We start from the raw sequence: 55,286 nt of genomic DNA on the forward strand, positions 1-55,286 counted from the left end.
CGTGTCTATCGCTGCCGGCGTAACGATTGAAAACGCCATCGGCGGGTCGGGTAACGATGTGCTGGTGGGCAACGCCGCCGATAACGTGCTCAAGGGCGGCGCGGGCGATGACGTGCTGTACGGCGGTAAGGGGGCGGATCAGCTGTGGGGAGGCGCCGGCAAGGACACCTTCGTCTATTTCGCGGCGCAAGAGTCAACGGCGGCGGCGCCGGATTGGATCCGCGACTTCGTGCGCGGCGAGGACAAGATCGATCTGACGCTGTTCAACACCGGCAGCGCCGACGGCATTCGCTTCGTCGATCAGTTCAGCGGCAAGGCGGGCGAGGCGACGCTGAGCTACGATGCGCAAAATCACGTCAGTGACGTGGCGATCAACCTGGGCGGCGCCTTTGACGGCAGCGATTTCCTGGTGAAAGTGGTGGGACAGCCGCTGGATGCGGGTGATTTCGTGCTGGCCTGATGCAGGCAACAAAAATAGGGCACTTTGGGCAAAAACCCGACAATTCCTATTAATTACGTCATATTAGCGTGACATAGTAGCGCGCAGAAGGCCGGGCTTGCATACCTCGGGCTTCTGTCGGATCGCCAACCTTCTTCGGTTGGCGATTCATTTTCCGCCTTTCAGCATGTTGATGGCGGCGCCGAGCAGGATGCGCCGTTCGATATCGTTGCTGTCCGCCAGCTGCCGCGCCAGATGTTTTTCCAGCGTTTCCACCGACAGCGCTTCGCCGCGATGACGCAGCTGCATCACGCCGTCGCCGATCAGGCGTGCGACCTCATCCCATACGGGTTTAATCTCCTGTTCCGAGAACGTCATGGTCTACCTCGGCTGGTTGATTTTTGCCCAATGTAGCAGCTGAGCTGCGGCTTCGCTACCCGCCACATAAAACAGGAAATATAAAAAACAAGCCATCAGTATTTCTTCTGGTTTTTACGCTCAATACTTGCGGTGTCGAAAAGCAGGAGAAAACATCATGAACTGGGTCGAAACCTTGGCGGAGTACTACCGCCTGAGCCGCACGGGTGAAACGCAGCATTGGCTGTGTCGCCGCTGGTTGCTTCAGGGGGAGGCGCGTTTGGCCTATTTGCGGGAGTTGCTGGAGCCGACCGCGCCACGGCGGCGGTGAACAGGGCGCCGGCGTTGCCGGCGTCATTTCGCGGGATCAACCGAAGGCGATCGCCGCCCAACGCAACAGCAGCAGCGCCAGGCAGATCAGCAGCAGCACCACCACCATTTTACCGAGCTTGTTGCCCATGCGTTTTGTTGCCACGCTGTCCTCCCTTTTAGCTGAAATACCACCCGCCGGCGAGGAGGATGAGGAAAAGCGTCACTAACGCGACGCCGTTGAGTAAGTCGCTGAACGTATCGTCAGCATCGATGTCATTTTGCCGCATGTTACCGCCTGGCGGACGCCATTGGGTGAATAATGTTCACAGTATGCCCCCCGCAGCGCGACAGGCACAGCGAAGAACGGTAAAAACGCGTAAAGGTGGCGGTGGCGGAACGCGCAGTCGCGCCTGCGACGGATGCAGACGGCCGGCAATACGTTGTACTATCCTGTCTGCATTGAGGCATTTTTCCAAAAGGTATAATCATGGCGACGGCAATTCCACAGAAATACGAACACCTTGAGCGTTGGGCATTCGGCGATACCGAGCAGCAGGCCGATGAAGTGGTGCAATTGATCCTCAATGGCACCAAAACGGCCACCTGTTCCAACCTGGACGGCGAGGGGATCCCGCAGGCCGGCGATCTGTTCCTGGTGGTGGACGGCAAGGGGGAGCCGGTCTGCGCGGTCGAGCTGACCGCGGTGGAAATGAAAACTTACGATCAGGTCGATGAAGCGCACGCCTTTGCCGAAGGCGAGGGCGATCGCTCGCTGGCGCATTGGCGCAAAGAGCTGCAGCGCTTCTTCGAAGAGTACGATCTGTTCTCGCCGGACATGACGCTGGTGTTGATGAATTTCAAAGTCGTCGACAAATTCTAATCTTATGCGCGCCGTTCCCTACGAGTGCCAGTGGGCGAGCCCGGAGTTGGCCGCCGATCTGATAGCCGGCCGCGCGACGCTGGCACAAGACGAAAATTGGGCGCGCAGCGGCGCCCGCGATCGGGCAGAGTACATCGAGTGGGCCAACCACGTGTGCGGCATGGCCTGCCTGAAAATGGTGCTGGGCCATCGCGACGGCGAAACGCCGCCGCTGTTGGAACTGGCGCGCCGCAGCCTGCCCTACGGCGCCTATGTGCGCGAGGGTGAACGGATAAAGGGCCTGATTTACGCGCCGTTCGTCGAGTACGTGCGCGAGCAGTTCGCGCTGCAAGCGGAGGTGAAGGTGGGGCTGGACGCTGCCGACGTGCCGGCGCTGCTTAGCGAATGCCGCTACTTTATCGCTTCGGTGCATCCCGCCATTCGCCGGCCGGAGAGCACGCCGCCGCACAGGGGCGGGCATCTGGTGCTGATCACCGCCGCCGATGCGCAAAGCGTGACCTTCCACAACCCTTCGGGCGACAGCCCGGCGACGCGCGAGCGGGTATGCCTGCCGCTCAGCCGCTTCGCCCCTTTCTTTGCCGGCCGCGGCATCGCCATCGCATAAAAAAACGCGCTGTTTCCGATGAAAACAGCGCGTTGTCAGCCGTTTTGATGCACTATCATGCCAGCCGCATCACCCAGGCGTCCGCCTGCCGATCGTAGTGTTGCTTGTACAGCAGCGACTGTTTGCCGTCGAGGATCGCCGGGATGCTGGTGTGTTCATCCCAGCCGTCCAGCTGCATGCACAGATCCGGATCGGACTTGCAGGGAATGCTCAGGGTGCCGGCACGGTCGGCGCCGGCCTGAAGATGCGCGTCATCGACCTCGAAGCTGCCAATTTTTACGACGGTTTTGCTCATGGGAACTCCTTGCTCAATGGTGTGGTAGGAGGTTAGACCAGTTTGGTCATCGGTAAGAGCATAGCCAAATGAGCAAAAAATGCCACATAAAAATTACATTTTGGAAACAATTTCCACGCCGGCAAAACACAACGCCTAGTACTCCACCACAAAACTGAGCGTGTCTTGATAGCTGCCAACCGCCACTTCCGTCTGCGCCGCATTGACCGCCGCCTTATACGGGATGCTTTGCGCCAGCCCGGTGCCGGCGCCGCTCTGTTTGTTGGTGCTATCCCAAACGGTCGTCGTATTAGGCAAGTAAATCTGGTACTGCATGAAATTGCTGGTGCCGCTTTTCATGCGCCGCCAACCGGTGACCGGGTTATTGCCGTTGGTGAAATAGGTGTTGTATCCCTCGGTTTTGGTGCAGGTCAGGGTGATGCTCTGATTGACAGGATTGAACTGCCCGACCAACGCCATGCTGCCGAAATTGACGTTGGGCGCGGTGCCGATCAGGCAATCTTTGGTGATGGTGACGCTGACGCTGACCGTGCTGGGTTTATCGACGCCGTCCCACCAAACGCACAGGCCGAGCACGCCCAGACCGCAAATATGGTAATTCCAGATCAGGTTGATGCTGTCGGTATAGGTTCCTGCGCGCACGTTGGCGCCGGCGGTGGTTTTGATATACAGCGGAAAGTTGACGTTGGAGGAAATCAGGATCAGCGACAGCAGGTTGAGCGAGCTGTAGTCGATGGTTTGGCCGATGCTGTAAGGATATTGGTAGTTGGCGTCGGGGTAGATCAGGTAAGCGATTTTATCGCCTGAACCGTCGGTGTTGGCAACCGCCATATTGTTGGTGGTGGAGGCGATCTTGACCGTGACAGTGTTTTGCGACAGCAAACTGAGCCCGAGCCCGGTGCAGTTGAGGCCGGCAGTGCCCTGGGCGTTAATCTGCCCGTTGTAGACCACGAAAGAGCTGCTTCCCGGTAAGGTGACGGTGCCGTTGGTGGTGGCGCAGTCGGCGAATGCGCGCTGACAGAGCAGCAGCGAGAGGGTTAGCAATAAGGCTTTCAATCCCCGAAACATAGTGACTCTCCGTCGTTGAATTAGCGGCAGACAACCGGGCCGACGCGCTGGATGCCCTGAGGCTTCGCCAGACTGAATTCCGCCTGACACGGCGGGCCGCCGTCGGCCGGGATCACGCTCAGACGATTGTGTTGTTGCACCGGGTCGATATAGGTCATGCCGTCCCAACCGACATAGCTTTGCTGATTGCCGCCAACCACCGCCACCTGGCTGCCGTTGGCCAGCGGTTTGCCTTGCTCGTCAACCAGTTCGACGTCGGCGGCGGAGATGGGTTGGATGGGGAACTCAACCAGAAAACCGCTGTGATCGCGAATGGCGACGGTTTTTTCCACCGTCGGCAGCGCAACGTCGGCGGGCAGGCTAAGCGGATCAATCTGGAATTTCGCATGGTAGTAAGAGGTGACGGTCGGCACCAGTAAATAGCCCTGGGCATCGGTCTTGCCGATCGGCTGGTTCTCATAGCTCACCGGAATGTCGGCGTATCCTTGCGTGGACACCAGCGCAAAGGCATCGTTGATGGTGTTGGTGGCGTATACGCCGCCGTTCATCGCCACCAGCGAACCGCTGATTTCGCCCCAGTGGTTGGTTTCATCGCGGGTACCGTATACGCCCGCTCGGGCTTCGAGTCTGCGGGTTCGCCAGGTCAGATCCGCCTGGCGGTAATCGCCGCCGCTCGGGTTATTGGCGTAGGCCAGATTCCAGCCGAAACCGCCATCGGTCGGCGCGGCGCGGCTGTAGCTGACGCGTTCGCTCCAGCGGTTATTGTTGTCGCGCGCGGCGCTGAGGCTGGCTGTGCCCCAGCTGTCAAACGGAATGGAGAGCTGCAGTTGGGCGCTGTAACCGCTGCTGCCGATTTCCCGGTTGAGGGAGGCGTACAGGCTGCTGTTGCGCCAAAGCGACACACTGTAGGACAGGTTCACCAGGCGGGTCCGTTGAGCGATGGCGTCGCGAACGTCAAAATAACCGGCGCCGAGGCTGTCTAGCCGGCCCAGGCTGACGCTGCCGGTCAACTGATCGGTGCGACGGCTCAGACGGTAGTCGCTTTTATACACGGAAATGTCGCCAAAATCGGCGCTGCGCAGGATGCGTTGCGCGTTGAGGCTGAAACGTGGGTTGCTGTAGGTGTAGCCAAAGCTGCTTTGATCGCCGTGGTTGCCGGTGTAGCGATAGACGGGCTGAGGATCTGGCTGCTGCAACGGCCTGCCGGTCAGCGGGTCATAATAGGTGGGGGATGGTATCGGCCGGCCGCCGTTAAACGCGTCGTCGCCGGCCTGGCTGACGCTGTAGGACGCGTTGAGAACCCCCCATTGTCCGACGCGAATGTCGGCGCCGCCGCCGCCGACCGCCAACTCGGCTGCGCCTTCGGCGCGCCCTTCCAGGGTTAACCAATCAGTGACGCCGTAACGTAAACTGGCGCTGCCTACCCATTGCCCGTAATCGGCAGAATTCAACCCGTAGTTGCGTCGCAGCAAGCCGGTGGAAATGCTGAAATCGCTCATGCCGGTCTGCAGCAGGTTGCTGGCCACGTAGAACGGTACCGTGGTGCTGACCTGGCGGCCGAGGGCGTCGGTGGTGACGACGGTGGCCTGACCCGCGCCGTTGATGTAGGGCACGCTGTTGAGGGTAAACGGGCCGGGATTAATGTTGGTGGTGCTGTTTTTATAGCTGTTGATGTATAAATCGACGCTGCTGGGCAATGCCGCCTGGCCGGAAAACTGCGGCAACGGGTAGGTGATAAGATCCGGGCGCACCGCGAAATTGCGCGCCAATTGCAAGCCGCCGATGCGCACGGCGCTGCTCCAGGGGAGCGAGCCGGTGGTAAGGTCACCGGCGATCACACTCAGCATCCGTTGATCATCGTTGAAACGCCAGTAGCTGTCGTACCGAATATAGCGGCCGCCATCGTCGTTTGGCCCGCCGTTAAACCCGCTGCGGTAGATGCCGGTGTTGGCGACGACGCCGAACCCGTCGAACAGGCGCTGTTCGCTCCACGCCGACAGGTAGCCCGGCCGGCCATTGCCGTTGCTTTGGCTGGCGTAGATGTCGTAGTTGAACAGCAAACCGAGGCTGCTTTGCGCCGGCAAGCGCTGCAACGGTGAACGGGCGCCGATGGTTTGCTGTGGCAACCAGTCGTTGGGCACGTTGATCAGCAACTGCTGGCTCTCGCCGCTGTAGCTGACATCCACCTTCTCCAGCCGATCGACGGCGATTTCTTTCGCCTGTTTATCCGCTACCGGCAGCCCGGCGTCGAGCAGTTGTTGGGGTGTCATGTAGTAATGGCCGCCGCGGTAGTTGACCGGCACGACGTTGCCGGTTTGGCGCCCGTTGACGACCGGCTCCAGATACAGCGTGGTGTCCGGCATGCTGACGGCGCTGGGCGGCGGCGGCAGATCGTCGCCGAGCGCAAACGGCAGCCAGCCGCCGGCCGCCATGCTCAGCATGGCAAACGCCAGCGGCTTAAGGCTGAAGCGCCGCGTCGATAGCCTCCCTGTCGGCTGCACCTGGGCCTCAATAAGACGGAATGGCTACGGGCTGTTTGTTGTCATTGACCGTGGCCATCAGCTTGCCGCTGCCGAAAGCACCTGCGGGCGGCAAGGCGAAGCGCATCTGTGAACCGGGCAGCACGTATCCCATCAGGCCGGGATTCAGGCTGCGGCCTTGCAGCGTCACTTTCGAGATACGGGCATGCACTGCGCCTTGGTTTCGCACCTCCAGCCAGCGTTCGCTGCTTTGCTGCTGTAGACGATAGCTGAGCTGGGGTTGGCTGGCGGTCGCGTAATCGCGCGGTTTTTCGCTGTCCTGTTTGGTCCAAATGCCTTTGCCGCTGACGAACAGCGGCACCGAGTAGCGCATCTGGAATTTCAGCCCCATCTCCGCGCCGCCGGGAGCGGCGCTCGACGCGGGTTCTTTCACCGGCACTTCATCGACCAAAATGCGGTAGGCGCGCTCCTGTCCCGCCGCCGGGGCCGACTGTTTGATCAGGCGTATCAGTTGGCGTTTGCCTGGCGCGATCGACGCCACCGGCGGGCTGGCGATCACGTCGCTTTGGTTGCTGTAATCGTCTTTGCCGGCGGTTTGCTGCCAACCCAGCACGCGAATTTGCATATAGACCGGTTTGCTGTCGCGATTTTCCAGCCACAGCGCGGTGGCCTGCTGTTGATCTTCAATCACCGGATCGATCGGCCAAATGAGAATGGAAGCCGCGGCCAGGGCGTGCTGTTGGCTTGCCAGGAGCAAGGCTGCCGTTAACGGCAGTCGGAAGGGTATGCGCATAACTCAATCCTTATTGCAAAAAACTTAATAAGTGACCGTCAACAAGACCGTATCGCTGTAAACGCCACTGGTGGGCAGGGTACTGGTCGAAAACAGACGGGCGTAAACTTTGATTTCTTGCGTGCTGCCAGTGGCGGCGACGGTCTGCGCCGCGCCGCCGTTGGCGCCATCTCCCCAAAGGGTGGCGTAGTTGCTGTCTTGATAAAGTTGATACAGCAGCGTTTCCGACGTGACGGCATTTTGTAATTTTCTGCCGCCGGCGATGGATCCGGTCACGTGATTGCCGACGCCGAGGGCCAGCGTAACGCTCAGCCCCGGGTTGCAGCGAAACAGCACCGAACCGGCACCGCTGCTGGAGACGATGCTGACTGCGTTGCTCAGCGAGGACAACTGGCCGAAGTTCAGGGTGCCGAAGGTGGTCACGTCACTGACGCCGCTGCCCAATACGCAGCCTTTTACCACGGTTGCATTGACGGTGAACGGCTGGCTTTTGGTCAAATCGTTGACGCCGGTATCGCTTTGGGCCGGGAAAAGCGGCAGGCAGAACAGCAAACCGCAAATGGAAGCGCGCATCGTCATTACCAATTGATCGTGACCTGTACCGTATCGGTGTAGCTGCCTGTCGGGGGTGTGGACTGCGCCGGGATCATGCCATAGACCGGCAGCCAGTTGTCCGTACCGTTGGCGGTTTGTGACACGCCCGTCAGATTATCCCAAATGGTGCTGTGGGCGGCGTTGGTGTACAGGTTGTAATTCACCCGTTGGCCTGCCGCGCTTTGCAGGTAGCGGGCAGCGGTATTGCCGCTTTGCCCGCCGCCAAGCAGAACGCTGTAGCTGGTGCCGTTGGTGCATTTCACCCGAATGGCGCCGGCGTTTTGCTGCCCGGCGACGCTGGTTGCGGTGCTGAGAAAATACAGCGTGCCGAAATTCAGCGTGCCGAAGCTGACGTTGCCACCTGAGCTGCTGCCGGCCTCACAGGCGCTGAGCAAGGTCGCGCTGACGCCGAGGGTCGCGGTTTTACTGTCGGCCTGCGCCAACAGGCTGCACGCCCATAATCCGCAGCAGCAAAGCGCGCGCCGCACCGTTACCAGGTGACCGTCATCGTGACGGTGTCGTTATAGGTGTCCGCCGCCGGGGTAGATCCGGCCGCCGGTACGCGGCCATAGACGATCAGCGGAACAGCGGCGCCGGTGCCGGTGCCGGTCCGCGCGTTGGCGCCGCTGCCCCAGGCGGTGGTGCGTGCGGCATCCTGGTACAGGTTATAACTGATGAATGCGCCTGCCGTGCTGGCCATGCGGCGTTGGGTGCCTGAAGTGACGTGGAGCCCGTTGTCCAGCGCCACCGTGTAGTCTGTGCCGGTGGTGCAGGTCAATGACAGCGTACCGGCCCCCCCTGCGCCGGTGGCGCTGGCGTCGATGATGTTGGCCAGTGAAGAGTAAGTGCCGAAGCTGATGGAGCCGAAGTCGTTGACGGAACCACTGCTGTTGCCGCCTCCCACGACGCAACCGGCGCCGATGGTCAGCGTCACGCCTAACGTGCCTTGAATGGTGCCTGCTGCGTTAGCCGCGCCGTTGGCGCACAGCAGGGTTGCTACCGAGGTCAATGCCATCAGAGTTTTTTTCATCTTATATTCCTTGCCGTATGAGAGAAAGCCCGCAAAGACGCCACCCAGAGGTGGGTTGAACGTATTCATTTAGCTGCACTTTAATTAATAGAATAAGAATCGGGAATTGTCTTGATGAAAACGAGAAACTTTTTATTCTCATTCCCCGGCTGGCGGGGCTTTCAGACGAGGTATACCGATAAAGTGAAATGATTAGAATAATAACGAACGGCGATGGGAATATTATTAGCGTTATTTTATCGCCGGGGAGTTTCATTCCCCGGCGCGGTATTGTTTACAGGTGGAAATCCAGGGCGCCATCCCGCACCAGCTCGCGCGGCAGGTTATTCTTGATACGGCTGCCAATGCGTTTGGCGATGCCCAGAGGTTGCCCCTGATAGGTGACGATGCACTCGTCGCCCGCCGGTGGCTGCTCAGGGTAGAGATCGCGGCCGTGATACCACTCCTGGGCCAGCGCGGCGTCCAGCTCGAAATGCTGTTTGCCGCCGGCGCCCGCGAGGGCGATCGCCGCTTCGTGCTGCCAACGGAAACCTTTCGGGAAACGCTCCGCCAGCTTGAGACCGATGCGCGAGAAGCGCACCTTGCCGAACAGCGGCTCCAGCTCGGCCGGGAACAGCCAGATTTCCTTATCGCGCTCCCACAGCCGGCTGTCATCGCCCCAGGTTAAGCCGGATGCGGCGGCGGCTTGGGCGACCAGCGCCGCCTCTTTGCCGGACAGTGGGCTGAACGGAAACTTACCGACTTTATAGGTCGGTTTCGGCAACGGCGCCACGGCGCGCTGTTTGCGCAGACGGGCGACGAAAAAACCTTCGCTGTCGTAAATCTGCGGGAAGACGTGCAGAAAACCTTCGGCGGTCAATGCCTTGTCAGCACCGGGGAACAGCTCACCCAGCGGCTCGATGCTGACCGCGTCGCCGTAGGTGTCCAGCAGCCAACGCACCACCTGCTGATTTTCCTGCGCATTGAGGGTACAGGTGGAGTAAACCATCACGCCGCCTGGCGCCAGCGCATGGAACGCGCTGTCGATCAGCTCGCGTTGGGTGGCGGCGATTTCGGTCACGCTTTCCGGCGACCAGTTGCTCATGGCGTCCGGATCCTTGCGTACCACGCCTTCGCCGGAGCAGGGGGCATCGAGCAGAATGGCGTCGAAGCTCTCCGGCAGCGCGGCGCCGAACACCCGGCCGTCGAAGTGGGTCAGCGCGGTGTTCTTCACGCCGCAGCGGCTGATATTGGCGTGCAGCACTTTCACCCGGCTGGCGGAGTATTCGTTGGCGACGATGCCGCCCTGGTTGCCCATCAACGCGGCGATCTGGGTGGTTTTGGATCCCGGCGCCGCCGCCACGTCCAGCACGCGATTCGGCGCCGCGTCGCCGGCGAACAGCGCGCTGACCGGCAACATCGAACTGGCCTCCTGAATGTAGAACAGACCGCTCAGGTGTTCGGCGGCGCTGCCTAATCGCAGCTCTTCATCGTCGCGTTCGATCCAGAACCCTTCCGCGCACCAGGGAATGGGCTCCAGTCGCCAGTCGTAATCCTGCACCAGCACCAGGAAGTCGGCGACGCTGATTTTCAGCGTGTTGACGCGCAGACTGCGGCGCAGCGGGCGCTGACAGGCGGCGATAAAATCTTCCATCGCCAGCTCGGCGGGCATGATGGCGCGGGTGGCGTCAAGGAAAGCGGGGGGCAGAAAAACGGCGGTGGATTTGGCCACGGGGCGAACTCTCAGGGTGCAATAAAGACAAGGGCGAGAGTTTATCACAAAGCGGAAAAAAACAGGGCCCGGCATTGCCGGGCCCTGAGGGAAACGCGAAAGTTAATCGCGCGGAATGGCGGTGCCCCAGGTTTTCCAGTCCTTCGGCTCTTCCGGATTCAGCAGGAAGTGCTTGTTCGGCGTCGCTTTCGGCGCCAGCGGAATAGTCGGCGGGGTGGCGAAGGCGATACCGCCGCGGATGAACTGCTGGAAGGTGCCGCTCTTGATCACGCCGCCGGTCAGGCCGAACTGCAGGTTGTAACCCGACGCCAGCCAGAACACGCTGTTGTTGCGCACCAGATGCTGATACTTCTTGCTGATGCGCAGCGCGACGTGCACCCGGTCGGACATGGCGCCAAGGTAGAAACCGGTGATGGTGCCGACCTCCACGCCGCGGAACAGCACCGGCGTGCCGATCTGCAGCGAGCCGGTTTCGGCGGCGTCGAGCACCACGCTCAGGCCGTCCAGATAGCGCGAGTCGGTGATGCTGGCCTGCTGCAGCTCGAAGGTGCGCAGCTCGCGGCCGCGCCCCGGCTCCACGTTGATATAAGGCTGGAGCAGGGTATCGAGGTTGCTGACGCCGGCGGCGGAGATCTCCGGCGAGACGATCGAGAAGCGGCTGCCGAGGCGCGCGAAGGTCTGCACATATTCCGGATACAGCACCGCCTTGGCCAACACTTCGTTGCGCTCCGGCGCCAGCTGCAGCGACTCCACCTGGCCGACGTCGATGCCGAGGTAGCGCAGCGGCATACCCGCCGACAGCTTGCTGGCGTCGTAGGTTTTCAGCGTGATTTGGCTGCCCACCGCGCGGGCGGCGGTTTCGCTGGCGTACAGCACGCGGTTGGCGCCTTTGTTCAGCGTCACGCCCTGTAGATTATCGAAGCTGATGGCGCCTTTCAGCGCGCGGTTGAGCGGCGAAGCCTGCACCGTCAGGCCGCTGCCGTTGAGCTGCACCTTGGCGCCGCCTTCGGCCCAGAAGATGCTTTCGCGCGTCAGCAGCTTGCGGTATTCCGGGCTGATGTAGACATCCACCTCAAACTCGTTGGCCTTCGGCCGAACATTGACGATCTCGCCCACCTGGAATTTACGATACAGCACCACTGAGCCGGCCTGCACGTCCGGCAGGCTGGTAGCGCTGAGGGTCAGGGTGGTGGCGGGGGCGTTGCCGACGATGCCTTCCTCGGCTTTTTCGCTGTTGGCGTACAGCGGGTATTGGCCGCCAGGTTCCCCCTTGCTGCCGGGAATAATGCGCACGCCGCCGTCTACCCACTCCTGGGCGCTGGCGCCAAGCACTTCCATGCCGTCGATGCCCAGCTTGACGTCGAGGCGGCTGTTGACCACGAATTTACTGTCTTTGTGCAGCAGGCCGCGGTACTGCGCATCGATGGCGGCGGTGAATACCACGCCGCCGGCGGTCAGCGTGCGGCTCAGGATTTGGCCGACTTTCACGCCGTGCACCACCAGCGGCTGCCCGACGTCGATGCCGTAGCTTTGCGGCGCCGTCAGCGTGACGGTCAACACGCCCGGCTGTTGCAACAGCGTTTCGCTGCTGTCCAGCACGTTGAAGCGTTGCTGCGGCTCGCCTTCGCCCGGTACCAGCTCCAGCGTGGTGCCGGTCAGCAACTGGCTAAGCTTGGCGTCGTTGAGGCTGATGCGCGGGCTGCGCATCACGATGCGGGTGCCGCTGCGCATCAGATCGACCACCGAAGGATCGATGGTCAGTTCACCGACCACTTTGCTGTCCTGTTGCAACGTCAGTTTGGTCAGGGTGCCGACCTGCAGCCCCTGGTACATCAGCGGCGTGCGGTTTTCACTCAAATTGTTGCCGCTCGGCAGATCCAGCAGAATATTGACGCCGCGCTGGCTGTGGGCCAGGTCCGGGTAAAGGGTATAGCTCTGATCGCCCTTGGCCTGCTGGCCATCGGCAGGAGAATCGAAGGCAATGGCGCCGTTGACCAGCGCCGCCAGGCTCTCCATCTGCACCGTGGCACCGGACAGGCTGAAATCGCCCTTGAAGCCGGAAACGTTCCAGAAGCGGCTGTTGCTCTTCACCAGGTTGGCGAAGCGGCGGTCGATCAGCACGTCGATGGTCACGCCCTTGTTGCCTTCGCTGATGGTGTAGTCATACACCTTGCCGACCGGGATTTTACGGTAATAGACCAGCGAGCCGCTGTTGAGCGAACCCAGGTCGTCGGCGTGCAGGTGAATCATCAGCTCGCCGGTGTTCAGGCGGTACTTCGGCTGGGTATCGAGCGCGGTGAAGTGGGTTTGCTCCTTGCCGCTGCCGGGCATCATGCCGATATAGTTGCCGCCGACCAGCGCATCGAGCCCGGATACCCCGGCCAGCGAGGCCTTGGGCGTCACCAGCCAGAACTGGGTGCCTTCGCGCAGCGAGTCTTCCAGATCGCTTTTGATACTGGCCTCCACCACGATGCTGCGCAGATCTTTGCTCAGACTGATTTTTTGCACCGTGCCGACCTCAACGCCCTGGTAGCGCACTGGCGTGCGGCCGGCGACGATGCCCGCCGCCGATTGGAAATCGATGGTGACGGTGGTGCCGCGTTCCTGGACATTGTTATAGACCAGCCACCCGGCGATCAGCAGGGCGATGAACGGCAGTAACCAGAACGGTGAAATGCGGCGTTTGTTCTTGACCCGCGCTTCAGTCGGTGTAGTCGGCGTTTCCTGTTGCATGTGCATCCCAAATCAATCGGCTATCGAGCCACTCAACGGCAAGAATAGTCAAAATGACCGCCGAGCCAAAGTAAAACGCGGCCGGTCCCATAGTAAAAGATAACAGCTGGTCGCGGTTTACCAGCGACATCATCAAGGCGATAACGAACAGATCGAGCATCGACCAGCGGCCGATCCAGGTGACCAGACGCAGCAGACGAATGCGTGTCTTCAGGCTGTGCGAGGTTTTGAGGTGGATGCTCAGCAACAGCGTGACCAGCACGATCACCTTGGTAAAAGGCACCAGCACGCTGGCGATGAACACGATGGCGGCGATCGGCACATTGCCGGAGGTGGCCAGTGAGACCACGCCGGAGAAGATGGTGTCTTCCATCCGCACGCCGTTGGCGTAAATGATGGAAATCGGCAGCAGGTTGGCCGGTATCAGCAGGATCATCGCCGCGATCAGCGCCGCCCAGGTTTTCTGCAGGCTGTAGGGCTGGCGGTGGCACATCGGCACATGGCAGCGCGGGCAGCGGCCGCGCGCGTCAGGGTAACCGGTATAGTGGCAGGACAGGCAAATATGCAGCGCCGCCGGCGGGCCTTCCGGCTGTTCCTGCGGATAGTAACGCTCCCACAGCTGCTCCAGGTTAGCGTGGATCAGCGTCAGGATGCTGAGCAGGGTGAGCGACAGGTAGGCGATCAGCGCGCTGCCCGCCTGGATGTCGGCGTAATCCTGCACCTTGATCGCCGCCACCGCCATGCCGATCAGATAAATGTCCAGCATCACCCACTCTTTGAGCCGCTCCAGCATCAGCAGCACCGGGCGCAGGTTCATGCCGAGCGCGTGGCCGAAGCGCAGATACAGCAGCGACAGCGCCAGCGTCAGCGGGGCGCCGATGGTGCAAAACGCCACCATGCTGGCGGTGAGCGGATCGCCCTGGCGGCTCATCTGCCAGATGCCCTCCAGCAAACTGGCGTCGATGCGCGTGCCGAGCAGGCGGATGCTGATCAGCGGTTCGGTGAAGGCGAACGGCATCAGCAGCAGCATGGTGATCGCCATGGCGGTCAGACGCGTCATCGACCAGTCGCGGCCATGCACCACCTTGGCGTTGCAGCGCGGGCAATAAGCGGCCTGATTGCCGCTGAGCGGCGGCAGCATGAACAGCAGATCGCACTCGCAGCAGCGTTGGTGGCGCGCTTTGGAAAGGGGGGCGGTGATCGCGTGTATTTTCATTTTTGACAAGTAGCTGCCCTTGAGCCCGCCGGAACTGTCAGCGTAGCTGAAAAATAAACCGGCCGCGTCACCGGCGATCGGGCGCCGGACGGTAAAACGAGGTAAACCGGGATTCTGAGCGGCAAACATACCCCGAGCGACGGGGTTTTGTGAAGCAACAGATGATTAACCTTGTGGCTATACGCATTTAATGCTTATTTTATAGGGCCTAAGCTTTGGGCTTCTGGCCATCTTCACTGTTTCAATGGTTATCACATGACAAAAGAACAATTCTACGCGGAATTAAAACGTGATCTGAGCGCGTTGCTCGGCGGGGAGACCAACTTTATCGCGGCGCTGTCCAACGCCAGCGCCTTGCTCAACGAGCGTCTGGATGACGTGAACTGGGTCGGTTTCTATCTGATGGATGGCGCTCAGCTGGTGCTGGGGCCGTTCCAGGGCAAGATCGCCTGCGTGCGCATCCCGGTGGGCAAGGGCGTGTGCGGCACGGCGGTGGCGGAAAATCGCGTGCAGCGCGTCGGCGACGTGCATGCGTTCCCGGGCCATATCGCCTGCGATGCGGCCAGCAACGCGGAAATCGTGCTGCCGCTGGCGGTTGGCGGCCGAGCGATCGGCGTTTTGGACATCGATAGCACGGTTTATCAACGCTTCGACGAACGGGACGAAGCGGGCCTGAAAGCAGTGGTGGCGGGGCTTTGTGAGCAACTGGAACAGTGCGACAGTGCGAAATATGTGACTGTGGCGGCAAGTTGATCGACGGTTAACGTGGCAATTACCGATGGCGTCATTATAATGACGCCTGTTCATGCCTGTGGCTTGTTGGCAATACCGTTGTAATCAGGAAATTTCATGGAAAATCAACCTAAGTTGAACTCTAGTAAAGAAGTCATTGCTTTTCTTGCCGAGCGTTTTCCGCTCTGCTTTAGCGCCGAAGGCGAAGCTCGTCCGCTGAAAATCGGTATTTTTCAGGATTTGGTAGAGCGCGTGCAGGGGGAAGAGAATCTCAGCAAAACGCAATTGCGTTCTGCCCTGCGCCTGTACACCTCAAGCTGGCGTTATCTGTACGGCGTTAAAGTCGGCGCGCAGCGCGTCGATCTGGACGGCAATCCGTGCGGTGAACTGGAACAGCAGCATGTCGATCATGCTCGCCAGCAGCTTGAAGAAGCCAAAGCGCGCGTTCAGGCACAGCGTGCCGAACAAAACGCCAAAAAACGTGAAGCCGCCGGTGAATCCGCCGATGCTGCGCCACGCCGTCCGCGTCCAGCCGGTAAAAAGCCCGCTGCACGTCGCGAAGGCGGAGCCGCGCCGGAAAACCGCAAGCCGCGCCCACAAACTCGCCCACAGCCCGCTCGCCAACCTCGTGCAGCCAAAGAGGAAAGCCAGCCGCGTTATGCGCCAGTCACGGATATCTCTAAACTGCAAATTGGCCAGGAAATCAAAGTCAGAGCAGGCAAGAGCGCGATGGATGCTACCGTACTCGAAATCGCTAAAGATGGCGTACGTGTGCAGCTCTCTTCCGGTCTGGCGATGATTGTGCGCGCAGAACACTTGCAGTTCTGATACGGAGGCCAACCCAGGCATGAACAAATTCGTCAGATTAACAGCGATTGCAGGGCTGCTGTGGGCGGGTGTCAGTTACGGCGCGGAAACAGCCAACATCCGCATCGGCCAACTGCCCCAACTGCAACAGGAACCCCAGCACGCTACGGTGAGTGAGCGCGTTACCTCGCGCTTCACTCGCTCTCATTACCGCCAGTTCGCCCTCGATGCGGAATTTTCAGGCAAGATCTTCGATCGCTACCTGAACATGCTGGACTACAACCATAACGTGTTGCTGGCCTCCGACGTGGCGCAGTTCGCCGGCAAACGCAATCAGGTTGGCGAAGAGCTGAAAACCGGCAAGCTGGACACCTTCTACGCGCTGTTCAATCTGGCGCAGAAACGCCGTTTCGAGCGTTATACCTATGCGTTGTCGTTGCTGGACAAGCCGATGAACTTCACCGGCAACGGCACTATCGATCTCGACCGCAGCAAAGCGCCGTGGCCGAAAGACAAGGCCGAGCTGGATAGCCTGTGGGATGCGAAAGTCACCTATGACGAGCTGAACCTCAAGTTGACCGGCAAGACCGACAAAGAAATCCACGACACGCTGACCAAACGCTATCAGTTCGCCATCAAGCGCCTGACGCAAAGCAACAGCGAAGACGTCTTCCAGCTGGCGATGAATGCCTTTGCGCATGAAATCGATCCGCATACCAACTATCTGTCTCCGCGCAATACCGAGCAGTTCAACACCGAGATGAGCCTGTCGCTGGAAGGCATCGGCGCGGTGCTGCAGATGGATGATGACTACACCCTGATCAACTCGATGGTGCCGGGCGGCCCGGCGGCGAAGAGCAAGGCGATCACCGTAGGCGATCGCATCGTCGGCGTCGGCCAGGCCGGCAAACCGATGGTGGACGTGATCGGCTGGCGTCTGGACGACGTGGTGTCGCTGATCAAAGGGCCGAAGGGCAGCAAGGTGCGCCTGGAGATCCTGCCGGCCGGCAAGGGCACCAAAACCCGCGTGGTCACCTTGACCCGCGAGCGTATCCGCCTGGAAGACCGCGCGGTGAAAATGACCATCAAGACCGTCGGCAAAGAGAAGGTGGCGGTGTTCGACATCCCTGGCTTCTACGTCGGCTTGACCGATGACGTGAAAGTGCAGCTGCAGAAGATGGCCAAGCAGAACGTCAAGAGCGTGATCATCGATCTGCGCACCAACGGCGGCGGCGCGCTGACTGAAGCGGTCTCGCTGTCCGGCCTGTTCATTCCGAGCGGCCCGGTGGTGCAGGTGCGTGACAACAACGGCAAAGTGCGCGAAGACGCCGACACCGACGGCGTGACCTACTACAAAGGCCCGCTGGTGGTGCTGGTCGATCGCTTCAGCGCCTCCGCCTCCGAGATCTTCGCGGCGGCGATGCAGGATTACGGCCGCGCGCTGATCGTCGGCGAACCGACCTTCGGTAAAGGCACCGTGCAGCAGTACCGTTCGCTGAACCGCATCTACGACCAGATGCTGCGCCCTGAGTGGCCGGCGCTCGGTTCGGTGCAGTACACCATTCAGAAGTTCTACCGCGTCAACGGCGGCAGCACCCAGCGCAAGGGCGTGACGCCGGATATTCTGATGCCGACCGGCGTCGATCCGGCGGAAACCGGCGAAGCGTTTGAAGACAACGCCATGCCGTGGGACAGCATCAATGCGGCGACCTACAGCAAGACCGGCGATATGACGCCGTTCGAGCCGGAACTGCTGAAAGATCACCAGCAGCGCATCGCGCAGAATCCGGAGTTCCAGTACATCGCGCAGGATATCGCGCATTACAAGGCGCTGAAGGATAAACGCAATATCGTGTCCCTCAATCTGGCGGTGCGCGAGAAAGAGAACCACGATGACGATGCGACCCGTCTGAAACGCATCAACGAGCGTCTGGAGCGCGCGGGTAAGAAGCCGCTGAAATCGCTCGACGATCTGCCGAAGGATTACCAGGAGCCGGATCCGTACCTGGATGAAACCGTGCATATCGCGCTGGACCTGGCTCATCTGGAAAAGGATCAGCCCGCTCAGCAGCCAACGCCGGCTAAGTAAGGCCGCGTCTGGCAGGATGAAAAACGCACCCTCGGGTGCGTTTTTTTATGGTTGCGGCAAGCCCGGCTTAAGCCGGTTTCTTGCGGTGACGCAGCCCGAGCTGAATGCAGGAAACCACCACCAGCAGACAGCCGAACAGCGACAGCAGCAGCGGGATCTCATGCCAGAACAGCCAACCCCAGGCGATGTTGAACACGATGCCGATATAGCGCACCACCGAGACCACGATCAGGTTATCGGAAGAGAAGGCCTGGGTTAAGACGACCTGCCCCAACAGCGACACCAGGGCGATGGCGAGCAGAATGGCGAACTGATAGGCGTTGGGCCAAACGAACGCGTTCCACATCAGCGGCAGCGAGATCAGCGTTGCGATGAACAGGAAGTAGAACACGATCTCGTAGTTGTGGTGGCGCTTGCTGAGTTTGTTGACCGACAGATAGGCGATCGAGGCGAACACCGCGCTCATCACGCCGACCAGCGACGCCAGGGTATAGGCCGAGAAGTGCCACGGCCGCACCAGCAGCACGGCGCCGATGATGACCATCGCCAGCCAAAACGCGGTATTGGCGTTGACCCGTTCACGCAGCACCAGCAAGGAGAGCAAAATGGAGAAAAACGGCGACAGATAGGCCAGCATGCTGGCGTCGGCCAGCGTCAGATGGGCGATGCTGTAAAAATAACAAATGAGATACAGCCCGCCCATGGTGCCGCGCAACACCAGCAGCGGCCGGTCTACGCGGCTGAAGGCGATGCGGTGGCGGTACATCAGCAGCAGAACCAGCAGACAGCCGATGCTGCTGCGAAAAAACACGATTTCACCGGTGGGAATAGCGTCGGAGATGGTTTTAACCAGCGCGTTCATGACGCTGAAAATCAACGAGGCAAAAATGGCCAGTAAGGCACCCTGATTCATGCTTGCCTCCGCCATTGTCGGTAAATGATGTCCGCCTGCTCGTCGCAGGTATCGTCCAGCAACGAACGATGGCAATGCTCGGCGCCGTTCCGGGTGACGAAGCGCTGCAGCGCCTGCTGAAAGCGCGCCAACAGACGCTGGGCGGCGGGCATCTCGACGTCAAGCCGCTGCGCCAGCAAGACCAGGACGCGCAGTTTGCGCACGTCCTCTTGCGGCACGCGCGGCAGGCGCCAGCGCCCCTGGGCATCCTGGAAGACGCGGGCGACTCTGACGGCGGAAAAATCATAGTAGCGGCCCTGCGCGTCCGGCTCGGAATAGGGATCGACCAGCAGCGCGGTATAACGCGTAAACAGCGCATAGCATTGCTCTGTCGGCGCGAGCTGCGGGAATTGGTCAATCCAGCGGCGGCTCACCATGCGGGGCGGAACCGGGTAGTTGTCGTCATTCAAAAAGCGCAGCAGGTTAATGGCCTCGATGCCGAGCCGGTTGAGCAACTGCTGGTAATCCTGCGAGAGCGCCAGCATGTCGGCGATCGCCTCGGGACAGATGGGGCCCTCGGGGTGGGTTTTATACAGGTACTGGATCGGCGCCTGCGGCTGGAATATCGCCTGCAGCGTGGTTTCGGCCAGCGCCAGCGGAGGATGAACATAATTGGTGATGCTGAAGCGCTCGGCGGCGAGCAGGCTGTTGCAGCGTTGGGCGTCAATGCCGTGACGCGCCAGCAGCGAGCAAAGCCAGTCGAGTTCGGCGCAGTCTGACCTTGCGCCTGCGCCGGCCAGATAAATCCGCTGCTTGAACGCCTTGGTGTAGGCGCGGTAAGGCTGTTCGGCGCTCTGGTACTTGGTGTCGGCGTAGTAGCTCGACAGGCTGATGACCTCGACGTGGGATTGCCCGGCGTCCTGCAGCAGGCTTTGCGCCATCAGGCCGGAGCCGATGGAGGGAGAGAGCAGGATCAGTGAGCGCAGTTGGGGCAACGCCGCCCATGGCACCTGTTGCAGCACGTCATGGTATTGATCGGCGGGGACGGCAAGGATCAGTCTGCGCCAGTCGCCGCCGACCAGTGACAGATCATCGCAATAGCGATCAATCGTCACCTGCGCATCGTCTTGGGTGCGCTGCGCCTTACCGGCGCCCGTCAGCCATAGGCTGGGCGTGTGCGCCAGATGTTGCTTCAGGCGGCGCCCTTTTTCGCTGGGGCGGTTGTACAGGCCGATGCGCGCATTGGCCGCGGCCTTGATGTCCGCAGCCAGTTGGATCGCCGCCGGGCCGGCGCCGAGGATCAGGGTGGGAAAGGCATTATTCATGGCGGTGGGGCTCCAAAATCAACAGATCGTACAGCGGGGTGGCGAGCGGTTTACCGCTGACGCGCCAGGGCGAGCCGGCGGCCTGGTGGTGGTAAGGGCAGTTGAAGATCGACTTGAGGCCATTGCCATAGCGCACCAGCAATTTGCCGCACTGGGGCAGCAAAGGCCGCAGCGCCTTCAGCAAACCCTGCTTGTCCGCCACCAGAGAGGCGATGATGATGTGATCGATATCGTTGCGCGTCAGGCCGTTCAGCTTGTCGATGCAGGGCATCTGCTGCACCAGCCCCAGGTGGCGCGTGAGCCGGCGGGCAAAACGCTGGGCCGCCGGATCGCAATCGTAGCAAATGACGGTGGCGGAGAGCCTGGCGACCAGCGCCAGCGCCGTGGTGGGCAATGCGCCGCTGCCCACCAGCAGCACCCGTTCGCCGGGTTTAATGTCGGCGGCCGCGATCTCCAGCTGCAGCGCGCGGTCGAAACTGTTCAGGTAGGCGTTGGTTTGCGCCGGTTCCCGGCACAGCGCCGAGACGCGATGTTTCTCGTAGTCGCACAACGCGGCGTTGGCTGTCGCCCGCAGTTGGGCGATCTGCGCCGTTATCAAACGGTCGTTTTCCAGTTTTCGACGGTAGGCCTGCAGCTGTGGTTCGTCGTTAAAGGCTTGCAGGCGGCTGAAACGGCGTTCCAGCAGGGAAAAATGGCGCCGATCTTGCCGGGCGGAGCGGTGTAGCTGGTGAATTTCCTGTTGCAAGCCGGCGAGTTGCGCCAGCATGTCCGCCTTGGTCAGAGTGTACATGGGGATTCTCCGTGTGCGTGTAACAGCTGTGTCGGCAGCAGATAGGGGTAGCCCTGCGGGCTGACGCCGTTTTCGATGCTGACGCCAAATACGCGAGACACCATCGGATGTCCCATCATCTGATGGGTATCGCCGTGGCAAACGACGCGTCCGTGCGCGAGCAGCGTGAGTGAGTGGCAATAGCGCAGCGCCAATCCCAGATCGTGGATCACCAGCAGCGTGATGCAGCGGTGGCGCCGGCCATAGTCGGCGATCTGATTGAGCACGCGCAGCTGGTGGTGGATATCCAGCGCGCTGGTGGGTTCGTCGAGCAAAATGATCTGCGGCTGAGAGACGAAGGCCTGAGCCAGCATCACCAACTGCCGCTGCCCGCCGCTGAGACGGTTGAAGGGGCGATCGGCGAGCGCGGAAATGCCGCATTCCGTAAGCGCCTGCTCGACCGCATCGGCCTGGGCGGCGCTGACGCGCCAGCTCAACTGGCGTACCTTGCCCAGCAGCACCATGTCAAAAGCGGTCAATGCCGAATCGCAGCGATTAAGCTGCGGCACATAGGCGATACGGCTGGTTTTCGGATCGAAAGGGCGTTCGCGGTAAGCGATCTCGCCGCTGCATGGCACCATGCGGTTAATCGCTTTGAGCAGCGTCGATTTGCCGGCGCCGTTGGGGCCGATGATGCCGCCGAGCTGCGCCTCCGGCCAGCTCAATGAAACGTCTGCCAATAGCGAGCGGCGATGCAGCGAGACGCCGACGCGGGTGAGGGTCAGTTGAGTCATGGGCGTTTAACCTGTCGAGTGACGAAGTAAAACAGCACCGGTACGCCGATCAGGGCGATAACGATGCCGATGGGCACCACGCCGTTCGGCATCACCAGCTTGGCGACGATCGAGGCGCACAGCAGCAGCAGGCTGCCGCAGAGGGCGGAAATGCAGATCAGGTAGCGCTGATCCTCACCCACCAGAAAGCGGGCGAAATGCGGGGCGATCAGCCCGACGAACCCGATGGTGCCGACAAACGAGACCGAGGCGGCCGTCAGCAAGGTCGCCAGCAGAAAGGCCAGCTTGCGCAAGGCGCTGACATTGATGCCCAGCCCCTGGGCCTGCTCTTCGCCGGCGGACAGCGCCGTCAGCCGCCAGGCGAGCCGCAGACTGACGAACAGCGCGCACAGCAACACGACGCCGGTGATCGCCACACCGTGCATATTGGCTTTGAGCAGGCTGCCGAACAGCCAAAAGACAATTTGCTGCATGGCTTCCGGTGAGGCCAGAAACAGCAGCAGCGATTGCAGCGACTGAAAGAAAAACAGCACCACGATGCCGCTCAACACCAATATTTGCGGCGTCATGCCGCGGCGTTGTCCCAGCAGATAGACAGGCACGCAGGCGAGCAACGCCATCAGCGAAGCCAGCAGCGGCGTGCCCAGCGCCAACGCGCCGCCCAGGCTGAAGCCGGTGAGGATCGCCAGCGCCGCGCCGAACCCCGCCGCGGCAGAGATCCCCAGCGTATAGGGGCTGGCGAGGGGATTGGCCAGCACGGTCTGCATCAGCAGGCCCGCCAGCGCCAGGCTGGCGCCGACCACCAGGGCGGTGAGCGTCATCGGCAAGCGAATCGACCAGAAAACCGCCTGATGCAGCTCGTTGCCGGGCGCAGAGCCGGGCCAAAGCATCCGCACGATATCCGTGAGGCCAAGTTGCGCGGCGCCGACGGTGAGGTCGATGGCGGTCGCCGCCAGCAGCGCGCCGAGCAGCGCCAGCGTCAATAGCCCGCGGCGCAGCCTGCGCCGTCGCAAAAACGCACGTCCTGTGTGGGCCACGGTTATTCTCCTTGCCAGCGTTGCAAGAAGACGCCGTCCGCCTCTATCGGCAAATATTGATGGTAGAACTGCGCCAGATTGCGCGCGGGATCAACATCGGCAAACGCGGCGGGATAGAGCGCTTTCGCCAGATACTGGACAAAAATAAAGTCGTATATCGTGCGCGCGCCGCCATGGTAAAGCGCATAAAGACGCTGATTTTTTACCGCCGGCAGCTGCGGCCATCCCGCCCGCCGGGCGTATTGCGTCAGGCGCGTCTGTAGGGGGGCTGCCTGCGTGCCGTAGCCCATCGGCACGGCGTTCGGCATGTTTTCCCAGTCGCCACCGGCGAGAAAAATCACCTCGGGCCGTTGGGTCAGGACATAGTCGGCGCGCAAGGGGGAAGGGCTGCCGACGACGCCGGCGGCGATATTGTCGGCGCCGGCCAGCTGCAGCAGCGGCCCCCAGATCGATGCGCCATAGCTGCTGCCGTACTCGCCGGGGCCCTTGTCCCCCAGCTCAATGTAGGTGACCGGCGGCGGCAGCTGCGCCTGGCGGATGCGCCGCCGGGTATCCTCGAGGCTTTGGCGATATTCGTCGGCCAGCCGTTCCGCTCGCTCGGCGTGGCCCATCGCCTGGCCCATCAACCGGATGCTGGCGAGCTTGACTTCAACGCCCTGATTGAAGTCGACGACGATGTAAGGAATGTTGAGCCGTTGCAGCACCGGCAGGAAGTTGGCGAAGCCGTCGAGCTGCCACTTCGCCAGGATCAGCAGATCTGGCCGCGTGGTCAGCAGGCGTTCAAAATCGAAGCTCTGGTTATAGAGCGAACCGACATCGACCAGTTGAGCGAGCCGTGGCAGCGCCGCCTGATAGCGCGCCCATTGGCTGGCGCGCAACGCCCAGTCGCTTTTGGAGAAGGCGACGACCTGTTGATAACTCTCCGGGCCGTTCACCGCCAGAAAATCTTCGTAGTAAAAGCCGATATAGGCGCGCTGTGCGGGGGCGGCCAGGGTAACCTGGCGTCCTTCAACGTCGGTGAGGTGAATTTCCGCGTGCGCGACCTGGCAGAAAAGCAGCCACGTCGCCAGCATCCAGACGATACGCGATAACATGATTGACATCCCTTTACGATTAATTGTGATGTTATAATGTAACAATTAATCGCGAAATTCAAACTTTCGTCGCCGCTGGATCAGGCGGGGCATGATGAAGCGCGCCGAGCGGATATTGGCCTATAAAGCGTGAGGATAACGGTTCTCGTTGTCATGGCGTGCGGGCAAAGAAATTTTTCTGCAAAATCCCTCCGCCTTGCGCAACAATCGTTTACAATTTGCCAAATCCCGGTCGCGCGTCGTTTTTGTAAAGTTTCGTATTTTTAGTAGGTTAATGGCGCGCGACTCTTGAAACTGTGACGAATGCCCATACGATCTAGGGTATCTTGGACAGCGTTTTGTTAACATTTATGAGGAAGTAAACATTTTATGATGCGTATAGCTCTGTTCCTGCTCACCAACCTGGCGGTGATGTTGGTTTTCGGGCTGGTGCTCAGCCTGACAGGAATCCAATCCAGTAGCGTTCAGGGCCTGATGATCATGGCCGGTCTGTTCGGCTTCGGCGGCGCTTTCGTGTCGTTGCTGATGTCCAAGTGGATGGCGCTGCGCTCCGTCGGCGGGGAAGTGATTGAACAACCGCGTAACGAAACCGAAAACTGGCTGCTGGAAACGGTGCGCCGTCAGTCGCAGCAGGCGGGCATCGCCATGCCGCAGGTCGCTATCTACCACGCGCCGGACATCAACGCCTTCGCCACCGGCGCACGCCGCGACGCCTCGCTGGTCGCCGTCAGCACCGGCCTGCTGCAGAGCATGAGCCGTGACGAAGCGGAAGCGGTCATCGCGCACGAAATCAGCCACGTCGCCAATGGCGATATGGTGACCATGACCCTGATTCAGGGCATCGTGAACACCTTCGTCATCTTCATTTCGCGCCTCATTGCGCAGGTCGCTGCCGGTTTCCTCGGCAACCGCGACGGTGATGGCGAAGGGGAAGGCAACGGCAACCCGATGATTTACTTCGCCGTGTCGATGGTGCTGGAACTGGTGTTCGGCATCCTGGCGAGCATCATCACCATGTGGTTCTCGCGTCACCGCGAGTTCTATGCCGACGCCGGCTCCGCCAAACTGGTGGGCCGCGAGAAGATGATCGCCGCCTTGCAGCGTCTGAAAACCAGCTATGAACCGCAGGAAGCGGGCAGCATGATGGCGTTCTGCATTAATGGTAAATCCAAGTCGTTCAGCGAGCTGTTCATGTCGCACCCGCCGCTCGACAAGCGTATCGAAGCGCTGCGTACCGGCCAGTACCTGAAGTAATCGGCTGAATGAAATGAAAAACCCCGGCTTGCCGGGGTTTTTTTATGGCATGCCTGAACCGCTTTTTCAGCGTCGACGGGGGTTAACGCGGTGCAAGAACCCCCCGAGGCCATAAAGCCCGCCTTCGAATAACGTCTGTCGGCCTCTCTGTGCGTTTACCGCCGCGGAGCGAGACGACCATGAAAGAGGGTAAGCCGCATCCTGGCTGAGTGACGACCGGCTGTTTGGCTTTGGAAGCGCATGTTATATGCTTTGGCGCAATGACATTTGTCCCTGAGGCCCTATGAAAATCAACCACCTTCCCTTGCTCAACGGTGATGAACTACCGGCGCGCCTGGCGGAATTGACAGGCGGTATCGCCGATGCGGTTGCGGAACTGTTCAACCGGCATGATGACGATGCTGAACGGCCAGCGATTCGCTGGCATTCAGGCGATCTTCACCTCCCGGCATTTTTCCCCGACGAGCACGACAGCCACGATTACGATTACCTGATCGTGGACGGCGATATGATCGTGGAAGGATGCCTGGCGGTATCGCCGCAGTGCGAGGACGGCGGCATTGTTGTGCTGGGGCGGCTGCAGGCGGATACGCTGATTTGCTGGGGCGGACTGGTCGTGCGTGATGATGTCCGCATACGCCATGCCTATTGCAGCTCAGGAAACGACGGTGCGTTTGTGGTGGGGGGAGATCTGACCGCGCTCACCCTGGTAGAGACGGGGGAGTTTATCCATGTCCATGGCGATCTCGATGTGCGGTGTCTCGCTTCGTTGCAGAACTTCGTTCAGGTTGACGGAAACACGCGCTGCGATTGCCGCATCGACAGCGCTCAGGCCGAAGATCTGATCAAGCGCATGTTCGCCCCCGGCTTACTGAAGGGCTTCGAGGGGGTGGATAACGACGGCCAACGCATTGTTGGCTGGTATCCGGATGACGACGCCTATTTAGCGTGTCTACGACAAGGCCGCAGCCCTTTGAGGAGCGGCGACTGACGCCAGGCCTGCATCGCACTCGACGTGGCTCGGCTCAGGCAGGCCACATCGGATTGGGGCCCGGCTCTTTCTATGCCCGCTATTTCACCTCGCGGCTGGGCTGCGCCGTTTGTGTCGTCGGTTGAGTGATGCGCAGGCTGCTGACCGCCGCCGCCAGGGTGGCGAACATCCCAGCCAGGATCAGTGAAGCGTGGGTGCCGGAGGCCGGGAACAGGTTGAACATCAGCGCCACCAGCGCGGCTCCTGAGGTTTGCCCCAGTAGGCGGGCGGTGCCCAGCATGCCGCTGGCGCCGCCGCTGCGGTTGCGCGGCGCGGCGGAGATGATGGTGTGGTTGTTGGGCGACTGGAACAGACCGAAACCGGCCCCGCACAGCACCATGCGCCAGATGATGTCCATATTCGACGGCGCCGCGGGCAGCAGCGCCAGCGAGAACAGCCCGAGCGCGAACACCGCCAGTCCAATGCAGCCCAGCAGGCCGGCGTGCACGCGCTCCACCAGCCGGCCGGCGATCGGCGCCATCACCACGATCGCCAGCGGCCACGGCGTCAGCAGCAGCCCGGTTGCCACTTCGTCGCGGCCCAACGCGCTTTGCAGGAAGAACGGCAGCGACACCATCGCCAGCATTTGCGCGGCGAACGAGCAGATTGAGGTGCCCATCGACAGGGCGAAGATCGGGATGCGCAGCAGATCGACCGGCAGCAACGGAAATTCCTGGCGCAGCTGGCGGCGCACGAACACCGCGCCAATCGCCAGCAGCGCGGCAATCTCGCTGAAGATCAGCGTCAGGCTCTGGCCCTGGGCGAAGCCGCTGATGGCGGTGATCAGCAGGCCGAAAGTCAGCGCGTTCAGCACCGCGCTGGCGGGATCGAAACGGCGATTATCGCTTTTCTGGCCGTTGGCCGGCAGGAATTTCATCCCCAGCAGCAGCGCGACGATGCCGATCGGCAGGTTGATGGCGAACAGCCACTGCCAGGACGCGACCGACAGGATAGCGGCCGCCACCGTCGGCCCGGCCGCCGAGGAGCAGGCGACGATCAGCGAGTTGATGCCCATGCCGCGGCCGAGAAAACGCTGCGGGTAGATGATGCGGATCAGCGCGGTGTTGACGCTCATAATGGCGGCGGCGCCAAAGCCTTGCAATACGCGGGCGATGGTCAGCGTGAGCAGCGAGTCGGACAGGGCGCAAAACAGCGAGGTGATGCTGAACACCAGCAACCCGGCCTGATAGATGCGGCGATAGCCGACCAGATCGCCGAGCGAGGCCAGCGACAGCAGAGAGACGGTGATCGCCAACTGATAGGCGTTGACCACCCAAATGGAGCTGGCCGGGCTGGCGTTAAGATCGCGCGCGATGGTGGGCAGCGCCACGTTGGCTATCGCGCCGTCGAGCACCGATACGGTAATGCCGAGGGCGATGGCGAGGATCGCCCCATAGCGTTGCGGGACGGGGAGGCCGTCGGAACAAGGACGCATGTTGGTCTCAGCGGTATTTATTCAGGGGAGTATTATCATGCTAATCATATTCGCCCGTGATTGCATGCCCGTTGCCCGCTTAATTGTAAATAGCGGTGAGCGGGCCGGGGTTATCCATTTGGCTTCAATCGCTTAGCGTTCAGCCGCGTTGCGCGCCGCGATCTGTTCCGATTATACTGAAACCCTTGTTTAAATTTCCTGAAACAAAACCGTTAAGTAGGGCATTCACCATGGCTAACGCAGATTCAGACAAGCAACCGGATGCCGTCTCATCCGTGATGAAGGTGTTCGGCATTTTGCAGGCGCTTGGCGATGAGCGCGAGATTGGCATTACCGAACTTTCCCAGCGAGTGATGATGTCCAAAAGCACCGTCTACCGTTTTCTGCAAACCATGAAAGCGTTGGGCTACGTATCGCAGGAAGGCGAGACGGAAAAGTATGCGCTGACGCTCAAGCTGTTCGAACTGGGCGCCAAATCGTTGCAGAACGTCGATCTGATCCGCAGCGCCGACGTGCAGATGCGCGAACTGTCGAACCGCACCCGCGAAACCATCCACCTCGGCGCTCTGGATGAGGACGGCATTGTCTATATCCACAAGATCGACGCGATGTACAACCTGCGCATGTATTCGCGCATCGGTCGCCGCAACCCGCTGCACAGCACCGCCATCGGTAAAGTGCTGCTGGCCTGGCGCGATCGGGAGGAGGTAGCGCAGATCCTGTCGCAGATTGAATTTACCCGCAGCACCGAGCATACCCTGACCAGCGCCGCCGAACTGTTGCCGGTGCTGGAGCGGGTGCGTGAGCAGGGATTCGGCGAAGATGTCGAAGAGCAGGAGGCGGGGATCCGCTGCATCGCGGTGCCGGTCTTTGACAGGTTCGGGGTGGCGATCGCCGGGCTGAGCATCTCTTTCCCGACGCTGCGCTTTTCCGACGCGGCGCGGGAGGAGTATGTGGCGTTGCTGCACGTCGCCGCCCGGCGCATTTCCGAGCAGCAGGGCTATCACGACTACCCGTTCTGACCGTCATTTTGATGAGCGAGGCGCTGCCATGGCAGCGCCTTGTTGTTATTTCGCGCCGGGCGTCAGCCGCTGAGAAATCCGCTCCAGCATCAGCATCAGCAACAGCGTGGCCGCCACCAGGATCATGGTCAGCGTCGCGCCGTTGCTGATGCTGCCGCGATCGGTCAGGCTGAAGATCGTGACCGGCAGCGTCGCCCAGCTCGGCGGGTAGATCATCATGGTCGCGCCCAGCTCCCCCATCGACAGCGACAGGCTGAGTGCGAAGGCGGAGATCATGTAGGGGGCGATCATCGGCAGGGTGACGTGACGCAGGCGGAACAGCGGCGAAGCGCCCAGGCTGGCGGCGACGTTCTCGTAGTCGCCAGGCAGCCGGGTCAGCCCGGCCATCACGTTGCCGAAGGTAAAGGCGGAAATCAGCACGAAGTGGGCGGCGGGCACGATCAGGAAGGTGCCGTTCATCTGCAGCGGCCCCTGGCTGAACGCCACCAGCATCCCCAAACCGATAGAGACCGAAGGCACCGCGCTGGGAATGAAAAACAGCGTGCCCAGCAGCCGCTGGCCGCGCCCCTGATGGTGGCGCAGCGCCAGCGCCGCCCAGGTGCCGCACAGCAGCGCGAACAGGCTGGCGCTGAAACCGATAGCCAGACTGGCGACCAGCGCGTCCCAGGAGGCGCCGCTGAACGCCTGGCGGAAGTGGTTGAGGGTGAAGCCGCTCGGCAGCACGCCGTTCCACTGTTCACTGAGGCTGGACATCAGGATCACCGCCAGCGGCAGGCAGAAGAACAGGGCGAACAGCGTGACCGTCAGCGTGCAGGTCAGGGTGCGGCCGGTGCGAGACCAAATCAACATCGTCAGTTCCTCAGCCCGGCGCGCGCCGCGGCGTAGCGGTAAAGGGAGAACAGCCCGAGCGACAGCGCGATATTCACCACGGCGATGGTGCAGGCGACGGCGTAATCCGCCTCCAGAATCGCTTTGGCGTAGACCATCATCGGCAGCGTGGTGACGCCCTTGGCGCCGATAAACAGCACGATGCCGAACTCATTGGTGGTCAACAGCAGGCACAGGCTGCCGCCGGCCAGCAAGGCCGGCAGCGCGGCCGGTAAAATCACCTGGCGCACCACGCGCCCCGGTCGGGCGCCGAGGATGCTGGCGGCCTCGAGCTGGCTGCGGTCGATCTGCGCCAGCGCCGCCATCAGCGGGCGCATCACTAGCGGCGTAAACACGGTGATTTCCGCCAGGATCACGCCCCAGATGGAGTAAAGAAAGTCCACCGGCGGCAGGGTGAAACCAAAGGTCGCCATCAGCGTGCCGTTCAGCAGGCCGGCGGAGCCGTAGATAAAGGTGAAGGCCAGCGTGATCAGGAAGGTCGGCATGGCGATAAAGGTATCGATCACCCGGGCGATCAGTCGGCTGCCGGGGAACGGCGTGAATACCAGCAGCAGCGACAGCAGGGTGCCGAGCACCAGGCAGCCCAGCGTCGCCAGCAGCGCAATCTGCAGCGTGTTGAGCAGAGCGCCGACAAAGCGGCGGGATTCGAACACCTGTTGCAGCGCGGCGGCGCTGAATAGCCCCTGATCGTCGGTAAACGCCTGTTTGACGATCAGCGCCAACGGGTAGAAAAACAGCGTCGCCAGCACCAGCAGCGGCAACAGGATCCACAGGCGGCGCGGCAAACGCAGCCGCAGGGCCGGGCGAATAAGCGTAGAGTCGGTCATGTCAGTCCTCGATCAGTACCGCATCGTCGGGGGCGAAGTAGAGCGGCACGCGCTCGCCGATCTGCGGCATCCGGCTGCGATGAGTGGTGACCACGCGCAGCGGATGGCCTTCCGCGTCGAACTGCAGGTGCGTCAACTCTCCCTGCCAATGAATATCATGCAGCGTGCCGATGATGCAGTTGCTGCGCTGGGCATCGGCATCGAGCGCAATGTGCTGTGGCCTGATGCACAGCAGCTTGTCGAAGCCGCGTTGTGCGCCGTAAGTGAAACAGCCGATCACTTTGCCGGCGCAGCTGACGGTGGTCATGCCTTGCTGCGCGGTAGTTTCCAGGGCGGTAGCCGGCAGCAGGTTGGCGCGGCCGAGGAACTCGGCGGCGAAGCGGTTCGTCGGATGGTGGTACAGCGCGCGGGTTTCGCCGTGGGCGATGAGATGGCCGTCGCGCATGATGCCAATCTTGTCCGCCAGCGTCAGCGCTTCGCCCTGATCGTGGGTGACGTACAGGATGGTCAGATCCGGCAGCTCGCGGTGCAGGCGGGCGATCTCTTCCACCATGCTGTGGCGGATTTGCGCGTCCAGCGCCGACAGCGGCTCATCCAGCAGCAATACTTTGGGGCGCACCGCGATGGCGCGAGCGATCGCCACCCGCTGTTGCTGGCCGCCGGAAAGCTGGTTGGGATAGCGCTTGGCGTAGGCGGACATGCCGACGATGGCCAACGCCTCTTCGACGCGCTCGGCGGTCAGGCCGCGCGGCTTGCCCTGCGCGCGCAGGCCGAACGCCACATTGTCCTCGACGCGCATATGCGGAAACAGCGCGTAGTTCTGTACCACCATGCCCAGGCCGCGCTCATAGGGCGGCACGTCGGTGACATCGACGTCACCGATGGCAATACGCCCGGCGGAGGGCTGCACGAAGCCGGCGATCGCTCGCAGCACGGTGGTTTTACCCGAGCCGGAGGGGCCGATCAGCGCCAGCACTTCGCCGGGGGCGATGGTGAGCGTCAGGGGTTTCAGCACCTCGGTGCCGCGATACGACACGCTGACGCGGTCGAGCTGAATGCCCGACGGCCCGGCGATGTCGAGGCTGCTATCCCGCGCCTCGGCGCGGGAAGTGAGGGTAGAAGGCATGGTCAGCGTCATTCTGTCACCTTGTGCCAGCGGGAGATATCGGCGGACAGGCTGTTCACCACCTGGTTCCAGTCCGGCGCCCAGATCTCTACACCCTGCAGCGCGGCCTGCGACTGCCTGAAGTTATCGTCGGTCGGGGTGACATCCTTACGCACCGGCATGCCGTAGGAAATGGCGCTGACGCTGCTCTGCGCTTCCTTGCTCAGCAGGAAGTCGATCAGCTTTTTGCCGTTGGCGCTTTGCGGCGCGCCTTGCACCAGGCCGATGTAGTAAGGCAGCACCAGCGTGCTGCGCTTGCCGTCCGGCCCGGCCGGCCAGAACACCTTGACATTCGGGTTGCTGCGCATCTGCGCCAGGTTCATCTGCAGATCGCCGTTGGCCACCAGCAGCTCCCCCTTATTGACCAGCGCGGTCAGCTTGCCGGTGGAGGCCGAAGGGCCGACGTTGTTGCTTTGCAGCTTGCCGAGGTAGTCGAAACCGGCGTCTTTGCTGCCGAAGCTGTGAAACGCCTGCAGCATCACTGCGGTGCCGTCACCCGCCTGGCCCGGCGTGGAGTACTGCAGCTTATTGCGGAACTGCGCGTCCAGCAGCTGTTGATAGCTGGCAGGCGCCTGCGGCAGCAGTTTGGCGTTATAGATGAAGCTCAGGTAGTTGTTCACCAGTGGCACGAACTGCGGCTGGGCGTCGGCGATCTGCGCCGCATCCTGCGGGGTGAAGTCCTGCAGCAGTTTTTCCGCGGCGGCGCGCTGGATGAACGGCGGCAGCGTCACCAGCACGTCGGCCTGCGGGTTGCTGCGCTCCTTCGACAGGCGCTCCACGATGGCGCCGGAGCCGCCTTCTACGTACTGAACTTTGACGCCGGTCGCCTGGGTGAAGGCGTCGAACTGGGTTTGATACCAGCTGTGATCGCCGTCGTGCAGACCATCGGCGGAGTAGACGGTCACCACCGCATCGGCGGCCCAGGCCGGCGCGGCGCCGAGTGCGATGGCGGTCATCACGACCAGACGAGAAAATTTCATAGCTTCAGCCTCACTGTTGCGGGTTAATGCGAAACTGGTATACACCAGATATGCGGCCAAGCTAATCGGCAAATATGACAAACAAATGAAAGCGGCAAAATATATTTGCCTTAAAAGGGGGATCGAGCGTGGGTGAGGAAGGCGGGGCGGCGGGCGCCGGCCCCGTGATAATCGAGGTTAGAGCGTATCGACTTCGATGCGCAGGCTGTCGTGGCGCCAGTATTCAATATCGAAATCGAGGATGCGGCCGTGCTGATCGTAATTCAGTCGACGCAGCAGCAACGCGGGCAGGCCGACCATGGCGCCGAGCGCGTTGGCGGCGCGGTAAGGCAGGGCGGTCGGGTAGAACGACAGGTGCATGTTGCTGTAAATCAAATCGTAATGCTGTTGATAAACCTCGGTCAGGCTGCCGTTGAGATCGTGACTGAGCAGTTCCGGCACCCGCTGCGGCAGGCAGTGGTTCTCGCAATAGCAGATGGCGCGGCCGTCGGCATAGCGCACGCGGCGCAGCAGATACACCTGATCGAACGGTTCGAGCGCCAGCGGCTGCATGACGTCGAGCGGCACAGTGGTTTTTTCGCCGGACAGCAGCGCGGTGCGCGGCGTGCGCCCTTGCTCCTGACAGAGACGGTGGAAGTTGGTGTTCTGCGTCGGATCCAGCCACAGCCGTTCCGGCGTGACGAACCAGCCGCGGCGATCGGCGCGGTAGATGGCGCCGGTGGCTTCCAATTGCGCCAGGCTTTCGCGAATGGTGACGCGGGTGGTGGAGAAGATGGCGCACAGCTCGCGCTCCGAAGGCAGCTTATCGCCGGCCTGCAGCGCGCCGCGGGTAATGCGCGCCTGGAGCTGATCCTTGATCTGCAGGTAGTGAGGCATATCGCCCTGATGTTCTTTCATTTCATCTCGCTATGGCATCGGCCCGACATTCCGGCACGCGCTTATTATACATAGCCAGATGAATTTTTTGTTTCACCGCGCTTTGTCGTTTGACCGGGGCAGGAATTTGCCGCCACAATGAGCGCAATCTGGTATAGACCAATAGGTGAATAACATGTCCGATCGTAACTACCTGCTGTTGACCCCCGGCCCGTTGACCACGTCGAAAACGGTGAAAGAGGCGATGCTGTATGACAGCTGCACCTGGGATGAAGATTACAACCTCGGCGTGGTGCAGCGCATTCGCCAACGGCTGGTGGCGCTGGCGACGCCGTCTGCCGGTTATACCTCGGTGCTGCTGCAAGGCAGCGGCAGCTTCGCGGTAGAGGGCGTGCTGGGTACGGTCATCGGCCCGCACGACAAGCTGCTGATCGTCAACAACGGCGCCTACGGGGCGCGGATGATCGAAATGGCGCGGCTGATGGATATCGACCACCACGCCTTTGACTGCGGCGAGGTGAATGAACCGGACGTGGCGGCGATGGAGGCGGTGCTGAAAAGCGATGCGCGCATCAGCCATATCGCCATGGTGCACTGTGAAACCACCACCGGCATGCTCAATCCGCTGCAGAAGGTCGCCGGTCTGGCGGCGCGCAATGGCAAGACCTTTATCGTCGACGCCATGAGCAGCTTTGGCGGCATCCCGTTGGATGTGGACGCGCTGGGCATCGATTTTCTGATCAGCTCCGCCAACAAATGCATTCAGGGCGTGCCGGGCTTCGCGTTCGTCATCGCCCGCCGCAGCGAGCTGGAGAAATGCGCCGGCCGTTCACGCTCGCTGTCGCTGGATCTGTACGCCCAGTGGCGCTGTATGGAAGACCAGGCCGGCAAATGGCGCTTTACGTCGCCGACCCACACCGTGCTGGCCTTCGCGCAGGCGCTGAAAGAGCTGGAACAAGAGGGCGGCATTGCCGCGCGCCACCACCGCTATCAGGCCAATCAGCGGCGGCTGGTGGCGGGTATGCGCGAGCTGGGTTTTGAGACCCTGCTGGACGATGCGCTGCACTCGCCGATCATCACCGCGTTCTATTCGCCAAAGGCTGATACATACCGCTTCGCCGAGTTTTATCAGCGTCTCAAGCAACAAGGCTTCGTGATTTATCCCGGTAAAGTGTCGCAGAGCGACTGCTTCCGTATCGGCAACATCGGCGAAATCTATCCGCAAGATATCGAACGTTTGCTGGCGGCCGTCGGGCAGGCGATGTACTGGAATCAATAAGGATTGACCATGAAACAGATCAACGCAGTGATCCTCGACTGGGCGGGCACCACGGTGGACTTCGGCTCCTTTGCGCCAACGCAGATTTTCGTCGAGGCGTTCAAGCAAACCTTCGATATCGACATCAGCCTGGCGGAGGCACGCATTCCGATGGGGCTGGGCAAATGGCAGCACATCGAGGCGCTGGGCAAGCTGCCGGCGGTCGACGCGCGCTGGCGGCAGAAGCTGGGACGTTCGATGAGCCATCAGGATATTGACGCGCTGTATCAGGCGTTTATGCCGCTGCAAATCGCTAAAGTGATCGACTTCGCCGATCCCATCGAGGGCGTGCCGCAGGCGATCGCCGCTCTGCGCGAACAGGGCATTAAAATCGGTTCCTGCTCCGGCTATCCGCGCGCGGTGATGGAGGTGCTGGTGCCCGCCGCCGCGCAGCGCGGCTACGCGCCGGATTACTGGGTCGCCACCGACGATCTCGCAGCCGGTGGCCGACCGGGGCCGTGGATGGCGTTGCAGAACGCGATCGCGCTGGGCATCGATGCGGTGGCGCATTGCGTGAAGGTGGATGACGCGGTGCCGGGCATTGCCGAAGGGCTGAACGCCGGGATGTGGAGCGTCGGGCTGGCGCTGTCCGGCAACGAGTTCGGCGCCACCTGGCAGGAGTATCGCCGGATGACGGCAGGCGAGATAGAGCGCCGCCGCGCGGCGGCCGCCGATAAGCTGTACGCGGCGGGCGCGCACTATGTGATAGACACGCTGGCGCAATTGCCGGCAGCGATCGCCGACATCAACCGGCGGTTGGCGAACGGCGAGCGGCCGTAACGACCGAACGCGGGGCATAAAAAACCGGGGATTATCCCCGGTTTTTTCGTTATGAGACGGCGTTAGCGATGCGCCAATTCGACTTCGTCTTCGCTGTCCATCACGGCTTTGTCGGTTTGCTTCATCAGCTGGCTGGTGATGGTGCCCGCTGCCATGGAACCGTTGACGTTCAGCGCAGTACGGCCCATGTCGATCAACGGTTCGACCGAGATCAGCAGCGCGACCAGCGTCACCGGCAGGCCCATCGCCGGCAGCACGATCAGCGCAGCGAAGGTGGCGCCACCGCCCACGCCCGCCACGCCGGCGGAGCTGATGGTGACGATGCCGACCAGGGTGGCGATCCACACCGGATCCAGCGGGTTGATGCCGACGGTCGGCGCCACCATCACCGCTAGCATCGCCGGGTAGAGGCCCGCACAGCCGTTCTGGCCGATGGTGGCACCGAACGACGCCGAGAAGCTGGCGATGGATTCCGGCACGCCCAGGCGACGGGTCTGCGCTTCCACGTTCAGCGGAATGCTGGCGGCGCTGGAGCGGCTGGTGAAAGCGAAGGTGATCACCGGCCACACCTTGCGGAAGAACTTCATCGGGTTAACGCCGGTGAAGGCCAGCAGAGCGGCGTGTACCACGAACATGATGGCCAGGCCGATATACGAAGCCACCACGAAGCTGCCGAGTTTGACGATATCGTGAATGTTGGAGCCGGCGACCACTTTGGTCATCAGCGCCAGCACGCCGTAAGGCGTCAGCTTCATGACCAGACGCACCAGCTTCATCACCCAGGCCTGCAGGGTGTCGATAGCCACCAGCACGCGCTCGCCTTTCGGCTTGTCGTCTTTCAGCAGCTGCAGCGCCGCCACGCCGAGGAAGGTGGCGAAAATCACCACGCTGATGATCGAGGTCGGGCTGGCGCCGGTCAGATCGGCGAACGGGTTTTTCGGGATGAACGACAGCACCATCTGCGGCACCGTCAGATCGGCCAGTTTACCCACGTAGTTGGTCTGGATCGCCGTCAGGCGCGCGCTTTCCTGCGCGCCCTGCACCAGGCCTTCGGCGGTCAGACCGAACAGGTTGGTGACCAGCACGCCCACCAGCGCCGAGATCAGCGTGGTGAACAGCAGCGTGCCGATAGTGAGGACGCTGATTTTGCCCAGAGAAGAGGCGTTATGCAGCTTGGCCACCGCGCTCAGGATCGAGGCGAACACCAGCGGCATGACGATCATTTGCAGCAGTTGCACATAGCCGTTGCCGACGATGTTGAACCAGCTGATGGATTCTTTCAGTACCGGGTTATCGGCGCCGTACACCAGCTGCAGGCCCAGACCGAACACCACGCCGACCACCAGGCCGACCAGCACTTTTTTCGCCAGGCTCCATTGCTTGTGGCGGGTTTGCGCCAGCAGCAAAAGGAGCGCGACAAACACCAGCACGTTAATCACGAGCGGAAGATTCATCCCCAATGTCTCCAATAATCTTTCTTATAAAAACGACTACGCATCACGTATGTCGCGATGTAAATATCGTAACAGTTTGCTGAGTGGCCTACTTATATCCAAATGGAATTTGATATAGCTTTTTGTGTGTTTTTGTTCGTTTTATATACTTCAAGGTGATGGGTTAAGCGGTTTTTTGTGATCAGAGTCTGATATTTCTGATTTGCTCGACATAGGATTGCACCGGCAGGGTGAAATCACCTTGCCAGCAGATGGCAAACGCCACCAGGCACAGACACAGCACCCGCTCCAGCTGGTTGCCTTTTTGCGAGTTGAGCAGCGGCAGGCGAAAACGCCAGCGGCATGGCCACAGCAGCGGCACGCCAGCGGGGGTGAGCATATCGGCCAACAGATGGCTGAAGTAGCCGATGATCATGGCGTGCAGCGCATCGGCCGGGATCGGCCAGCTGCGCGGTACGTCCAGTTGGAACAGCGCCATGCCGCCGGCGATCGCCAGCAGGCTGTGGGTGAAACCACGGTGGCCGAAGGCGCGGGCGATGGGCAGGGCAATCCAGCGCAAGCGCTGGCCCAGCACCGACTTGGGGTGATCGATGTCCGGCAGCAGTGAGGTCAGCAGCGCGGCGGGTATGATGTGCCACCAGTCGCCGGTAGCCAGCTCTGGCGTCACTTCCGCCTTCTTGGCGAAGATCGCGCAAGCGACAGAGAATATAAGGTGTCCTTCCGCGGTCATGCTGTTGCGATTCCGGCTGGTAAACTGTTAATTTATCCAGTATATGGGATAATTCCCAGTAGTGGAAGCAGTTACCCTGTAACCAATTGTTTATTTTCCCCTGTTTTACAACGGCTTGTTACGGCAATGGGTAACAAATCATCGATTTTGACGGGCGAGAACAAAAAGCGGGCAATGGGGGGAGTGAAACGGAAAGCAACGAGTGCGGTTTTACGGCGTGCGGCGGGAGGAAGCGGCGGCCTTGAAGCGCGCTGCGTGGCAGTGACAACGCGCTGCGGGCCGTCGCTTTCCCTGCCATGCAGCATAATGAGAACGTCACGCCAATTCAATAAAATGAAACGGTGTTTCGTTTATTTTGCGGTGCGGATCCCTTTTATGCCGCAGGGCGCCGGTGCCCGGCGCCGCAGAATCAGGCAAAGTGGGCAGGGGTGAGCTGTTCGAGGGTCTCCAACTGGTGATCCGCCAGCGCCCAGCGCGGGTCGTGGCGGTATTCGGCGGCCGGGATCACGATGGAACGCATGCGCGCGGCCTTGGTGGCGATCATGCCGTTAAAGGAGTCTTCCAGCGTGATGCAGCGCAGCGGATCGCTGCCCAGGCGTTCGGCGGCGATCAGGTAGACCTCCGGATGCGGTTTGCTGTACGGCAGGTATTCGGCGGAAACCAATTGATCGAAGTAGCCTTCAAGATCGAACATCTTCAGCACCTGCCGTTGCATGTGCAGCGGCGAGGCGGAGGCGAGACCGATGTTCAGCCCCTGGCTGCGGCACAGCTCCAGCGCCTGCCGGACGCCAGGCAGCAGCGGGCGCGTCTCGTGCACCAGCTCGATGGCGCGCTCGATAATCCGCGCCGACACCTCTTCAAGCGTAACCCCTTGCCACGGCATCGCCTGGTACCACATTTTCACCACCAGATCGATGCGCAGCCCCAGCGTGTCCGGCAGCTTGTGACGATCGGACAGATCCAAACCCAGCGCGCCGAAGATATCCAGCTCGGCCTGCAGCCACAGCGGTTCCGAGTCGATCAACAAGCCGTCCATATCAAAAATTGCGGTTTCAATGCGTTGCGAATAAGCCATTAGCGGTTAACTCCTGCCGGCGCGGGTGAATGTGCCCGACACTTTATCATCGCCGGTGACGAGACTAAAACCTTTGCCTGCGCGTGTGGCTTTTGCCAAAACGCAGGATATTCCACACCTCGCGCAATTTTAGCCACCAGCGCTGGTGTTGACGCTCGGTGACCTGTTGCAACATGCGCGCATAATCCAGCACCAACCCCGGCGTCCAGGTCATGCTTTCGCCGCGGCTGCGCAGTACCGCCAGCATCCACAGGTTGGGATCGAGCACCAGCAGCAGAAAACGGCGCCACAGATGTTTATCGCCCAGCACGCCTTCCAACGCGCTGTCGAGCGCGCCGATGACCGTGGTGGAGCAGTTGCGCCGGGTCAGATTGTAGGTGGCGTCCTGCCGATAACGCAGCCAGAATGCGCGCAGCGCCGCCGGGTTATAGCGATAGAACTGAATTTTCTTGTCCGGGGGGCACCAGGCGGCGATCTCGCCCGCCAGGTCGGGCAGGAAACGCCCGTCGACGTTGTTCTGTTCGCCTGCATGCAACAACTGGCGGAAATCCTGAACGGAATGGCTGATGTCGTTGAGCGGGTAGTGGCTGATATACACATCCGGCACGAGCGCCAGGGCGGCGTGACCGGTGGAGATATTGCCGCCGCCGTCGACCGCCGCGATGTATCGGTCGACGATGTAACGCCGGCGCGGATCTTTAGCCGCCCCAATCGGTGTCCAGACATACACTGTGAGCGGCGTGGTTTCATCCGCCGGGGAGGATGGCTGCCGCGCGGGGTGCTGATTCAGAGAGAAGTTTGTCAGTCTGCGGGCGATACGCAATAGAGCCCAGCCGGAAAGCACCATCATCACGCCGAGGCAAAAGGGCACCGTCATCCGATGCGGCGCCGGCCAGCCGACAAAAATCATCAACGAAAGCAGGATCTCGCCGCCGCCCGCCAGCGCCACGGTCTTCCATCGATTGTGCTGAATCACCGTGGAGGAGGCGATGCGCACCGCGCCGTCAAGCAGCAGCGCGCTGCCAAACACCACGGTGGCGACGATGTTATCGTCTGCGGGCACGTCCACTATCAGAAAGGCCATAAACACAAAGCCTAACCCTTTGAGCAGCACCGGCCTGCTGGCCGAAGAGCCGATCACCAGCGCGGCGGATACCGCCACCAGCCCCTCCAGCGCCAGGATGACCGCCAGTGCATCCAGCGCCAGCACCGATCGGCCATCCTGCAGTATGTCGAACAGCATCAGCGCCCCTGCGGCTATCCACAGCCAACCGAACAGCACCAGCAGACGGCGCTGGCCGTGCAGCGCCTGCGCGCCCAGCAATAAGATAATCAGTCGAATCATGGCAGCCTCTGGCTAAACGGATAACGTTATCTCTTCAATGATAGTGCCCGGATGTCGTTAAGCGGTTGATTTCGGCGAATTCGGCTAAGCTTGTAGCACAGCGGGAATGAAGAAAACGGTGGGCGAGTTTCGCCAACTGCAGGTAGACTTAGCCGATTCGGTTACGTCGCTAACAAGGGGAACACATGACGTATCAACAGGCCGGGCGTATCGCCATTTTGAAACGCATTCTCGGATGGGTGGTTTTTATCCCGGCGTTGCTGTCGACGCTGATTTCCGTGCTGGGCTTTATCTATCAGCACAGTGAAAAAACCAAAGGCATCAACGCAGTGATGCTGGATTTTGTCCACGTGATGGTGGACATGGTGCGTTTCAATACGCCGTTCCTGAACCTTTTCTGGTACAACTCGCCGGTGCCGGACGTGGATAAAAGCCTGTTCAGCGGTGCCAATTTGATGTTCATCATCATCTATATATTGATCTTCGTCGGGCTGGCATTGCAGGCTTCCGGCGCGCGCATGTCGCGCCAGGTCAAGTTCATTCGCGAAGGACTGGAAGATCAGATGATCCTGGAGCAGGCCAAGGGCAGCGAAGGGCACACGCGTCAGCAACTGGAGGAACGCATCACGCTGCCGCACCACACCATTTTCCTGCAGTACTTTCCGCTGTACATCCTGCCGATCGTGATTGCGGTGATCGCCTGGTTCGTGATCCGCCTGTTGGGGCAGTTGGCCGGCGCGGCCTGAACCATGAACGGGGCGCCGCTCGGCGCCTCGGAACGTCATGACGCTTCCGGCTGCAACAGTGCCTCCACCGCACGTTGCGCAGCCACCAAATGCTGGCCGCCGAACAGGTTGCTGCGGTTGAGCAGGTAGTACAGCTGATACAGCGGTTGGCGCTCGATAAACCCGGTTCCCAGCGGCCATACGCTCTGATAGCCGTCGTAGATCTGCGGCGGCAGCTCCGGATACAGCGGCAGCATCGCCAAATCGCACTCTCGGTCGCCCCAGTAGCTGGCCGGATCGAACAGTATCGGCCCGTGGGCGGTCATCGCGCAGTTGCCCGGCCACAGGTTGCCGTGCAGCAGGGAAGGCTGCGGCTGGTGGTGCTGCAAGCGCAGATACACCCGATCGACGATGTCGTCGATGTCGCCGAAGGTCATGCCTTTTTCCGCCGCCAGCTGCAGCTGCCAGCCGATGCGCTGCTCGGCGAAGAATTCCGACCAGCGGCGTTGCCAGGCGTTGGGTTGCGGGGTGGTGGTCAGATCGCTGTCGAAGTCGAGACCGAACTGCGGTTGCTCGCTCCACTGGTGCAAATGCGCCAGCTGTTGCCCCAGGCAGTAGGCGCCGTGAGCGTCGAGGGGTTTCAGCTGCTGATACTCCAGCAGCAGGAAGCTGTAGTCGCGATCGCTGCCGACGCCGTACACTTCCGGCACCCGCACGCTTTTGCTGCGCGCCAGCAACGCCAGCTGATCGGCCTCGGCGGTGAATATCGGCAGTTGTTCACGGGCGTCGCATTTCACGAACACCTCGTTGTCACCGTAACTCACGCGCCACGCCGGGTGAATGTCGCCCCCGGGCAGTTCAATCCTTTCGCGTATCTCTGCGCTGCCAAGATGTTCACTTAACAGACGGCTAACGGCTTGCCACATGGTATGTCCCCCTCTGTGCTGCCTGATAATTCATTAGGTTAGCGTCTTTCCCGTGGTGAAAACACGACGCGGCGCACAGCCGGCGTCAAAGGCGGCGATTTTTTCAACGCCTCGCCAGCTCAAAGTATATACCCTATTGATTAATTTAAGCGCAATACCGGTTGCAACTTGATGACAACGGATAAGCGAGGGGAGGATAAGATGCGGCGGAGAGCGCCGCCGCATCAGAGGAGGGCGTTTAACGGTCGCTCAGGGCGGTTTGGTTACGCTGTAACGGACGCAATTTACTGTACAACAAGGCGATAACGAACAGCGCGGCCTGCACGATGACGATGCAGGGCCCGGTGGCGCCGTTGATGTGGAAGCTGATCAGGGTGCCGAGCACGCAAGAGAACACCGACACCACTGTCGCCACCATCAGCATGCGGTCGAAGCGGCGGCACAGCATAAAGGCGATGATGCCGGGGGCGATCAGCATGGCGATCACCAGGATCACCCCCACGGCCTGCAGCGAGGCAACGATGGTCATCGCCAGCAGGCACAGTAATCCGTAGTGCAGCAGCTTGACCGGCAGGCCAATCACCCGCGCATGGTGCGGATCGAAGCAGTACAGCATGAAGTCTTTGCGCTTGAGCAGCACCACCGCCAGGGTGATGCCGGCGATCAGCAAGGTTTGTTTCAGTTCGCCGTCGGTAATGCCCAGCATGTTGCCGAACAGGATGTGGCTCAGGTGCTGGTCGGTATCGATGCGCGAGAACAGCACCAGGCCGAAGGCGAACATGCCGGAAAAGACGATGCCCATCACCGTGTCCTCTTTCACCCGGCTGTTCTCTTTCAGGTAGCCGGTGGCTACCGCGCAAAAAATGCCGGAGAGGAAGGCGCCGATCGCCAGCGGGATGCCGACCACGAACGCCACTACGATGCCGGGCAAGACGGCGTGCGAGATGGCGTCGCCCATCAGTGACCAGCCCTTGAGCACCAGATAGCAGGAGAGCACGGCGCACACCACGCCGGTAACGATGGCGGCGACGATCGCCCGCTGCATGAACGGGTAGGCGAAGGGTTCGCTGAGCAGTTGATACAGGGTGTCCATCAGCGGCCTCCGGTTTGCGAATGCGCCACGCGGCGCCGGGATGCCAGCAGGCCGTGTTTCGGCGCGAAGAAGAACGCCGCCAGGAATACCAGCGTTTGCAGGGTGACGATCACCCCGCCGGTGGCGCCGTCGAGGAAGAAACTCAGGTAGGCGCCGATGCCGCTGGTCAATGCGCCGATGATGATGGCGATGATCACCAGCCGGCTGAAGCGGTCGGTCAGCAGGTAGGCGGTGGCGCCCGGGGTGATCACCATGGCGATCACCAGAATGGCGCCGACGGTTTGCAGCGCGGCGACGGTGCAGGCGCTGAGCAGGGTGAAGAACAGGATCTTCAGCTTCAGCGGCGACAGGCCGATCGACACCGCGTGGCTTTCGTCGAAGAACACCGCCAGCAGATCTTTCCACACCAGGCACAGGATCAGCAGCGAAACGCCGATGATGATTTCCACCTGCAGCACGTCTTCGTCGGCGATGCCGAGGATATTGCCGAAGATGATCGACTGTACGTTGACCGAGGTGGGGTTGAGCGACACGATAAGCAGGCCGACGGCGAAGAAGGTGGAGAAGATAAAGCCGATGATGGCGTCTTCGCGCAGCCGGGTGATGTGGCGCACCAGCGTCATCGCCAGCGCCGCCAGCATGCCGGTGAAGAAGGCGCCGGCGGCGTAGGGCAGGCCGAGGGCGTAGGCGCCGGCCACGCCGGGCACCACCGAGTGCGACAGCGCATCGCCCATCAGCGACCACCCTTTCAGCATCAGGTAGGCGGACAGGAACGCGCAGGCGGCGCCGACGATGGCGCTGACCCAGATGGCCTTCACCATGTAGTTGTAACTGAAAGGTTGCAGCAGAAGGTCCAGCATCAGGATTGTTTCTCCCTGGCCTGGCTGTTGGCCGGCGGATCGCTTTTGGTGTGGCCGTAGAACACCGCCGGGCGTTCATCGTCGGTCAACACCGTGACGGTGCGCGGATCGTTGTCGTCGTGCAGATCCGGGCCGGAAAGGTTGATATGGCGCAGCACGCCGCCGAACGCCTGCTCCAGGTTGCTCTGGGTGAAGGTGGTCTCGGTCGGGCCGGCGGCCAGCACCGTGCGGTTGATGAGGATCACCCGATCGCAAAACTCCGGCACGCTGCCGAGGTTGTGGGTGGAGACCAAAATGAGATGGCCCTCGTCGCGCAGCGCGCGCAGCAGCTCGATAATCGCATTCTCGGTTTTCACGTCCACGCCGGTGAAAGGCTCATCCAGCAGCAGCACCGTGCCCTGTTGCGCCAGCGCGCGCGCCAGAAATACGCGCTTCTTCTGGCCGCCGGACAGCTCGCCGATCTGCCGGCCGCGCAGCTCGCTCAGGCCGACGCGCTCCAGCGCCTTGTCGACCCGCAACCTGTCCTCACGTGACGGAATGCGCAGGAAGTTCATCTTGCCGTAGCGGCCCATCATTACCACGTCCTCCACCAGCACCGGGAAGTTCCAGTCAACGTCTTCGGTCTGCGGCACGTAGGCGATCAGGTTCTTTTTCAGCGCGTCCGCCACCGGCTTGTCGCTCAGCGACACCTGGCCGGCGGTGGGCCTGACCAGGCCCATGATGCTTTTGAACAACGTCGATTTGCCGCTGCCGTTGACGCCGACCAGCGCACAGATCGAACCGCCGCTCAGGGTAAAGCTGGCGTTGTGGATGGCGGTGTGCCCGTTGTTGTAGGTTACGGTGACGTCGTCCACGTTCAATTCAGGGCGGACAAACGGTTCATGGGTCATTGATCGAATCCTTTGGCGATGGTTTGCACGGTGGTGTTAAGCAGGTCGATGTAGGTCGGCACCGGGCCATCGCGGGTGGACAGCGAGTCCACGTACAGCACGCCGCCGTATTTGGCGCCGGTTTCTTTCGCCACCTGCCTGGCCGGCTTGTCGGAAATGGTGCTCTCGCTGAACACCACCGGAATATGGTGGGCGCGCACGGCGTCGATCACCCGGCGCACCTGCTGCGGCGAGCCTTGCTCATCGGCGTTGATCGGCCACAGATAAACCTCTTTCAACTGATAGTCCTGCGCCAGGTAGCTGAAGGCGCCTTCACTGGTCACCAGCCAGCGCTGTGCGGCCGGAATGCGCGCCAGGCGTTCGCGCAGCGGGGCGTCCAGCGCGCCGATTTTCTCTGCGTAGGCCTTGGCGTTGCGGTTATAGGTTTCCGCATTGGCTGGATCGTGCTCCACCAGCGCCTTGCGGATATTCTCGATATACACCAGCGCGTTGCTTGGCGACATCCAGGCATGCGGGTTCGGGTTGCCGTTATAGGGCCCTTCGCGGATCGGCAGCGGGGTAATGCCTTCGGTGACTACCGCCGCCGGCACCTGCTTGATGTTTTCGAAGAAACGCTGGAACCAGCGCTCCAGGTTCATGCCGTTCCACAGGATCAGGTCGGCGTGCTGTGCCTTGACGATGTCGCGCGGAGTCGGTTGATAGTCGTGGATCTCGGCGCCCGGCTTGGTGATCGATTCCACCACGGCGGCGTCACCGGCCACGTTCTGGGCGATATCCTGAATGATGGTGAAGGTGGTCACCACGCGCAGCTTTTTTTCCGCCAGCGCGTTTTGGCTGACCAAGGCGGCGCCGAGCAGCAGGCAGGCGAGCGTGAAAGGGCGTAACAATGCGGCAGAGCGGGAAGGGCGACTGCGACGAAAAGCGCAACTTATCAATGGCATGATGACGTCTCCTGGTTCAAATGAAAATGATTATCAATATCAATTGAAGCGAAGTCAAGCGCCACTTGCCCACCGCCGGCGGGGTATTTCTCCAACTGAAAAATAATACCGTCCGGGGAGTTATAGCATTTTATGTATCAGTATGTAACCGCTGAAGGTAGTCCTCACAGCTGCATATCGCCACCTCCGGCTGTTTTCCCAATGCCAACTGCCCGAACCCTTGCGCCAGGCGCAGCACATCCTCTTGATCCAGCACGGTTATGAACGCAAAACTGTTGCTGCCGAGTTCGTGGTGAACGCCACTTTCGTCTGTCACCGACGTGACAAAACCCTCGCGCGTCAATTGCCCGGTCAGCTTCGCCAGGTCGGTTAATCCCTCTTCCTGATAGCGAAAAGTCACCACAAAGCAGCTTGTTGCAGATTGACTCATAAATCACCTCTTGGTATATGGATAGCTTGAGATTAGCCCAAAAAATTACTGCAGGTGTCCTTACAAGTTGTATATGCTACGCAACTCATTGAAAGGAGTGAGGGATTCTGTGAAAACAAAAATAGGTTGCCTTACGGCAATTTTACTTTTGTCGGGGTGCGCCAAAGACCCGCAAACGGCAAGCAATATTTCAGGCAGTGGCACAACGCGCGGCGGTTGGTTAAAACCCCCTCCGCAGGCACCGGTAAACCGCACGGGCACCCCGGTTGCTTATAACGATTACATTCGTCAGGCGGCCAGCAACTATGGCGTTGACGAAACGCTGATTAAAGCGATTATTCAGGTGGAGTCCGGGTTTAACCCGAACGTGGTCAGCACCTCGAACGCAGTGGGATTGATGCAGCTTAAGGCTTCTACCGCCGGCCGCGACGCCTATCGCATGAAGGGACGAAGCGGGCAACCCAGCTCGCGTGAGCTGAAGGATCCGGCGGTCAATATTGATCTGGGAACGGCCTATATCAATATTCTTCAAAGCCAGCAGCTAGCCGGGATCAACAACCCACAGACTTTGCGTTACGCCACCATCGTTTCGTACGTGAACGGGGCGGGCGCCATGTTGCGCACCTTCTCTTCGGACAAGCGCGTGGCGGTCAATCGCATCAATCAGATGAGCCCGGATGAGTTTTATCAGCACATCCAGAAAAAGCACCCGGCACCGCAGGCGCCGCGCTATTTGTGGAAGGTGACCACCGCCTATCAGGCGATGTCGCAGTAATCCTCTCTTTTTGTCGAATCGGCCGCTGAACGCGGCCGATTTTGTTTTCGGCACCGTTCCAGTGCGCGACCCACCTCTCATTTTTCGTTATTTCCTCACCGCTTATCGGAAAAACCGCACAAAAAGTTAAATTTACGTTAGCAGATAAATCTTTACGTTCATTCAATAAGTTACCGGTAACATTTTTGCTTTTGTACGCATTCTGACCTTCAATAAATATACAAATAAGTAACAAATTATTTTAAAAACCCGTATCGATCGCAAGGTTGCGGTTAAATAGTTGTGACTATCTTTGGATGGAATGTGACATGTCGAATCATAAAACCAACAATTCGCGGCGCGATTTCTTGTTGAAATCGATGACCTTAATTCCTGCGGCGGTAATTGGTGGCAGCGGCGTTGGCGCGCTGACGGCACCGACACCGGCGGTCGCAGCCTCGAACACCTCAACGCAGAACGATTACCAACCGACCTTTTTCACCCCGGAAGAGTGGGCCTTCATCAAGGCCGCCGTCGCGCGCCTGATCCCGGCCGACGATCGCGGCCCCGGCGCGCTGGAAGCCGGCGTGCCGGAGTTTATCGATCGCCAGATGAATACCCCGTACGCCACCGGCTCCATCTGGTACATGCAGGGGCCGTTCAACCCCGATGTGCCGAAGGAGATGGGCTATCAGCTGCCGCTGGTGCCCAAGCAAATCTACAACCTCGGCATCGCAGACGCCGACGCCTACAGCAAGAAAACCGCCGGCAAGCCCTTCGCCGAACTGGATGGCGCGCAGCAGGACGCTCTGCTGCAAAAGTTCGAGTCCGGCGAGGCGGAGTTCCAGCAACTGCCGTCGAAACTGTTCTTCTCCTATCTGCTGCAAAACACCCGCGAAGGTTTCTTCAGCGATCCTATCCATGGCGGCAACAAAGACATGGTGGGTTGGAAGCTGATTAATTTTCCGGGCGCGCGCGCCGATTTTATGGACTGGGTTGAGCGAGGGGAGCGTTATCCCTTCCCGCCGGTCTCGATTCGTGGGGAGAGGGGCTAACCATGGCAACGGTAATGAAAAAAGTAGACGCGGTGATCGTCGGCTTCGGCTGGGTGGGCGCGATCATGGCCAAAGAGCTGACCGAGGCCGGCCTCAACGTGGTGGCGCTGGAGCGCGGCCCGATGCGCGACACCTATCCGGACGGTTCTTACCCGCAGGTGATCGACGAGCTGACCTATAACATTCGGCGCAAGCTGTTCCAGGATCTGTCGAAAAGCACTGTCACCATTCGCCATAACAGCAGCCAGACCGCGGTGCCTTACCGCCAGTTGGCGGCGTTCCTGCCGGGCACCGGCGTCGGCGGCGCCGGCCTGCACTGGTCGGGCGTGCATTTCCGCGTCGATCCGATCGAACTGCGCATGCGCAGCCATTATGAAGAGCGTTACGGCAAAAACTTCATTCCGAAGGACATGACCATCCAGGACTTCGGCGTGACTTACGACGAGCTGGAGCCGTTCTTCGATAAGGCGGAGAAAGTGTTCGGCACCTCCGGCACCGCCTGGACCATCAAAGGGCAGAAAGTGGCGCAGAAGGGCGGTAACCGCTTTGCGCCGGATCGCTCCGACGACTTCCCGCTGCCGGCGCAGAAAAATACCTACTCCGCTCAGCTGTTCGAGAAAGCGGCGCTGGAGGTGGGTTACCACCCTTACAACCTGCCGTCCGCCAACACCTCGGATTCTTACACCAACCCGTACGGCGCGCAGATGGGCCCGTGCAACTTCTGCGGTTTCTGCAGCGGCTACGCCTGCTACATGTATTCCAAGGCCTCGCCGAACGTCAACATCTTGCCGGCGCTGCGCATGGAGAAACGCTTCGAGCTGCGCACCAACGCCAACGTGCTAAAGGTCAACCTGACCGACGACAAATCCCGCGCCACCGGCGTGAACTACGTCGATGCGCAGGGCCGCGAGATTGAACAGCCGGCCGATCTGGTGATCCTGGGCGCGTTCCAGTTCCACAACGTGCACCTGATGCTGCTGTCCGGCATCGGCAAGCCTTACGATCCGGTGACCGGCGAAGGCGTGGTCGGGCGCAACTTCGCCTACCAGAACATGACCACCATCAAGGCGTTCTTTGATAAAGACGTGTTCACCAACCCGTTCATCGGCGCCGGCGGCAACGGCGTGGGCGTGGATGACTTCAACGCCGACAACTTCGATCACGCCAAAGAAGGCTTCGTCGGCGGTTCGCCGTTCTGGGTCAACCAGGCGGGCACCAAGCCGATCTCCGGCCTGCCGACCCCGCCGGGCACCCCGGCCTGGGGCAGCAAGTGGAAAGCGGCGGTGGCGGATGCCTACACCCATCACGTCTCGATGGACGCCCACGGCGCGCACCAGTCGTACCGCAACAACTATCTGGATCTCGATCCCAACTACAAGAACGTGTTCGGCCAGCCGCTGCTGCGCATGACGTTCGACTGGCAGGAAAACGACATCAAGATGGCGCAGTTCATGTACGACAAGATGGCGCCGATCGCCAAGGCGATGAACCCGAAACTGATCGCCGGCAGCCCGAAAAACGCCAACAGCCACTTCGACACCACCAGCTACCAGACTACCCACATGAACGGCGGTGCGGTGATGGGGGAAGATCCGAAGACCAGCGCGGTCAACCGCTATCTGCAGAGCTGGGACGTGCACAACGTGTTCTCGATCGGCGCATCGGCCTTCCCGCAAGGGCTGGGCTACAACCCGACCGGCACCGTGGCGGCGCTGGCTTACTGGTCTGCCCGCGCCATTCGCGAGCAGTATCTGAAAAACCCAGGCCCATTGGTGCAGGCATAAGGACGGCGAACGATGAAAGCATTTGTACCGGCACTGGTTCTCAGTGCAGTGAGTTTTTCCGTTTGGGCGCAGGACGCCACCGTCAGCAGCGAGCTGATCAAGCGCGGCGAGTACCTGGCGCGCGCCGGTGACTGCGTGGCCTGTCATACCGATGGCAAGAACGGCAAAACCTTCGCCGGCGGCCTGGCGATGGAGACGCCGATCGGCACCATCTACTCGACCAACATCACGCCGGACAAGAAAACCGGCATCGGCGATTACAGCTTCGAGGATTTCGACAACGCGGTGCGTAAGGGCGTAGCCAAAAACGGCAGCACCCTGTACCCGGCGATGCCGTACCCGTCGTTCGCGCTGGTGAAAGAGGACGACATGCGCGCCATGTATGCCTATTTCATGCACGGCGTGCCGCCGGTGGAACAGGCCAACAAGGACTCCGACATCCCCTGGCCGCTGTCGATGCGCTGGCCGCTGAGCATCTGGCGCGGCATGTTTGCGCCGTCGCCGGCGGACTTCGTTGCCGACGCCAAGGCCGATCCGGTGATTGAACGCGGACGCTACCTGGTGGAAGGCCTGGGCCACTGCGGCGCTTGCCATACCCCGCGCAGCATCACCATGCAGGAAAAAGCGTTGAGCAACAGCGAAAGCGACGACTACCTGTCCGGCAGCAACGCGCCGATCGACGGGTGGGTGGCTTCCAGCCTGCGCGGCGACCGCAAGGATGGCCTGGGCAGCTGGAGCGAAGCCGAGCTGACCGAGTTCCTGAAAACCGGCCGTAACGACAAGGCGATCGTGTTCGGCGGCATGAGCGACGTTGTGGAGCATAGCCTGCAATACCTGAGCGACGACGATCTGACCGCCATCGCGCGCTACCTGAAATCGCTGCCGCCGAAAGACGGCAAGCAGCAGGCGGCGCCGGTCGAAGACAGCGTGGCCAAGGATCTGTGGCGCGGCGACGACAGCAAGCCCGGCGCGGCGCTGTATGTCGATAACTGCGCGGCCTGCCACCGCACCGACGGCGTGGGCTACAAGCGCGCCTTCCCGTCGCTGAAGGGCAATCCGGTGGTGCAGACCGAGGACGCGACTTCGCTGATCCACATCGTGCTGACCGGCAACACTACGCCGGCGGTGCAGGGGGCGGTGTCCAACATCACCATGCCGCCGTTTGGCTGGCGTTTGAACGATCAGCAGGTGGCGGACGTGGTGAACTTCATCCGCTCCAGCTGGGGCAACAGCGCTAAACCGGTGAGCGCCTCCGATGTGGCCGACGTGCGTAAAGACCGCTCGATGATCCGCGATGAGAAGGAGATGGGCAGCGCCGAGGTGCCGGACCATCCGGACGCGAAGAAGTAAACCGCTCAAGGGCTCCGCAAGGGGCCCTTAGTTTTTACTGAGTGCGCCGTTTTTTTCAGCACATTGTGTTCGCAAATCGTTCATTCGGCCGATAAAACATAGACCCGCAGCGGATTTTTCATTATCCTTTGCCGTCCTTTCATCAGGCGTAAGTATGAAATATCGCTTTAATTCACTGATTATTATTAAAAAACTCGCGGAGAAGGATATCCCGTTAGGCGCAATCGTTGTCGCCGCAGATTAAGGTAGACTGTCTCATGAGTACGATTTCTCCCGATTCAGGCACGCTGACGGCCGCTCAGCCTGCCAAATGGAACAAAACCGACACCGTCTGGATGTTCGGTCTCTATGCGACTGCGGTGGGCGCCGGTACGTTGTTCTTGCCGATCAACGCCGGCCTGAACGGCCCGCTGGTGTTGCTGTTGATGGCGCTGTTCGCTTTCCCGCTGACCTATTTGCCGCACCGCGCGCTCAGCCGCTTCGTGCTTTCCGGCTCCAGCCGCGACGGCAACATTCACGATGTGGTGGTGGAACACTTCGGCGTGCTGGCCGGCAAAATCATCATGATGCTGTATCTGATGGCGTTCTTCCCGATCGTGCTGGTGTACAGCATTTCGATCACCAACGCGCTGGACAGCTTCCTGATCCATCAGTTCCACGTGGCCCCGCTGCCGCGCATCTGGCTGAGCCTGGCGGTGGTGGTGGTGCTCAATCTGGTGCTGCTGCGCGGCAAAGACAGCATCGTGGCGGCGATGGGCATGCTGGTGTTCCCACTGCTGGTGTTCCTGATGGGCATTTCGCTCTATCTGATGCCGAGCTGGAATACCGCCAACTTCGTGCACGGCCTGGCCGCCACCCGCTTCGACACGCCGGGGTTGTGGCATTCGCTGTGGCTGGCCGTGCCGGTGATGGTGTTCTCCTTCAGCCATGCGCCGATCATCTCTTCCTTCGCCTCGACCCAGAAGAGCCTGTACGGCGACAAGGCGGAACGCCGCTGCGCGCGCATCATGCGCTATAGCTATGTGCTGATCTGCGTTACCGTGCTGTTCTTCGTGTTCAGCTGCGTGCTGAGCCTGTCTCATGAAGACATGCTGCAGGCGAAAGAGCAGAACATCACGGTGCTGACTACGCTGGCCAACAAGTTCTCCAACCCGCTGATCGCCTACCTTGGCCCGGTGATGGCGATGCTGGCGATGGCCAAATCCTATCTCGGCACTTCGCTGGGGGTGACGGAAGGGGCGACCAGCCTGATCGACGGCGTCACGCGCGCGGTCGGCAAGCCGCTCAGCTCGCGCATGACGCACCGCATCTCGGCGGCGTCGCTGTTCCTGCTCACCTGGGCGGCGACGGTGTGGAACCCCAGCGCGCTGCACATCATCGAAACCATCAGCGGCCCGCTGATTGCCGCCATCCTGTTCATTCTGCCGATGTACGCCGTGCGTGCGGTGCCGGCCATGCGCCAGTACCGCGCGGCGAGCAACGTATTCGTGCTGGTGATGGGCCTGATTGCGCTGTCGGCGCTGATCTACGGCCTGATGTGATCCCCTGGGCGCGCCGCTTCCGGCGCGCCTCTTATCCTTCCTTTACACATCCCTTTGCAATTAATCGCCGACATGCCGGGCGTTATCTTTGATAATGCAAGCCATTCTCATTAGTATTTTCTGAATGTATTCATGACTAAGGAGTCTTTCGTGCACCGTCGAATCACTTTGCCGGCGCTGGTTTGCGCCGCCTTGCTCGCTTCTCCGGCGATGGCCACCACTTATCCGCTGACGCTGACCGACACGTCCGGCCAGACGATCACCCTCCAGCAAGAGCCGAAACGCATCGTGGTGCAGGACGGGCGCGACATTCTCACGCTGGCGCTGCTCGATCGCGCCAATCCGTTCGGCCGGCTGGTGGCCTGGAATAACCTGCTGAAGAAAAGCGATGCGGCGACCTGGGATATCTTGCAGAGCAAATGGCCGGGGGCGAAAAACATCATCGATATGGGATTCAGCGATAAGGGTGAAGTGAACCTGGAGAGCGTGATCGCCAAGCGGCCCGATCTGATGATCGCCCAGCTGCGCTCCAAGCCTTCGCTGAGCCAAACCGGCGTGCTGGATAAGCTGAAGGCGCTGAACGTGCCGGTGCTGTTCATCGATACCATGCTCAAGCCGGTGGAAAACACGCCGAAAAGCGTGACGCTGCTGGGGGAAACCCTCAACCGCGAAAGCGAAGCTAAGCAATATACCGATTATTATCAGCAGCATTATCAGGCCATTCTGGCCAAAACGCAGGCGGTGGAGCCCAAACCGCGGGTGTTTTTCGAGGCCAAGGCTGGCCTGAATGGCCTGGAATCCTGCTGCTTCACCCATGCGCACGTCGGCTGGGGCGCGTTGGTCGAGGCGGTCGGCGCGCGCAACATCGGTTCTGCGCTGCTGCCGGGCGCGACCGGCGACGTGGCGCTGGAAAAAGTGATCAGCATGAAACCGGATGCCTACATCGTTTCCGGCTCGCAGTGGGCCAGCAAGACCAACGCCGCGGTGCCGTTCGGCTATGGCGTGACGCAGCAGCAGGTGGATGAGGCCTTCAACCGCATGAAGCAGCGCCCGGGGTTCTCGCAGGTGTCAGCGGTGAAGGAAGGGCGGTTCTACGGCATCTACCATAACTTCTACAACCACCCGTACAACATCGTGGGGCTGGAGTATCTGGCGAAGTTTATCTATCCGGCGCAGTTCCCGGATTTGGATCCGGCCAAGACCTACAGCGAGATCCTCAGTCGCTTTACCGAAGTGCCGGAAGGCAAGGGCATTTTGGGCGCGCAGGCGCCGGCGGGGAAATAACGGCAACGGGCGCGACGATCGCGCCCGTTTTGTGTGATCAGGCGGCCGGCGTATAGGTGGAGATGATCTCCAGCACGCCGTTGATAATGAACTGTACCCCCATGCACACCAGCAGGAAGCCCATCAGGCGCGAGATCGCCTCGATGCCGCTTTTCCCCACCAGGCGCATGATGGCGCCGGAGCTGAGCAGGCAGCCCCACAGGATCACCGCGACCGTCAGGAAGATGGCGACCGGCGCCACGGCCAGCACCCAGGGTTCAAAACCCAGCGTGTTCGCTTTGACGCTCGACGCCGAGCTGATGATCATCGCGATGGTGCCCGGCCCGGCGGTGCTCGGCATGGCCAACGGCACGAAGGCGATGTTGGCCGATGTCTTGTGGCGCAGCTCGTGCGACTTGCTCTCCACCTCCGGCGCCTCATCGGCGCTTTGTTGCGGGAACAGCATGCGGAAACCGATGAAGGCGACGATCAGACCGCCGGCGATGCGCAGGCCGGGGATCGAAATACCGAAAGTGTTCATCACCACCTGTCCGGCGTAAAACGCCACCGTCATGATGCAGAACACATAAACCGAGGCCATCAGCGACTGCTGATTGCGCTCTTCGCGCGTCATATTGCCGGACAAGCCGAGCAGCAACGCCACCGTGGTCAGCGGGTTGGCCAGCGGCAACAGCAGCACCAAACCCAGTCCGATGGCCTGGAATAACTGCAAAATACCCGTCATAAAGTAGACTCCCTGTGCAACGTTCAGGCCGCCAGGCGGCGGCCTACGAGCTAAACAGCCTAGCCTGCCGCGTGCCTGGCGGCAATGGGGATAGCTCGTAACGTTAATTAACCGTCGGCCGGCGTTTCATCATTGCCGTTGCACTCGCCGGCGAGCTCAGGTTCATCCTCACATCCCAACGGGGCGTCGTTGACCGCAATCGCCCGCGGCGCCGAACGCGCACCAAAATGCATCAGCCCCTATAACGTCGTTAATACCTCGCACCCCATGATGAGCGCAGGCTGAAAAACGAGCGACGCTCAGAAAAAAAACGCACAATTTTTGTGTTTTATGGCCTTTTTCGCCGCAATTGGCCGGTAAAGGCCGACGTTCAGCACCAATTGCTACACCCCGCAGGCTCAGCTGCCTACCATAGGCGCGCTTTAAAACGATAATGAGATTGATTATGCAAGACGAGTTGAAACTTTTACTGGGGAAAATCAGCGCATTCGCGCTTTCCGCCGCCTTCATGGCGGCATTGGTCGGCCTGGTGTTTATCGATGTGCGCTGGTTGCATAACTTCGTGCATGAAACCTCGCTGACCGAAGCGGCGCAGGAACTGTTGCTGCTCGCCATCGCCGGCGGTTTTTTCGCCGCGGCCTGGCGGCAGGCGGAACGCCGCTCCGCCTGGATGCTGGTCGGCGGCTTCTTTCTCTGCAT

The 55,286-nt window shown here is 60.9% G+C and carries 55 protein-coding genes (2 of these 55 cut by a window edge); 20 read left to right on the forward strand and 35 right to left on the reverse strand.

Features of this window, described 5'->3' with window-relative positions:
• Positions 1-460: the end of a serralysin family metalloprotease gene (locus WFM45_RS06130; RefSeq protein ID WP_048323102.1), read on the forward strand. Its footprint begins 959 nt before the window's first position; 460 of the gene's 1,419 nt are visible here — the last part of the coding sequence; its start codon lies beyond the left edge, outside the window; its stop codon occupies positions 458-460.
• 147 nt (positions 461-607) lie between these two features.
• Here the strand turns inward: WFM45_RS06130 and WFM45_RS06135 are convergent, their stop codons facing one another.
• Entirely contained in the window at positions 608-817 is a 210-nt protein-coding gene (locus tag WFM45_RS06135; RefSeq protein WP_004931526.1) for a hypothetical protein, read from the reverse strand.
• Positions 818-974: 157 nt separating this feature from the next.
• Here WFM45_RS06135 and WFM45_RS06140 point away from each other — a divergent pair, with 157 nt between their 5' ends.
• On the forward strand, positions 975-1,127 hold the full coding sequence (locus tag WFM45_RS06140; RefSeq protein ID WP_004931524.1) for a hypothetical protein: 153 nt from the start codon (positions 975-977) through the stop codon (positions 1,125-1,127).
• A 36-nt stretch (positions 1,128-1,163) separates the two neighbouring features.
• On the opposite strand, the gene yniD is transcribed toward WFM45_RS06140, so the two are convergent.
• Positions 1,164-1,256 carry a small membrane protein YniD gene (yniD, locus tag WFM45_RS06145; RefSeq protein ID WP_021505513.1) on the reverse strand — a complete coding sequence of 31 codons (93 nt, stop codon included), beginning with the start codon at positions 1,254-1,256 and terminating at the stop codon, positions 1,164-1,166.
• Between the two features lie 339 nt (positions 1,257-1,595).
• On the opposite strand from yniD, the gene WFM45_RS06150 reads away from it, so the two are divergent.
• Entirely contained in the window at positions 1,596-1,988 is a 393-nt protein-coding gene (locus tag WFM45_RS06150) for an ASCH domain-containing protein (protein ID WP_004931522.1), read from the forward strand.
• Between the two features lie 4 nt (positions 1,989-1,992).
• Positions 1,993-2,592 carry a C39 family peptidase gene (locus WFM45_RS06155; protein ID WP_021505511.1) on the forward strand — a complete coding sequence of 200 codons (600 nt, stop codon included), beginning with the start codon at positions 1,993-1,995 and terminating at the stop codon, positions 2,590-2,592.
• A gap of 55 nt (positions 2,593-2,647) precedes the next feature.
• Here the strand turns inward: WFM45_RS06155 and WFM45_RS06160 are convergent, their stop codons facing one another.
• From WFM45_RS06160 to yebS, 10 genes are all read right to left on the reverse strand, one after another.
• Entirely contained in the window at positions 2,648-2,887 is a 240-nt protein-coding gene (locus tag WFM45_RS06160) for a DUF1480 family protein (protein ID WP_336954911.1), read from the reverse strand.
• 135 nt (positions 2,888-3,022) lie between these two features.
• Positions 3,023-3,955 carry a Csu type fimbrial protein gene (locus WFM45_RS06165; protein WP_021505510.1) on the reverse strand — a complete coding sequence of 311 codons (933 nt, stop codon included), beginning with the start codon at positions 3,953-3,955 and terminating at the stop codon, positions 3,023-3,025.
• A 20-nt stretch (positions 3,956-3,975) separates the two neighbouring features.
• On the reverse strand, positions 3,976-6,396 hold the full coding sequence (locus WFM45_RS06170; RefSeq protein ID WP_336955696.1) for a fimbria/pilus outer membrane usher protein: 2,421 nt from the start codon (positions 6,394-6,396) through the stop codon (positions 3,976-3,978).
• Between the two features lie 67 nt (positions 6,397-6,463).
• Positions 6,464-7,228 carry a fimbrial biogenesis chaperone gene (locus WFM45_RS06175; RefSeq protein ID WP_118892102.1) on the reverse strand — a complete coding sequence of 255 codons (765 nt, stop codon included), beginning with the start codon at positions 7,226-7,228 and terminating at the stop codon, positions 6,464-6,466.
• A gap of 24 nt (positions 7,229-7,252) precedes the next feature.
• Positions 7,253-7,801, reverse strand: coding sequence for a Csu type fimbrial protein (locus WFM45_RS06180; RefSeq protein WP_162895228.1), 549 nt, complete (start codon positions 7,799-7,801; stop codon positions 7,253-7,255).
• A gap of 5 nt (positions 7,802-7,806) precedes the next feature.
• Positions 7,807-8,310: a Csu type fimbrial protein gene (locus WFM45_RS06185; RefSeq protein ID WP_033633239.1), complete on the reverse strand. Its 504-nt coding sequence runs from the start codon at positions 8,308-8,310 to the stop codon at positions 7,807-7,809.
• 2 nt (positions 8,311-8,312) lie between these two features.
• Entirely contained in the window at positions 8,313-8,852 is a 540-nt protein-coding gene (locus tag WFM45_RS06190; RefSeq protein WP_015377665.1) for a Csu type fimbrial protein, read from the reverse strand.
• Between the two features lie 274 nt (positions 8,853-9,126).
• Positions 9,127-10,563, reverse strand: coding sequence for a 16S rRNA (cytosine(1407)-C(5))-methyltransferase RsmF (gene rsmF, locus WFM45_RS06195; protein ID WP_085336998.1), 1,437 nt, complete (start codon positions 10,561-10,563; stop codon positions 9,127-9,129).
• A 102-nt stretch (positions 10,564-10,665) separates the two neighbouring features.
• Complete coding sequence (locus WFM45_RS06200) at positions 10,666-13,296, reverse strand: PqiB family protein (RefSeq protein ID WP_260953730.1); 2,631 nt, start codon at positions 13,294-13,296, stop codon at positions 10,666-10,668.
• Positions 13,265-14,512: a membrane integrity lipid transport subunit YebS gene (yebS, locus tag WFM45_RS06205; protein ID WP_336954912.1), complete on the reverse strand. Its 1,248-nt coding sequence runs from the start codon at positions 14,510-14,512 to the stop codon at positions 13,265-13,267. Before yebS ends, WFM45_RS06200 begins: the two co-directional genes overlap by 32 nt.
• A 255-nt stretch (positions 14,513-14,767) precedes the next feature.
• Here yebS and WFM45_RS06210 point away from each other — a divergent pair, with 255 nt between their 5' ends.
• The 3 genes from WFM45_RS06210 to prc all read left to right on the forward strand — a co-directional run bounded on the left by WFM45_RS06210 (position 14,768) and on the right by prc (position 18,140).
• Positions 14,768-15,265: a GAF domain-containing protein gene (locus tag WFM45_RS06210; protein WP_033633237.1), complete on the forward strand. Its 498-nt coding sequence runs from the start codon at positions 14,768-14,770 to the stop codon at positions 15,263-15,265.
• 96 nt (positions 15,266-15,361) lie between these two features.
• Positions 15,362-16,072: an RNA chaperone ProQ gene (gene proQ, locus WFM45_RS06215; RefSeq protein WP_004931497.1), complete on the forward strand. Its 711-nt coding sequence runs from the start codon at positions 15,362-15,364 to the stop codon at positions 16,070-16,072.
• A gap of 19 nt (positions 16,073-16,091) precedes the next feature.
• Positions 16,092-18,140, forward strand: a complete 2,049-nt coding sequence (prc, locus tag WFM45_RS06220) for a carboxy terminal-processing peptidase (protein ID WP_021505504.1) — start codon at positions 16,092-16,094, stop codon at positions 18,138-18,140.
• Positions 18,141-18,207: 67 nt separating this feature from the next.
• Here prc and WFM45_RS06225 read toward each other — a convergent pair whose 3' ends face one another.
• Genes WFM45_RS06225 through WFM45_RS06250 form a run of 6 tightly spaced genes read right to left on the reverse strand, consistent with a single transcriptional unit; the run spans position 18,208 to position 24,051 of the window.
• The gene (locus tag WFM45_RS06225; protein WP_004931494.1) at positions 18,208-19,053 is read right to left on the reverse strand and encodes a DMT family transporter; all 846 of its coding nucleotides are present in this window, start codon (positions 19,051-19,053) and stop codon (positions 18,208-18,210) included.
• Positions 19,050-20,357 (reverse strand): opine metallophore biosynthesis dehydrogenase, encoded by a 1,308-nt coding sequence (locus tag WFM45_RS06230; RefSeq protein WP_336954913.1) that lies wholly within the window; start codon positions 20,355-20,357, stop codon positions 19,050-19,052. Before WFM45_RS06230 ends, WFM45_RS06225 begins: the two co-directional genes overlap by 4 nt.
• Positions 20,350-21,147, reverse strand: coding sequence for a nicotianamine synthase family protein (locus tag WFM45_RS06235; RefSeq protein WP_004931490.1), 798 nt, complete (start codon positions 21,145-21,147; stop codon positions 20,350-20,352). Before WFM45_RS06235 ends, WFM45_RS06230 begins: the two co-directional genes overlap by 8 nt.
• Positions 21,135-21,920, reverse strand: coding sequence for an ABC transporter ATP-binding protein (locus WFM45_RS06240; protein WP_336954914.1), 786 nt, complete (start codon positions 21,918-21,920; stop codon positions 21,135-21,137). Before WFM45_RS06240 ends, WFM45_RS06235 begins: the two co-directional genes overlap by 13 nt.
• Complete coding sequence (locus WFM45_RS06245; protein ID WP_085058641.1) at positions 21,917-22,957, reverse strand: FecCD family ABC transporter permease; 1,041 nt, start codon at positions 22,955-22,957, stop codon at positions 21,917-21,919. The genes WFM45_RS06240 and WFM45_RS06245 overlap by 4 nt, the downstream gene beginning before the upstream one ends.
• Before the next feature lie 2 nt (positions 22,958-22,959).
• Positions 22,960-24,051 (reverse strand): ABC transporter substrate-binding protein, encoded by a 1,092-nt coding sequence (locus WFM45_RS06250; protein WP_033633231.1) that lies wholly within the window; start codon positions 24,049-24,051, stop codon positions 22,960-22,962.
• Between the two features lie 369 nt (positions 24,052-24,420).
• On the opposite strand from WFM45_RS06250, the gene htpX reads away from it, so the two are divergent.
• Both htpX and WFM45_RS06260 read left to right on the forward strand, forming a co-directional pair.
• The gene (htpX, locus tag WFM45_RS06255) at positions 24,421-25,305 is read left to right on the forward strand and encodes a protease HtpX (RefSeq protein ID WP_004931482.1); all 885 of its coding nucleotides are present in this window, start codon (positions 24,421-24,423) and stop codon (positions 25,303-25,305) included.
• A 283-nt stretch (positions 25,306-25,588) separates the two neighbouring features.
• Positions 25,589-26,296 (forward strand): hypothetical protein, encoded by a 708-nt coding sequence (locus tag WFM45_RS06260; RefSeq protein ID WP_336954915.1) that lies wholly within the window; start codon positions 25,589-25,591, stop codon positions 26,294-26,296.
• A 79-nt stretch (positions 26,297-26,375) separates the two neighbouring features.
• Here the strand turns inward: WFM45_RS06260 and WFM45_RS06265 are convergent, their stop codons facing one another.
• Complete coding sequence (locus WFM45_RS06265) at positions 26,376-27,770, reverse strand: MFS transporter (protein WP_336954916.1); 1,395 nt, start codon at positions 27,768-27,770, stop codon at positions 26,376-26,378.
• 230 nt (positions 27,771-28,000) lie between these two features.
• Between WFM45_RS06265 and kdgR the strand changes: the two genes are divergently transcribed.
• On the forward strand, positions 28,001-28,792 hold the full coding sequence (gene kdgR / locus WFM45_RS06270) for a DNA-binding transcriptional regulator KdgR (RefSeq protein ID WP_044031370.1): 792 nt from the start codon (positions 28,001-28,003) through the stop codon (positions 28,790-28,792).
• Between the two features lie 45 nt (positions 28,793-28,837).
• Here kdgR and WFM45_RS06275 read toward each other — a convergent pair whose 3' ends face one another.
• The 5 genes from WFM45_RS06275 to phnR form a co-directional block, all read right to left on the reverse strand.
• Positions 28,838-29,641, reverse strand: coding sequence for an ABC transporter permease (locus tag WFM45_RS06275; protein WP_336954917.1), 804 nt, complete (start codon positions 29,639-29,641; stop codon positions 28,838-28,840).
• A 2-nt stretch (positions 29,642-29,643) separates the two neighbouring features.
• The gene (gene phnU / locus WFM45_RS06280) at positions 29,644-30,507 is read right to left on the reverse strand and encodes a 2-aminoethylphosphonate ABC transporter permease subunit (RefSeq protein WP_021505496.1); all 864 of its coding nucleotides are present in this window, start codon (positions 30,505-30,507) and stop codon (positions 29,644-29,646) included.
• A 1-nt stretch (position 30,508) separates the two neighbouring features.
• Positions 30,509-31,639 carry a 2-aminoethylphosphonate ABC transport system ATP-binding subunit PhnT gene (phnT, locus tag WFM45_RS06285; RefSeq protein WP_394854528.1) on the reverse strand — a complete coding sequence of 377 codons (1,131 nt, stop codon included), beginning with the start codon at positions 31,637-31,639 and terminating at the stop codon, positions 30,509-30,511.
• A 2-nt stretch (positions 31,640-31,641) separates the two neighbouring features.
• A complete protein-coding gene (locus tag WFM45_RS06290) occupies positions 31,642-32,652 on the reverse strand; it encodes a 2-aminoethylphosphonate ABC transporter substrate-binding protein (protein ID WP_103686759.1) in 1,011 nt (336 codons plus the stop codon).
• Between the two features lie 177 nt (positions 32,653-32,829).
• Positions 32,830-33,549, reverse strand: coding sequence for a phosphonate utilization transcriptional regulator PhnR (phnR, locus tag WFM45_RS06295; protein ID WP_004931465.1), 720 nt, complete (start codon positions 33,547-33,549; stop codon positions 32,830-32,832).
• A gap of 154 nt (positions 33,550-33,703) precedes the next feature.
• Here phnR and phnW point away from each other — a divergent pair, with 154 nt between their 5' ends.
• Positions 33,704-34,807 carry a 2-aminoethylphosphonate--pyruvate transaminase gene (gene phnW / locus WFM45_RS06300; RefSeq protein WP_015377681.1) on the forward strand — a complete coding sequence of 368 codons (1,104 nt, stop codon included), beginning with the start codon at positions 33,704-33,706 and terminating at the stop codon, positions 34,805-34,807.
• Positions 34,808-34,816: 9 nt separating this feature from the next.
• Positions 34,817-35,626 (forward strand): phosphonoacetaldehyde hydrolase, encoded by an 810-nt coding sequence (gene phnX, locus WFM45_RS06305; RefSeq protein WP_021505494.1) that lies wholly within the window; start codon positions 34,817-34,819, stop codon positions 35,624-35,626.
• A gap of 62 nt (positions 35,627-35,688) precedes the next feature.
• Here phnX and WFM45_RS06310 read toward each other — a convergent pair whose 3' ends face one another.
• The 4 genes from WFM45_RS06310 to WFM45_RS06325 form a co-directional block, all read right to left on the reverse strand.
• Positions 35,689-37,080, reverse strand: a complete 1,392-nt coding sequence (locus WFM45_RS06310) for an L-cystine transporter (protein ID WP_033633221.1) — start codon at positions 37,078-37,080, stop codon at positions 35,689-35,691.
• Between the two features lie 181 nt (positions 37,081-37,261).
• Positions 37,262-37,810 (reverse strand): metal-dependent hydrolase, encoded by a 549-nt coding sequence (locus WFM45_RS06315; protein ID WP_004931456.1) that lies wholly within the window; start codon positions 37,808-37,810, stop codon positions 37,262-37,264.
• A 409-nt stretch (positions 37,811-38,219) separates the two neighbouring features.
• Entirely contained in the window at positions 38,220-38,885 is a 666-nt protein-coding gene (gene hxpB, locus WFM45_RS06320) for a hexitol phosphatase HxpB (RefSeq protein ID WP_004931455.1), read from the reverse strand.
• Between the two features lie 64 nt (positions 38,886-38,949).
• Positions 38,950-40,230, reverse strand: coding sequence for an HdeD family acid-resistance protein (locus tag WFM45_RS06325; RefSeq protein WP_336954918.1), 1,281 nt, complete (start codon positions 40,228-40,230; stop codon positions 38,950-38,952).
• A gap of 185 nt (positions 40,231-40,415) precedes the next feature.
• Here WFM45_RS06325 and WFM45_RS06330 point away from each other — a divergent pair, with 185 nt between their 5' ends.
• Entirely contained in the window at positions 40,416-40,976 is a 561-nt protein-coding gene (locus WFM45_RS06330; protein ID WP_004931453.1) for a YniB family protein, read from the forward strand.
• 35 nt (positions 40,977-41,011) lie between these two features.
• On the opposite strand, the gene WFM45_RS06335 is transcribed toward WFM45_RS06330, so the two are convergent.
• From WFM45_RS06335 to ghoS, 6 genes are all read right to left on the reverse strand, one after another.
• Positions 41,012-41,881 carry a fructosamine kinase family protein gene (locus WFM45_RS06335; protein ID WP_033633219.1) on the reverse strand — a complete coding sequence of 290 codons (870 nt, stop codon included), beginning with the start codon at positions 41,879-41,881 and terminating at the stop codon, positions 41,012-41,014.
• Positions 41,882-42,119: 238 nt separating this feature from the next.
• A complete protein-coding gene (locus WFM45_RS06340) occupies positions 42,120-42,974 on the reverse strand; it encodes a metal ABC transporter permease (RefSeq protein ID WP_336954919.1) in 855 nt (284 codons plus the stop codon).
• Positions 42,974-43,834, reverse strand: coding sequence for an iron/manganese ABC transporter permease subunit YfeC (gene yfeC / locus WFM45_RS06345; protein WP_015377686.1), 861 nt, complete (start codon positions 43,832-43,834; stop codon positions 42,974-42,976). The genes WFM45_RS06340 and yfeC overlap by 1 nt, the downstream gene beginning before the upstream one ends.
• Positions 43,834-44,724, reverse strand: a complete 891-nt coding sequence (locus WFM45_RS06350) for a manganese/iron ABC transporter ATP-binding protein (RefSeq protein WP_004931446.1) — start codon at positions 44,722-44,724, stop codon at positions 43,834-43,836. Before WFM45_RS06350 ends, yfeC begins: the two co-directional genes overlap by 1 nt.
• A complete protein-coding gene (locus WFM45_RS06355; protein WP_015377687.1) occupies positions 44,721-45,665 on the reverse strand; it encodes a metal ABC transporter substrate-binding protein in 945 nt (314 codons plus the stop codon). Before WFM45_RS06355 ends, WFM45_RS06350 begins: the two co-directional genes overlap by 4 nt.
• A gap of 130 nt (positions 45,666-45,795) precedes the next feature.
• A complete protein-coding gene (gene ghoS, locus WFM45_RS06360) occupies positions 45,796-46,095 on the reverse strand; it encodes a type V toxin-antitoxin system endoribonuclease antitoxin GhoS (protein WP_021505489.1) in 300 nt (99 codons plus the stop codon).
• Between the two features lie 109 nt (positions 46,096-46,204).
• Here ghoS and WFM45_RS06365 point away from each other — a divergent pair, with 109 nt between their 5' ends.
• The 6 genes from WFM45_RS06365 to WFM45_RS06390 all read left to right on the forward strand — a co-directional run bounded on the left by WFM45_RS06365 (position 46,205) and on the right by WFM45_RS06390 (position 53,863).
• On the forward strand, positions 46,205-46,870 hold the full coding sequence (locus tag WFM45_RS06365; RefSeq protein ID WP_004931439.1) for a transglycosylase SLT domain-containing protein: 666 nt from the start codon (positions 46,205-46,207) through the stop codon (positions 46,868-46,870).
• A 308-nt stretch (positions 46,871-47,178) separates the two neighbouring features.
• Positions 47,179-47,904, forward strand: a complete 726-nt coding sequence (locus WFM45_RS06370) for a gluconate 2-dehydrogenase subunit 3 family protein (RefSeq protein ID WP_046898519.1) — start codon at positions 47,179-47,181, stop codon at positions 47,902-47,904.
• Between the two features lie 2 nt (positions 47,905-47,906).
• Complete coding sequence (locus WFM45_RS06375) at positions 47,907-49,688, forward strand: GMC family oxidoreductase (RefSeq protein ID WP_004931432.1); 1,782 nt, start codon at positions 47,907-47,909, stop codon at positions 49,686-49,688.
• A gap of 12 nt (positions 49,689-49,700) precedes the next feature.
• A complete protein-coding gene (locus tag WFM45_RS06380; protein WP_336954920.1) occupies positions 49,701-51,038 on the forward strand; it encodes a c-type cytochrome in 1,338 nt (445 codons plus the stop codon).
• A gap of 257 nt (positions 51,039-51,295) precedes the next feature.
• Positions 51,296-52,579, forward strand: a complete 1,284-nt coding sequence (locus tag WFM45_RS06385; protein ID WP_015377691.1) for a serine transporter — start codon at positions 51,296-51,298, stop codon at positions 52,577-52,579.
• Between the two features lie 150 nt (positions 52,580-52,729).
• Entirely contained in the window at positions 52,730-53,863 is a 1,134-nt protein-coding gene (locus tag WFM45_RS06390) for an ABC transporter substrate-binding protein (protein WP_135638137.1), read from the forward strand.
• A 37-nt stretch (positions 53,864-53,900) separates the two neighbouring features.
• Here WFM45_RS06390 and WFM45_RS06395 read toward each other — a convergent pair whose 3' ends face one another.
• A complete protein-coding gene (locus WFM45_RS06395) occupies positions 53,901-54,587 on the reverse strand; it encodes a MarC family NAAT transporter (protein ID WP_004931428.1) in 687 nt (228 codons plus the stop codon).
• Between the two features lie 445 nt (positions 54,588-55,032).
• Here WFM45_RS06395 and WFM45_RS06400 point away from each other — a divergent pair, with 445 nt between their 5' ends.
• Positions 55,033-55,286, forward strand: partial view of a hypothetical protein gene (locus WFM45_RS06400; RefSeq protein WP_336954921.1) — the start only. Its footprint extends 370 nt past the window's final position; the window shows 254 of its 624 coding nt (coding positions 1-254); its start codon is at positions 55,033-55,035; the stop codon falls past the right edge of the window.

The organism is Serratia sp. KG1D, assembly GCF_037150675.1.
In the GTDB taxonomy this organism is placed as follows: domain Bacteria; phylum Pseudomonadota; class Gammaproteobacteria; order Enterobacterales; family Enterobacteriaceae; genus Serratia; species Serratia nematodiphila.

What these genes read in the sequence shown, in the direction of transcription:
- WFM45_RS06190 (WP_015377665.1), bottom strand. Translation starts at nt 8,852, where the DNA reads ATGAAAAAAACTCTGATGGCATTGACCTCGGTAGCAACCCTGCTGTGC.
- ghoS (WP_021505489.1), bottom strand. Translation starts at nt 46,095, where the DNA reads ATGAGTCAATCTGCAACAAGCTGCTTTGTGGTGACTTTTCGCTATCAG.
- WFM45_RS06375 (WP_004931432.1), top strand. Translation starts at nt 47,907, where the DNA reads ATGGCAACGGTAATGAAAAAAGTAGACGCGGTGATCGTCGGCTTCGGC.
- WFM45_RS06340 (WP_336954919.1), bottom strand. Translation starts at nt 42,974, where the DNA reads ATGGACACCCTGTATCAACTGCTCAGCGAACCCTTCGCCTACCCGTTC.
- WFM45_RS06240 (WP_336954914.1), bottom strand. Translation starts at nt 21,920, where the DNA reads ATGACTCAACTGACCCTCACCCGCGTCGGCGTCTCGCTGCATCGCCGC.
- phnR (WP_004931465.1), bottom strand. Translation starts at nt 33,549, where the DNA reads ATGAAAGAACATCAGGGCGATATGCCTCACTACCTGCAGATCAAGGAT.
- yniD (WP_021505513.1), bottom strand. Translation starts at nt 1,256, where the DNA reads ATGGGCAACAAGCTCGGTAAAATGGTGGTGGTGCTGCTGCTGATCTGC.
- WFM45_RS06350 (WP_004931446.1), bottom strand. Translation starts at nt 44,724, where the DNA reads ATGACCCATGAACCGTTTGTCCGCCCTGAATTGAACGTGGACGACGTC.
- prc (WP_021505504.1), top strand. Translation starts at nt 16,092, where the DNA reads ATGAACAAATTCGTCAGATTAACAGCGATTGCAGGGCTGCTGTGGGCG.
- WFM45_RS06250 (WP_033633231.1), bottom strand. Translation starts at nt 24,051, where the DNA reads ATGTTATCGCGTATCGTCTGGATGCTGGCGACGTGGCTGCTTTTCTGC.
- WFM45_RS06165 (WP_021505510.1), bottom strand. Translation starts at nt 3,955, where the DNA reads ATGTTTCGGGGATTGAAAGCCTTATTGCTAACCCTCTCGCTGCTGCTC.
- proQ (WP_004931497.1), top strand. Translation starts at nt 15,362, where the DNA reads ATGGAAAATCAACCTAAGTTGAACTCTAGTAAAGAAGTCATTGCTTTT.
- phnW (WP_015377681.1), top strand. Translation starts at nt 33,704, where the DNA reads ATGTCCGATCGTAACTACCTGCTGTTGACCCCCGGCCCGTTGACCACG.
- phnX (WP_021505494.1), top strand. Translation starts at nt 34,817, where the DNA reads ATGAAACAGATCAACGCAGTGATCCTCGACTGGGCGGGCACCACGGTG.
- WFM45_RS06265 (WP_336954916.1), bottom strand. Translation starts at nt 27,770, where the DNA reads ATGCGTCCTTGTTCCGACGGCCTCCCCGTCCCGCAACGCTATGGGGCG.
- WFM45_RS06230 (WP_336954913.1), bottom strand. Translation starts at nt 20,357, where the DNA reads ATGAATAATGCCTTTCCCACCCTGATCCTCGGCGCCGGCCCGGCGGCG.
- WFM45_RS06260 (WP_336954915.1), top strand. Translation starts at nt 25,589, where the DNA reads ATGAAAATCAACCACCTTCCCTTGCTCAACGGTGATGAACTACCGGCG.
- WFM45_RS06210 (WP_033633237.1), top strand. Translation starts at nt 14,768, where the DNA reads ATGACAAAAGAACAATTCTACGCGGAATTAAAACGTGATCTGAGCGCG.
- WFM45_RS06355 (WP_015377687.1), bottom strand. Translation starts at nt 45,665, where the DNA reads ATGCCATTGATAAGTTGCGCTTTTCGTCGCAGTCGCCCTTCCCGCTCT.
- WFM45_RS06150 (WP_004931522.1), top strand. Translation starts at nt 1,596, where the DNA reads ATGGCGACGGCAATTCCACAGAAATACGAACACCTTGAGCGTTGGGCA.
- WFM45_RS06175 (WP_118892102.1), bottom strand. Translation starts at nt 7,228, where the DNA reads ATGCGCATACCCTTCCGACTGCCGTTAACGGCAGCCTTGCTCCTGGCA.
- WFM45_RS06155 (WP_021505511.1), top strand. Translation starts at nt 1,993, where the DNA reads ATGCGCGCCGTTCCCTACGAGTGCCAGTGGGCGAGCCCGGAGTTGGCC.
- WFM45_RS06385 (WP_015377691.1), top strand. Translation starts at nt 51,296, where the DNA reads ATGAGTACGATTTCTCCCGATTCAGGCACGCTGACGGCCGCTCAGCCT.
- yfeC (WP_015377686.1), bottom strand. Translation starts at nt 43,834, where the DNA reads ATGCTGGACCTTCTGCTGCAACCTTTCAGTTACAACTACATGGTGAAG.
- WFM45_RS06330 (WP_004931453.1), top strand. Translation starts at nt 40,416, where the DNA reads ATGACGTATCAACAGGCCGGGCGTATCGCCATTTTGAAACGCATTCTC.
- kdgR (WP_044031370.1), top strand. Translation starts at nt 28,001, where the DNA reads ATGGCTAACGCAGATTCAGACAAGCAACCGGATGCCGTCTCATCCGTG.
- phnU (WP_021505496.1), bottom strand. Translation starts at nt 30,507, where the DNA reads ATGACCGACTCTACGCTTATTCGCCCGGCCCTGCGGCTGCGTTTGCCG.
- hxpB (WP_004931455.1), bottom strand. Translation starts at nt 38,885, where the DNA reads ATGGCTTATTCGCAACGCATTGAAACCGCAATTTTTGATATGGACGGC.
- WFM45_RS06140 (WP_004931524.1), top strand. Translation starts at nt 975, where the DNA reads ATGAACTGGGTCGAAACCTTGGCGGAGTACTACCGCCTGAGCCGCACG.
- WFM45_RS06180 (WP_162895228.1), bottom strand. Translation starts at nt 7,801, where the DNA reads ATGCGCGCTTCCATTTGCGGTTTGCTGTTCTGCCTGCCGCTTTTCCCG.
- WFM45_RS06235 (WP_004931490.1), bottom strand. Translation starts at nt 21,147, where the DNA reads ATGTACACTCTGACCAAGGCGGACATGCTGGCGCAACTCGCCGGCTTG.
- WFM45_RS06315 (WP_004931456.1), bottom strand. Translation starts at nt 37,810, where the DNA reads ATGACCGCGGAAGGACACCTTATATTCTCTGTCGCTTGCGCGATCTTC.
- yebS (WP_336954912.1), bottom strand. Translation starts at nt 14,512, where the DNA reads ATGAAAATACACGCGATCACCGCCCCCCTTTCCAAAGCGCGCCACCAA.
- WFM45_RS06170 (WP_336955696.1), bottom strand. Translation starts at nt 6,396, where the DNA reads ATGCTGAGCATGGCGGCCGGCGGCTGGCTGCCGTTTGCGCTCGGCGAC.
- WFM45_RS06310 (WP_033633221.1), bottom strand. Translation starts at nt 37,080, where the DNA reads ATGAATCTTCCGCTCGTGATTAACGTGCTGGTGTTTGTCGCGCTCCTT.
- WFM45_RS06370 (WP_046898519.1), top strand. Translation starts at nt 47,179, where the DNA reads ATGTCGAATCATAAAACCAACAATTCGCGGCGCGATTTCTTGTTGAAA.
- WFM45_RS06225 (WP_004931494.1), bottom strand. Translation starts at nt 19,053, where the DNA reads ATGAATCAGGGTGCCTTACTGGCCATTTTTGCCTCGTTGATTTTCAGC.
- WFM45_RS06160 (WP_336954911.1), bottom strand. Translation starts at nt 2,887, where the DNA reads ATGAGCAAAACCGTCGTAAAAATTGGCAGCTTCGAGGTCGATGACGCG.
- WFM45_RS06325 (WP_336954918.1), bottom strand. Translation starts at nt 40,230, where the DNA reads ATGATTCGACTGATTATCTTATTGCTGGGCGCGCAGGCGCTGCACGGC.
- WFM45_RS06290 (WP_103686759.1), bottom strand. Translation starts at nt 32,652, where the DNA reads ATGAAATTTTCTCGTCTGGTCGTGATGACCGCCATCGCACTCGGCGCC.
- WFM45_RS06275 (WP_336954917.1), bottom strand. Translation starts at nt 29,641, where the DNA reads ATGTTGATTTGGTCTCGCACCGGCCGCACCCTGACCTGCACGCTGACG.
- WFM45_RS06380 (WP_336954920.1), top strand. Translation starts at nt 49,701, where the DNA reads ATGAAAGCATTTGTACCGGCACTGGTTCTCAGTGCAGTGAGTTTTTCC.
- WFM45_RS06395 (WP_004931428.1), bottom strand. Translation starts at nt 54,587, where the DNA reads ATGACGGGTATTTTGCAGTTATTCCAGGCCATCGGACTGGGTTTGGTG.
- WFM45_RS06135 (WP_004931526.1), bottom strand. Translation starts at nt 817, where the DNA reads ATGACGTTCTCGGAACAGGAGATTAAACCCGTATGGGATGAGGTCGCA.
- WFM45_RS06335 (WP_033633219.1), bottom strand. Translation starts at nt 41,881, where the DNA reads ATGTGGCAAGCCGTTAGCCGTCTGTTAAGTGAACATCTTGGCAGCGCA.
- WFM45_RS06200 (WP_260953730.1), bottom strand. Translation starts at nt 13,296, where the DNA reads ATGCAACAGGAAACGCCGACTACACCGACTGAAGCGCGGGTCAAGAAC.
- htpX (WP_004931482.1), top strand. Translation starts at nt 24,421, where the DNA reads ATGATGCGTATAGCTCTGTTCCTGCTCACCAACCTGGCGGTGATGTTG.